The 55038-nt window shown below is 68.4% G+C and carries 58 protein-coding genes and 1 tRNA gene (1 of these 59 cut by a window edge); 33 read left to right on the forward strand and 26 right to left on the reverse strand.

The window, feature by feature from the left end; translation table 11 throughout:
• The 7 genes from HND91_RS15760 to sfsA all read right to left on the reverse strand — a co-directional run.
• Positions 1-285, reverse strand: the 5' portion of a protein-coding gene (locus tag HND91_RS15760) for a proteasome-type protease (protein WP_181707561.1). 456 nt of this gene lie to the left of the window's left edge; 285 of the gene's 741 nt are visible here — the first part of the coding sequence; its start codon is at positions 283-285; its stop codon lies off the left edge, out of view.
• A 209-nt stretch (positions 286-494) separates the two neighbouring features.
• The gene (locus tag HND91_RS15765) at positions 495-1322 is read right to left on the reverse strand and encodes a transglutaminase family protein (protein WP_181707562.1); all 828 of its coding nucleotides are present in this window, start codon (positions 1320-1322) and stop codon (positions 495-497) included.
• Positions 1323-1328: 6 nt separating this feature from the next.
• Positions 1329-2270 (reverse strand): alpha-E domain-containing protein, encoded by a 942-nt coding sequence (locus HND91_RS15770; protein WP_181707563.1) that lies wholly within the window; start codon positions 2268-2270, stop codon positions 1329-1331.
• 51 nt (positions 2271-2321) lie between these two features.
• Complete coding sequence (locus HND91_RS15775) at positions 2322-3803, reverse strand: circularly permuted type 2 ATP-grasp protein (protein ID WP_181707564.1); 1482 nt, start codon at positions 3801-3803, stop codon at positions 2322-2324.
• A gap of 174 nt (positions 3804-3977) precedes the next feature.
• Complete coding sequence (gene radC, locus HND91_RS15780; RefSeq protein ID WP_246329523.1) at positions 3978-4709, reverse strand: RadC family protein; 732 nt, start codon at positions 4707-4709, stop codon at positions 3978-3980.
• 247 nt (positions 4710-4956) lie between these two features.
• Complete coding sequence (gene map, locus HND91_RS15785) at positions 4957-5787, reverse strand: type I methionyl aminopeptidase (protein WP_181707566.1); 831 nt, start codon at positions 5785-5787, stop codon at positions 4957-4959.
• 124 nt (positions 5788-5911) lie between these two features.
• Positions 5912-6616, reverse strand: a complete 705-nt coding sequence (gene sfsA / locus HND91_RS15790) for a DNA/RNA nuclease SfsA (RefSeq protein WP_181707567.1) — start codon at positions 6614-6616, stop codon at positions 5912-5914.
• A 193-nt stretch (positions 6617-6809) separates the two neighbouring features.
• Between sfsA and HND91_RS15795 the strand changes: the two genes are divergently transcribed.
• The 5 genes from HND91_RS15795 to HND91_RS15815 all read left to right on the forward strand — a co-directional run bounded on the left by HND91_RS15795 (position 6810) and on the right by HND91_RS15815 (position 9861).
• Positions 6810-7607: a competence/damage-inducible protein A gene (locus tag HND91_RS15795; protein WP_343057353.1), complete on the forward strand. Its 798-nt coding sequence runs from the start codon at positions 6810-6812 to the stop codon at positions 7605-7607.
• Positions 7608-7696: 89 nt separating this feature from the next.
• Positions 7697-8215, forward strand: coding sequence for a xanthine phosphoribosyltransferase (gene gpt / locus HND91_RS15800; RefSeq protein ID WP_181707568.1), 519 nt, complete (start codon positions 7697-7699; stop codon positions 8213-8215).
• 332 nt (positions 8216-8547) lie between these two features.
• Positions 8548-8937, forward strand: a complete 390-nt coding sequence (locus HND91_RS15805; RefSeq protein WP_181707624.1) for a septal ring lytic transglycosylase RlpA family protein — start codon at positions 8548-8550, stop codon at positions 8935-8937.
• Positions 8938-9050: 113 nt separating this feature from the next.
• Positions 9051-9135 (forward strand) — tRNA-Leu (locus HND91_RS15810).
• Positions 9136-9501: 366 nt separating this feature from the next.
• Positions 9502-9861 carry a hypothetical protein gene (locus HND91_RS15815; RefSeq protein WP_181707569.1) on the forward strand — a complete coding sequence of 120 codons (360 nt, stop codon included), beginning with the start codon at positions 9502-9504 and terminating at the stop codon, positions 9859-9861.
• A 180-nt stretch (positions 9862-10041) separates the two neighbouring features.
• Here the strand turns inward: HND91_RS15815 and HND91_RS15820 are convergent, their stop codons facing one another.
• Entirely contained in the window at positions 10042-10884 is an 843-nt protein-coding gene (locus HND91_RS15820; protein WP_181707570.1) for a quinoprotein dehydrogenase-associated SoxYZ-like carrier, read from the reverse strand.
• 79 nt (positions 10885-10963) lie between these two features.
• The gene (locus HND91_RS15825; RefSeq protein ID WP_425485468.1) at positions 10964-11926 is read right to left on the reverse strand and encodes a quinoprotein relay system zinc metallohydrolase 2; all 963 of its coding nucleotides are present in this window, start codon (positions 11924-11926) and stop codon (positions 10964-10966) included.
• Positions 11927-12368: 442 nt separating this feature from the next.
• Here HND91_RS15825 and xoxF5 point away from each other — a divergent pair, with 442 nt between their 5' ends.
• The 4 genes from xoxF5 to HND91_RS15845 all read left to right on the forward strand — a co-directional run bounded on the left by xoxF5 (position 12369) and on the right by HND91_RS15845 (position 16895).
• A complete protein-coding gene (gene xoxF5 / locus HND91_RS15830; protein ID WP_181707572.1) occupies positions 12369-14177 on the forward strand; it encodes a lanthanide-dependent methanol dehydrogenase XoxF5 in 1809 nt (602 codons plus the stop codon).
• A 156-nt stretch (positions 14178-14333) separates the two neighbouring features.
• The gene (locus tag HND91_RS15835; protein WP_246329510.1) at positions 14334-14840 is read left to right on the forward strand and encodes a c-type cytochrome, methanol metabolism-related; all 507 of its coding nucleotides are present in this window, start codon (positions 14334-14336) and stop codon (positions 14838-14840) included.
• 554 nt (positions 14841-15394) lie between these two features.
• The gene (locus tag HND91_RS15840; protein WP_181707573.1) at positions 15395-16264 is read left to right on the forward strand and encodes a substrate-binding domain-containing protein; all 870 of its coding nucleotides are present in this window, start codon (positions 15395-15397) and stop codon (positions 16262-16264) included.
• Positions 16265-16328: 64 nt separating this feature from the next.
• A complete protein-coding gene (locus tag HND91_RS15845; RefSeq protein ID WP_181707574.1) occupies positions 16329-16895 on the forward strand; it encodes a PQQ-dependent catabolism-associated CXXCW motif protein in 567 nt (188 codons plus the stop codon).
• 23 nt (positions 16896-16918) lie between these two features.
• Here HND91_RS15845 and HND91_RS15850 read toward each other — a convergent pair whose 3' ends face one another.
• Together HND91_RS15850 and HND91_RS15855 are read right to left on the reverse strand one after the other, a co-directional pair.
• Positions 16919-17638 (reverse strand): ATP-binding cassette domain-containing protein, encoded by a 720-nt coding sequence (locus HND91_RS15850; RefSeq protein ID WP_181707575.1) that lies wholly within the window; start codon positions 17636-17638, stop codon positions 16919-16921.
• A complete protein-coding gene (locus tag HND91_RS15855) occupies positions 17622-18383 on the reverse strand; it encodes an ABC transporter permease (RefSeq protein WP_343057354.1) in 762 nt (253 codons plus the stop codon). The genes HND91_RS15850 and HND91_RS15855 overlap by 17 nt, the downstream gene beginning before the upstream one ends.
• A gap of 366 nt (positions 18384-18749) precedes the next feature.
• Between HND91_RS15855 and HND91_RS15860 the strand changes: the two genes are divergently transcribed.
• Positions 18750-19940 (forward strand): AGE family epimerase/isomerase, encoded by a 1191-nt coding sequence (locus HND91_RS15860; RefSeq protein WP_181707576.1) that lies wholly within the window; start codon positions 18750-18752, stop codon positions 19938-19940.
• Between the two features lie 136 nt (positions 19941-20076).
• On the forward strand, positions 20077-21684 hold the full coding sequence (locus HND91_RS15865; protein WP_246329511.1) for an AMP-binding protein: 1608 nt from the start codon (positions 20077-20079) through the stop codon (positions 21682-21684).
• Positions 21685-21830: 146 nt separating this feature from the next.
• Here HND91_RS15865 and HND91_RS15870 read toward each other — a convergent pair whose 3' ends face one another.
• Positions 21831-22643 carry an enoyl-CoA hydratase gene (locus tag HND91_RS15870; protein WP_181707577.1) on the reverse strand — a complete coding sequence of 271 codons (813 nt, stop codon included), beginning with the start codon at positions 22641-22643 and terminating at the stop codon, positions 21831-21833.
• Positions 22644-22842: 199 nt separating this feature from the next.
• Between HND91_RS15870 and cysE the strand changes: the two genes are divergently transcribed.
• Complete coding sequence (gene cysE / locus HND91_RS15875; RefSeq protein WP_181707578.1) at positions 22843-23682, forward strand: serine O-acetyltransferase; 840 nt, start codon at positions 22843-22845, stop codon at positions 23680-23682.
• Positions 23683-23783: 101 nt separating this feature from the next.
• On the forward strand, positions 23784-23999 hold the full coding sequence (locus HND91_RS22830; RefSeq protein WP_181707579.1) for a DUF3126 family protein: 216 nt from the start codon (positions 23784-23786) through the stop codon (positions 23997-23999).
• Positions 24000-24098: 99 nt separating this feature from the next.
• On the opposite strand, the gene HND91_RS15885 is transcribed toward HND91_RS22830, so the two are convergent.
• Positions 24099-24854: a hypothetical protein gene (locus HND91_RS15885; protein ID WP_181707580.1), complete on the reverse strand. Its 756-nt coding sequence runs from the start codon at positions 24852-24854 to the stop codon at positions 24099-24101.
• A 199-nt stretch (positions 24855-25053) separates the two neighbouring features.
• Between HND91_RS15885 and HND91_RS15890 the strand changes: the two genes are divergently transcribed.
• Positions 25054-25383 (forward strand): DUF6949 family protein, encoded by a 330-nt coding sequence (locus HND91_RS15890; RefSeq protein ID WP_181707581.1) that lies wholly within the window; start codon positions 25054-25056, stop codon positions 25381-25383.
• 104 nt (positions 25384-25487) lie between these two features.
• Positions 25488-26018: a gamma carbonic anhydrase family protein gene (locus tag HND91_RS15895; RefSeq protein ID WP_181707582.1), complete on the forward strand. Its 531-nt coding sequence runs from the start codon at positions 25488-25490 to the stop codon at positions 26016-26018.
• A 136-nt stretch (positions 26019-26154) separates the two neighbouring features.
• On the opposite strand, the gene HND91_RS15900 is transcribed toward HND91_RS15895, so the two are convergent.
• The 3 genes from HND91_RS15900 to HND91_RS15910 all read right to left on the reverse strand — a co-directional run bounded on the left by HND91_RS15900 (position 26155) and on the right by HND91_RS15910 (position 28545).
• Complete coding sequence (locus HND91_RS15900; RefSeq protein WP_181707583.1) at positions 26155-26682, reverse strand: transglutaminase-like cysteine peptidase; 528 nt, start codon at positions 26680-26682, stop codon at positions 26155-26157.
• 500 nt (positions 26683-27182) lie between these two features.
• Positions 27183-27794: a PilZ domain-containing protein gene (locus HND91_RS15905; RefSeq protein WP_181707584.1), complete on the reverse strand. Its 612-nt coding sequence runs from the start codon at positions 27792-27794 to the stop codon at positions 27183-27185.
• A 109-nt stretch (positions 27795-27903) separates the two neighbouring features.
• The gene (locus tag HND91_RS15910; protein WP_181707585.1) at positions 27904-28545 is read right to left on the reverse strand and encodes a PAS domain-containing protein; all 642 of its coding nucleotides are present in this window, start codon (positions 28543-28545) and stop codon (positions 27904-27906) included.
• Between the two features lie 521 nt (positions 28546-29066).
• Here HND91_RS15910 and HND91_RS15915 point away from each other — a divergent pair.
• Positions 29067-29855, forward strand: coding sequence for a rhomboid family intramembrane serine protease (locus tag HND91_RS15915; RefSeq protein ID WP_181707586.1), 789 nt, complete (start codon positions 29067-29069; stop codon positions 29853-29855).
• Between the two features lie 192 nt (positions 29856-30047).
• Complete coding sequence (locus tag HND91_RS15920) at positions 30048-30479, forward strand: CBS domain-containing protein (protein WP_181707587.1); 432 nt, start codon at positions 30048-30050, stop codon at positions 30477-30479.
• A gap of 98 nt (positions 30480-30577) precedes the next feature.
• Here the strand turns inward: HND91_RS15920 and HND91_RS15925 are convergent, their stop codons facing one another.
• From HND91_RS15925 to folE, 3 genes are all read right to left on the reverse strand, one after another.
• Complete coding sequence (locus HND91_RS15925) at positions 30578-31591, reverse strand: patatin-like phospholipase family protein (RefSeq protein ID WP_246329512.1); 1014 nt, start codon at positions 31589-31591, stop codon at positions 30578-30580.
• A gap of 122 nt (positions 31592-31713) precedes the next feature.
• Positions 31714-32181: a phosphoribosyl-AMP cyclohydrolase gene (hisI, locus tag HND91_RS15930; protein WP_181707588.1), complete on the reverse strand. Its 468-nt coding sequence runs from the start codon at positions 32179-32181 to the stop codon at positions 31714-31716.
• A gap of 35 nt (positions 32182-32216) precedes the next feature.
• Positions 32217-32852 (reverse strand): GTP cyclohydrolase I FolE, encoded by a 636-nt coding sequence (gene folE / locus HND91_RS15935; protein ID WP_181707589.1) that lies wholly within the window; start codon positions 32850-32852, stop codon positions 32217-32219.
• Between the two features lie 226 nt (positions 32853-33078).
• Between folE and HND91_RS15940 the strand changes: the two genes are divergently transcribed.
• Both HND91_RS15940 and yidD read left to right on the forward strand, forming a co-directional pair.
• Positions 33079-33552 (forward strand): iron-sulfur cluster assembly scaffold protein, encoded by a 474-nt coding sequence (locus tag HND91_RS15940; protein ID WP_181707590.1) that lies wholly within the window; start codon positions 33079-33081, stop codon positions 33550-33552.
• 1 nt (position 33553) lies between these two features.
• Positions 33554-33910, forward strand: coding sequence for a membrane protein insertion efficiency factor YidD (yidD, locus tag HND91_RS15945; RefSeq protein ID WP_181707591.1), 357 nt, complete (start codon positions 33554-33556; stop codon positions 33908-33910).
• A 15-nt stretch (positions 33911-33925) separates the two neighbouring features.
• On the opposite strand, the gene HND91_RS15950 is transcribed toward yidD, so the two are convergent.
• From HND91_RS15950 to HND91_RS15960, 3 genes are all read right to left on the reverse strand, one after another.
• Positions 33926-35353 carry an MFS transporter gene (locus HND91_RS15950; protein WP_181707592.1) on the reverse strand — a complete coding sequence of 476 codons (1428 nt, stop codon included), beginning with the start codon at positions 35351-35353 and terminating at the stop codon, positions 33926-33928.
• Between the two features lie 295 nt (positions 35354-35648).
• Entirely contained in the window at positions 35649-36056 is a 408-nt protein-coding gene (locus HND91_RS15955; protein ID WP_181707593.1) for a hypothetical protein, read from the reverse strand.
• Positions 36053-36517 carry a hypothetical protein gene (locus tag HND91_RS15960; protein WP_181707594.1) on the reverse strand — a complete coding sequence of 155 codons (465 nt, stop codon included), beginning with the start codon at positions 36515-36517 and terminating at the stop codon, positions 36053-36055. Before HND91_RS15960 ends, HND91_RS15955 begins: the two co-directional genes overlap by 4 nt.
• Positions 36518-36724: 207 nt before the next feature.
• Here HND91_RS15960 and thrS point away from each other — a divergent pair, with 207 nt between their 5' ends.
• On the forward strand, positions 36725-38713 hold the full coding sequence (thrS, locus tag HND91_RS15965; RefSeq protein ID WP_181707595.1) for a threonine--tRNA ligase: 1989 nt from the start codon (positions 36725-36727) through the stop codon (positions 38711-38713).
• Positions 38714-38798: 85 nt separating this feature from the next.
• Here the strand turns inward: thrS and ruvX are convergent, their stop codons facing one another.
• Both ruvX and HND91_RS15975 read right to left on the reverse strand, forming a co-directional pair.
• A complete protein-coding gene (gene ruvX / locus HND91_RS15970) occupies positions 38799-39305 on the reverse strand; it encodes a Holliday junction resolvase RuvX (protein WP_181707596.1) in 507 nt (168 codons plus the stop codon).
• 31 nt (positions 39306-39336) lie between these two features.
• Positions 39337-39780 (reverse strand): hypothetical protein, encoded by a 444-nt coding sequence (locus HND91_RS15975; protein ID WP_181707597.1) that lies wholly within the window; start codon positions 39778-39780, stop codon positions 39337-39339.
• A gap of 157 nt (positions 39781-39937) precedes the next feature.
• Here HND91_RS15975 and HND91_RS15980 point away from each other — a divergent pair, with 157 nt between their 5' ends.
• Positions 39938-40639, forward strand: a complete 702-nt coding sequence (locus tag HND91_RS15980; protein ID WP_181707598.1) for a metal-dependent hydrolase — start codon at positions 39938-39940, stop codon at positions 40637-40639.
• A gap of 60 nt (positions 40640-40699) precedes the next feature.
• Here the strand turns inward: HND91_RS15980 and HND91_RS15985 are convergent, their stop codons facing one another.
• Positions 40700-41587, reverse strand: coding sequence for a GGDEF domain-containing response regulator (locus tag HND91_RS15985; protein WP_181707599.1), 888 nt, complete (start codon positions 41585-41587; stop codon positions 40700-40702).
• A 188-nt stretch (positions 41588-41775) separates the two neighbouring features.
• Here HND91_RS15985 and gatC point away from each other — a divergent pair, with 188 nt between their 5' ends.
• The 7 genes from gatC to HND91_RS16015 all read left to right on the forward strand — a co-directional run bounded on the left by gatC (position 41776) and on the right by HND91_RS16015 (position 49653).
• Positions 41776-42063, forward strand: coding sequence for an Asp-tRNA(Asn)/Glu-tRNA(Gln) amidotransferase subunit GatC (gatC, locus tag HND91_RS15990; protein WP_181707600.1), 288 nt, complete (start codon positions 41776-41778; stop codon positions 42061-42063).
• A 59-nt stretch (positions 42064-42122) separates the two neighbouring features.
• The gene (gene gatA / locus HND91_RS15995; protein WP_181707601.1) at positions 42123-43598 is read left to right on the forward strand and encodes an Asp-tRNA(Asn)/Glu-tRNA(Gln) amidotransferase subunit GatA; all 1476 of its coding nucleotides are present in this window, start codon (positions 42123-42125) and stop codon (positions 43596-43598) included.
• Between the two features lie 40 nt (positions 43599-43638).
• On the forward strand, positions 43639-43761 hold the full coding sequence (locus HND91_RS23095) for a hypothetical protein (protein WP_281379119.1): 123 nt from the start codon (positions 43639-43641) through the stop codon (positions 43759-43761).
• Between the two features lie 85 nt (positions 43762-43846).
• On the forward strand, positions 43847-45328 hold the full coding sequence (gene gatB / locus HND91_RS16000; protein WP_181707602.1) for an Asp-tRNA(Asn)/Glu-tRNA(Gln) amidotransferase subunit GatB: 1482 nt from the start codon (positions 43847-43849) through the stop codon (positions 45326-45328).
• Between the two features lie 188 nt (positions 45329-45516).
• Positions 45517-46821 carry an MFS transporter gene (locus tag HND91_RS16005; protein WP_181707603.1) on the forward strand — a complete coding sequence of 435 codons (1305 nt, stop codon included), beginning with the start codon at positions 45517-45519 and terminating at the stop codon, positions 46819-46821.
• Between the two features lie 480 nt (positions 46822-47301).
• Complete coding sequence (locus tag HND91_RS16010; protein WP_181707604.1) at positions 47302-48858, forward strand: glycosyltransferase family 39 protein; 1557 nt, start codon at positions 47302-47304, stop codon at positions 48856-48858.
• A gap of 90 nt (positions 48859-48948) precedes the next feature.
• Positions 48949-49653 (forward strand): glutathione S-transferase family protein, encoded by a 705-nt coding sequence (locus tag HND91_RS16015; RefSeq protein ID WP_181707605.1) that lies wholly within the window; start codon positions 48949-48951, stop codon positions 49651-49653.
• Positions 49654-49713: 60 nt separating this feature from the next.
• On the opposite strand, the gene HND91_RS16020 is transcribed toward HND91_RS16015, so the two are convergent.
• Complete coding sequence (locus tag HND91_RS16020; RefSeq protein WP_210272741.1) at positions 49714-50136, reverse strand: DUF2147 domain-containing protein; 423 nt, start codon at positions 50134-50136, stop codon at positions 49714-49716.
• 488 nt (positions 50137-50624) lie between these two features.
• Between HND91_RS16020 and HND91_RS16025 the strand changes: the two genes are divergently transcribed.
• From HND91_RS16025 to HND91_RS16045, 5 genes are all read left to right on the forward strand, one after another.
• The gene (locus HND91_RS16025; RefSeq protein WP_181707606.1) at positions 50625-50891 is read left to right on the forward strand and encodes an SEL1-like repeat protein; all 267 of its coding nucleotides are present in this window, start codon (positions 50625-50627) and stop codon (positions 50889-50891) included.
• 225 nt (positions 50892-51116) lie between these two features.
• Positions 51117-51806, forward strand: coding sequence for an orotate phosphoribosyltransferase (locus HND91_RS16030; RefSeq protein ID WP_210272742.1), 690 nt, complete (start codon positions 51117-51119; stop codon positions 51804-51806).
• Positions 51807-51917: 111 nt separating this feature from the next.
• Positions 51918-52238, forward strand: coding sequence for a quaternary ammonium compound efflux SMR transporter SugE (sugE, locus tag HND91_RS16035; protein WP_181707608.1), 321 nt, complete (start codon positions 51918-51920; stop codon positions 52236-52238).
• A gap of 355 nt (positions 52239-52593) precedes the next feature.
• A complete protein-coding gene (locus HND91_RS16040; RefSeq protein ID WP_181707609.1) occupies positions 52594-52938 on the forward strand; it encodes a hypothetical protein in 345 nt (114 codons plus the stop codon).
• A 208-nt stretch (positions 52939-53146) separates the two neighbouring features.
• The gene (locus HND91_RS16045; RefSeq protein WP_181707610.1) at positions 53147-55000 is read left to right on the forward strand and encodes a sensor histidine kinase; all 1854 of its coding nucleotides are present in this window, start codon (positions 53147-53149) and stop codon (positions 54998-55000) included.
• The last annotated feature ends 38 nt before the right edge of the window (positions 55001-55038 follow it).

Genomic DNA, 55038 nt, shown 5'->3' on the forward strand with positions numbered 1-55038 from the left:
GATGGCGCGGCCGACGAACTGGGCCGTGCGGAACATGGACGGCTGGGACCAGACGGTCTCGTGCTCGCCGGTTTCCGGATCGCGGATGCCCTCGTTGAGGAGCGAGATCACCGACTGGGTGATGGCGAGATTGCCGGCGGTGGCGATCGACACGATGCGGTCGCCGGGCCGCTCGAACACGTGCAGCTTCCGGTACTGGGCGACGTTGTCGAGGCCAGCGTTGGTGCGCGTGTCCGCGATCATCGTCAGGCCCTCGCCCACGAGAATGCCGACGCAGTAGGTCATGCCCTTAACTCCACCCGTACCGGGTGGTCCGTCCGCGACGGTGCCCCCCACCCGTGGTCAGTCTCATCGTGATCGTCGCGCTCTCGGCCCGGGACCGGGCGCCCCCGGCGCCCGGCGGCTCGCGCCCACCGGTTTCGCCGGGTCTCATACTGGATCGGGACAGCTTCGTCTGTGCGTAATTCAGCCACCGTTTGAAAGCGGGCGCGTCGTCACAGGGACACCTCCGTGACCTGGGCCTTGGAGACCAGGACCTCGGCGCCGAGGCCGTGGTTGGCGCCGCGCAGGAAGGCGATGCCGTGCTGGTCGAGGCCGGAGGCGACGCGGACGTAGATGTCCGTCGGGCAGCGGTCGTGCGCCACGTCGAAGCCGACCCAGCCGAGACCCGCCACCTGGGCCTCCGCCCAGACCCAGGCGGCATCCGTGGGCGTGTCGTCGTCCCGGAAGGCGGCGTAGCCGGACACGAGCCGGGCCGGAATGCCGAGCACGCGGGCGGCGGTGACGAACAGGTGGGCGACGCCGGCCGGCGATCCGGACCCGGCGGCGAGCACGGATGCGGCGGTCTCGTCCGACGCGCAGGTGACGTCGCCGACGGCGAGCGGCCGCAGTTTCACGCGGCCGTGCAGGCTTTTCATCAGCGCGTGGCAGCGGTCGAGCGGGTTCGCGCCGGCGGCGGATCGCATGTCGGACGCGAGATCGCGGATGGCGGCATCGGGCGTGGTCAGGCGCGTCTCCCGCAGGAACAGGCCGACCGGCAGGCGTTCGCCGATCTGCAACACGCCGGCCGTGTCGTCGGTCTCCACCTCGCCGACGGCCGTCAGAACCAGGGAGTCCAGCGGACCGGCGAGGAAGAAGTCGTGGGCGATGTTGCCGTAGCTGTCGAAGGCGCGCGAAAGGCGGCAGTCATGGTCGACGTCGATGCGCCAATCGACCACGTACTGGCCGTCATAGGTGCGCGGCGTCATGCGCAGCGTGCGGATGGCGCTCGCGACCGGTTGGTCGAAGCTGGCGGAGATCTCGTGGCAGATGCGCAGGCGCATGGGCGGCTACTCGAGATACTGTTCGGCGATGGCCGCGCCGAGGCCGGCATTCTCGTTGATGAAGCCGTCCAGATACTCGGGCAGGCCGGCCTTGAACACCTCGTCAAGTTCCGCGCCCTGGAGCCGCCCCAGAGTGGAGCGGGCCTTGCGCTGGGCGAGCCCCTGGCGGCCGTAGTCGCGGGCGAGGCTGTCCAGGTTGCGGGTGATGTTCTGGTAGCAGGCCACCAGCGAGCGGGGCATCTCGTCGCGCAGGATCAGGAGATCGGCGACGAGGTGCGGCTTCAGGTTCTCGCGATAGACCCAGTGGTAGGACGTGAGCGCCGAAACCGAGCGCAGGATCCAGGACCACTGGTAGTAGTCGAAGCCGCCGCCGACCGACGGCCGGTCCGGCGTCAGCACGTCGGCCTTGACGTTGAGGATGCGGGCGGTGAAGTCGGCCCGCTCGATGTAGCTGCCGAGGCAGAGGAAATAGTAGGCGTCGTTGCGCAGCATGGTCCGGTGGGCGGAGCCGTCGAAGCGCAGGGAGGCCTCCTTCACCCAGGCGAGGAAGTCGGAGAGTTCCTGCCGGTTCATGCGCGCGGCGGAGCGCTTGCGCATCTCCAGCCAGCCGGAGTTGATGGTCTCCCACATGTCCATGGTAAGGGCGGTGCGCACCGCGCGCGCGTTGGTGCGGGCGACCTCCATGCAGGAGCGGATCGAAGACGGGTTGAACGTGGAGAAGGCGAGATGCTCCACCACCGTGCGGGCGTTGGCCTCGCCATAGGCTTCCTTGAAGCTGTCGAGGGTGCCGGTGGCGGCGACGGCCATCTCCCACTCGTTGCTGCCCTCTGCGTGGGAGACCGGCATGGCGGAGAGACGGGCGGCCGCCTCCAGCAGGCGGGCGGTGTTTTCGGCGCGCTCCACGTAGCGGGCGAGCCAGAACAGGTTGTCGGCGTGGCGGCTCAGCATGGGCGGATCCAGGCGCGGAGGAACGGGAGGCGGGCGGAGCGCACGGCGGGATCAGGCCTTTCCCTGCGACTGGGACTGCGACTGCGTCTGGGGCGCGAGGTCGTCGTCGTCCGGGTCCTCGATGATCCAGGTATCCTTGGTGCCGCCGCCCTGGCTGGAGTTGACCACGAGCGAGCCCTCCTTGAGGGCGACCCGGGTCAGCCCGCCGGGGACGATGCGGACCTTGTCCGAGCCGGTGAGCACGAACGGCCTCAGGTCCACGTGCCGCGGCGCGACGCCCTCGCCCACGAAGGTGGGGGAGGTGGAGAGAGCCAGGGTCGGCTGGGCGATGAAGTTGTCCGGGTCGTGCTTCAGCTTGGCGGCGAAGGTCTCGATCTGCGCCTTGTCGGCCTTCGGGCCGACCAGCATGCCATAGCCGCCTGAGCCCTGGACCTCCTTCACGACGAGTTCGGGCAGGTGCTCCAGCACGTAGCGAAGGGAGTCCGGCTCGCGGCAGCGCCAGGTCGGCACGTTCTTCAGCACCGGTTCCTCGCCGAGGTAGAAGCGCACGATGTCGGGCATGTAGGTGTACATGGCCTTGTCGTCGGCGACGCCGGTGCCGACCGCGTTGGCGACGTTCACGTTGCCGGCGCGATAGGCCGAGATGAGGCCGGGGACGCCGAGAACGGAGTCGGGCCGGAAGGCGAGGGGATCCAGGAAATCATCGTCGATGCGCCGGTAGAGGACGTCGACGCGCTTCGGCCCCTCCGTCGTGCGCATGTAGACGACGTTGTCGCGCACGAAGAGATCGCGCCCTTCCACGAGATCCACGCCGAGCTTGTCGGCGAGGAAGGAGTGTTCGTAGTAGGCCGAGTTGAGGGGACCGGGCGTCATCAGCGCCACGGTCGGCTCGGACGGCGCGGACGCGGGCGCGAGGCTGCGCAGGGTGGCGAGCAGTTCGTCCGGATAGTTCTCCACCGGTTGGATGCGGGCCTCGGCGAAGAGGTCCGGGAACAGGCGCATCATGACGTCCCGGTTCTCCAGCATGTAGGAGACGCCGGACGGCGTGCGCGCGTTGTCCTCCAGGACGTAGAAGTCCTTGTCGTCGGTGCGGATGATGTCGATCCCGGCGATCTGCACATAGACGTCGGACGGCAGGCGGACGCCGACCATCTCGGGTCGGAAGGACGGATTCTGGTAGACGAGTTCCTGCGGCACCACCCCGGCGCGGATGATCTCGCCCTTGCCGTAGATGTCGGCGAGGAAGCGGTTGAGGGCCGTGACCCGCTGGGTGAGCCCGCGGGAGAGGGTGGCCCATTCGGTGCCGGTGAGGACGCGCGGCACGATGTCGAACGGGATGATCCGCTCCTCCGCCTCCGCGTCGCCGTAGACCGCGAAGGTGATGCCGATCCGGCGAAACAGGAATTCGGCTTCGTCCTGCCGGAGCTTCAGGGTATCGGGCGTCGTCTCCGCCAGCCAGGACTTGATCAGGCTGTAGGCGGGCCGGCAGCCCCGGCCGTCCCCCGTCATCTCGTCGAACGCAACCGGAGCCATCAACCCGTCCTTTGCAGCACCCACGTGATGATTTAAGCGGCAAATCCGGGACCGGGGCAAGGACACGGATTAGGCAATTCAGCCGGCACTTCGTTTATTTTGAAGGCATTTTCCGGCTGGTGGCGAACAGGATTCGAGATGGACGCGGCTTTCCCCGCCTGGAGGCCAGGTCCTTTACATGAGCCTCAGTCCCTTGAGACTCGCGTGGCCGTCCCGGCCGATGATGATGTGATCGTGCACGGCGATGCCGAGCGGCGCCGCCACGTCGACGATCTGCTTGGTCATGGTCACGTCCGCCCGCGACGGGGTCGGGTCGCCGGACGGGTGGTTGTGGACGAGGATGACGGCCGTCGCCGACAGCTCCAGCGCGCGCTTCACCACCTCGCGCGGGTAGACCGGCGTGTGGTCCACCGTGCCGGTCTGCTGCACCTCGTCGGCGATGACGGCGTTCTTCTTGTCCAGGAACAGGATGCGGAACTGCTCCTTCTCCTCGAACGCCATGGCGGCCCGGCAGTAGTCGAGGACGGCGGCCCAGGAGGACAGCACGGGCCGTTTCAACACGGCGCCGCGGGCGATCCGCTGGGCGGCGGCGTGGATGACCTTCAGGCTGAGCGCCGTCTTCGGGCCGATGCCGCTGACCCGCGCGAGCCGCGCCTCCGGGGCGCCGAGCACCTCGGCGAAGGACCCGAACTCGCGGATGAGATCCTTGGCGAGAGGCTTCAGGTCCTTCTGCGGGATGAGCGGAAAGAGGACGAGCTCCAGGAGTTCGTAGTCCGCGATGCCGTCCGGACCGACGGCGCTGAAGCGCGCCTTCAGCCGGTCGCGGTGGCCATGATAGTGGGGCTTGTCGGCCTTTGGGCCGCCCGGATCGGCAGGCGCGCCGCGTGGCGGGGAGGGCTCGGCCAGGGGAGGGCGATCGTCCGCCTCGGCGGGACCCGGGTTCGACGGCTCGTCACCGGCGAGGGCGGGGCGAACCGGCTCCGTGGCGTCGCCGGGGCGTTCGGCGGATGAGCGGCCGCGCCGCGACGAGCCGCGGGCGCCGTCGCGATCGATCACCGGCTTGCCGTCTTCCAGACCGTCCATCCGCAGCCCCGTCGCACGCGACGGCAGATTAGCAGAAGTGGCAGGGGATTCGGCAAGCGTCAGGTCGTCGTCAGGCCACCTGGACCGGCGGCTTGTCCAGCCCCTTCGGGGACAGGGTGAAGATGTCCACCCCGGTCTCGGTGACGCCGACCGCGTGCTCGAACTGCGCCGAAAGGGAGCGGTCGCGGGTCACGGCGGTCCAGCCGTCGGAGAGAACCTTCACGTGCGGCCGGCCGAGGTTCACCATCGGCTCGACGGTGAAGATCATGCCGGGCTTCAGCACGACGCCCTCGCCCCGGCGGCCGTAGTGCAGGATGTTCGGCGCGTCGTGGAACAGGCGACCGACGCCATGGCCGCAGAAGTCGCGCACCACGGAGCAGCGCTCGCCTTCCACATAGCGCTGGATCGCCTCGCCGATGTCGCCGGTGGTGGCTCCCGGCTTGATGGCGGCGATCCCGCGCAGAAGCGATTCGTAAGTGACGTCGATCAGCCGCTCGGCCGCGCGCTTGATCTCGCCGACGCCGTACATGCGGCTGGAGTCGCCGTACCAGCCGTCGAGGATGTAGGTGACGTCGATGTTGAGGATGTCGCCTTCACGCAGCGGCTTGTCGTTGGGAATGCCGTGGCAGACGACGTGGTTGATCGACGTGCACGAGGCCTTGGTGTAGCCGCGATAGTAGAGCGTCGCCGGCAGGGCCTTGTTGTCCATCCCGAACTCGAACACGAAGCGGTCGAGCTCCTCGGTGGTCGCGCCGGGACGCACCCGGTCCACCAGTTCGTCAAGACAACGGGCGGTGAGCTGGCAGGCCCGCCGCATGCCCTCGAAGTCCTCGGCCGAGTAGAGGCGGATATCGCCCGTGTTGCGCAGCGGAGCGAGCCCCGCGTCCACGTAGGTCACCATCAGCAGTCTCAGGTCCGGGCGGCGTCGGTGGGCCGCGATCGATGGGAGGCGCGGATCGGCGCGCCGGTCGGTCCAACATATAAGCACGGCCGCCGCCCGTTGCACCCGGAATGTCCGGCGAGCGTCAGGTGGTGACGATCGGGATGGCGCGCTCGGCCACGATCTCCGTCGGCGTGATCCGGCAGGCGTAGGCGAGCGCCTCCACCCCGCGGGCGCGGGCGAGCGTGAAGGCGGCCGCGTAGGCCGGGTCGATGTCGCCCGCGATGGTGAGGACCGAGCAGTCGGCGCGCTGGACGAGGAAGACCATCACGGCCCGGTGGCCCGCCTCCACCATGTCGCCGAGTTCGACGAGGTGCTTGGCGCCCCTTGCGGTGACGCTGTCGGGAAATTCGGCGACGCCGGGCGCGCGCATGAGGTGGACGTTCTTCACCTCGACATAGGCCGGCGGGCGGTCGTCGTGCTCGAGGAGAAGGTCGATGCGGCTGTTCCTGCCGTACTTCACCTCCCGGCGCAGGCGGCTGTAGCCGGCGAGCTCGGCGAGGACTCCGGCGGTGACCGCCTCCGAGACGAGCGTGTTCGGGTGCGCGGTGTTGATGCCGACGAGGCCGCCGTCCGCCTCCACGATCTCCCAGGAATATCGCAGCTTGCGCTTGGGATCGTCGGACGCCGACAGCCAGACCCGCGAGCCCGGATGGGCGAGGCCGGTCATGGCGCCGGGATTGGCGCAATGGGCGGTGGTCTCGGTGCCGTCGTCGAGGACGACGTCGGCGAGGAAGCGCTTGTAGCGCTTGACCAGACGGGCGGGGAGAAGCGGGACAGGGAACAGCATGGCGACCGGGGCACGCGGGGGAGGAGGACCGCCATCCCGTACCCGACCGCAAGCCGAGGCTCAAGCGTCCGCCCGCCGCGACGCCGCCGCACCGCCCGGCCGACGCCGGCTGGGCGGTGGTTCTGCACTTGAGGCGGCGGCGGGGTTCGTCTAACACCGGAGGCGGTTTTCCCCGAACGTCGGTCGTCCGCCCGTGTCCGAACAGAGCGCGCCATCCCCGATCACCGCCGGCATCGTCGTGATCGGCGACGAAATCCTGTCCGGCCGGACCCGAGACACGAACTCCGGCACGATCGCCGCCTATCTCACCTCCATCGGCGTCGACCTCACCGAGATCCGGGTCGTGCCGGACGACCAGGCGATGATCGTCGAGGCCATCAACACGCTCCGCCAGCGCTACACCTACGTGCTGACGACCGGCGGGATCGGCCCCACCCACGACGACATCACCGCCGACGCGGTGGGCGCCGCCTTCGGGGTTCCGGTCGACCTGGACCCGCGGGCGGTGGAGATCCTGCGCAGCCACTACGCCAGACCCGAGGACCTGACCGACGCGCGCCTGCGCATGGCGCGCATTCCGGCCGGGGCCGACCTGATCCCCAACCCGCTCACCAAGGCGCCCGGCTTCCGGATCGGCAACGTCTTCGTCATGGCGGGCGTGCCGAAGATAATGGAAGTGATGCTGGACTGGGTGGGGTCGCAACTGCGGACCGGGCAGGTGGTGCAGTCCGTGACGATCGACTGCCCGTTCGGCGAGGGCGTGATCGGGACGCCGCTGGCGGTGGTGGCCGCCGCCCATCCGGGCGTGACCATCGGCAGCTATCCGCTGTTCGACGGCCGGCGGTTCGCCACCAAGCTCGTCGTCCGCTCCCGCGATCCGGAGGCGCTGCGGGCCGCCGAAGCCGCCGTGTCGGCCATGCTGGACGAGGTGGCGGCCCTGGAGGTGGAACGCCGGGCGGGGACCGACGCCACATCCTCGGAATCCTATTGAACGACCGCCGGCCGAGCGACCGTCCGGGCTTGCGACCGGATGCGACCCGTCCGCCGACCCGAACCCTGACCGAAGCGAAGACCGATACCATGACCGACGAGCACCAGCCGCTGAACCCGAAAGCCTTTCCCGTCTCCTGGGACCAGTTCCACCGCGACGCCCGGGCGCTGGCCTGGCGGCTCTCCGGCCAAGGCAGCTGGCAGGCCATTGTGTGCATCACCCGCGGCGGCCTGGTGCCGGCGGCGATCGTGGCGCGCGAGCTCGGCATCCGGATCATCGAGACCGTCGGCGTCGCGTCCTACCACGAGTACAAGGACCAGGGTCAGCTGAAGGTGCTGAAGGGCGTGGATCCGGCGCTGATCGAACTCGCCGGCGGCGAGGGGGCGGGCATCCTGATCATCGACGACCTGGTGGACACGGGCAAGACCGCCAAGGTGGTGCGCGAGATGCTGCCAAAGGCCCATTTCGCCACCGTCTACGCCAAGCCGAAGGGCCGGCCGCTGGTCGACACCTTCATCACCGAAGTGAGCCAGGACACCTGGATCTACTTCCCGTGGGACCTCGGCTTCGCCTTCCAGCCGCCGATCAACCGCGAGACCCAGGGCTGACCGCCCGGACCCCGCCACAAAGAATCCGCCGTTTTGGCAAACGTCGGGCGGTGCCCGCGACGAATTTTCGTGAGCCGCCCGATTCGCTGTGGACAACCTGAAAATCTGTTACGAATCAGTTCATCACAGTGTCGTGAGACGGACCCGGCAGGGGAACCGATCCATCGTTTGCAGAAACTGCCTAGAGCCCATGCCTGATTCTTGCCGTTTTTGGCCGGCCTTTGCGTAAGCACGGTCCGGCGTTTCGAGGTCGAGACGCCCCCGTTCGGAGGTCAACGGTCACCGCGCGCGGCAACGCGGTCTGGGTTGGAAAGGCTTCAGGCATGACAACAATGACCGGCGCCGCGGGCGCCATCTTCGCGGCCGTCCTGACGGTCGCGTCCGTCGTCGGTGCGCCGGCGCTCGCGAAGACCCAGTGCGGCAAGGCGTCGTGGTACGCCATGCACAGCCGGACGGCGAGCGGGGAACGCGCCAATCCTGCAGCCATGGTGGCGGCGCACCGGTCGCTGCCCTTCGGCACGTTGGTGAAGGTGGAGAACCTGAACAACGGCAAGTCCGTCGTCGTCCGGATCAACGATCGCGGCCCGTTCATCCGAGGGCGAGTGATCGACCTTTCCAAGGGAGCCGCCCAGAAGCTCGGCTTCGTCAGCCGGGGCGTCGCCTCCGTCCGGGTGAGCGTGATGAACGCGAAGGGAACCACCGCCGCTGCGGTCTGCGGCTGAACCGCGGCGCGCGCCGCCTCCGCCCCGCAGCGTTCGGAAGGCAGGACCGCCGGGGTCTTGACCGGCCCGGCGGTCACCCGTAACCGTTGCGGACCGTGGCTGTGGGGCCGCATGCGGACGTGGCGAAACTGGTAGACGCACGAGACTTAAAATCTTGCGCCGCAAGGCTTACGGGTTCGAGTCCCGTCGTCCGCACCAATCCGAAGTATATGGGATCTGAGCCGGGCCGTTCGGCGGTTCGCGCGACCACCTGCGGCCGTCTCTCGCCCCGGGCCGGCTGCCGGCGCGTCCTCCGCCGGCGCTTCGGTCGATTATCGAAGCCCGAGGAAGGACAGGATGGCAATGACGATGACGATCAGTCCGACGATGTAGATAATGCGGTTCATCGAGGTTCTCCTCTGGTGACCCTCCATGAACGTGGGTTCTCGGAATTCGTTCAGGCAGGCCGACGCGAAGGCCTTGCCTTGTCCGCACGCGAGGCCCCGGCGGGCGATCGGTCGCTTGGACTTGCCGGGCGGGCGGTGTCATCCTAGGTGGACCAAGAACAAGCACCGGGAGGACTCCATGCCCATTCATCGCGTCGCCGCCTCGGCCTTCGTCGCCGGGATCGTGGCGGCTTCCGCCGCAGCGGCCCAGCAGCCCACCGTTTCCAACGACTTCCCCACCGTCGCCCGGGCCGACTACGTCTACGGCTGCATGAAAGCCAACGGCGAGACACAGGAGTCGCTGCAGCGCTGCTCCTGCTCCATCGACGTGATCGCCACCATCATCGACTACCAGCGCTACGAGGCGGCTTCGACCTTCCTGTCGCTCGGCCTCCAGACCGGCGAGAAGGGCGTGCTGTTCCGCACCAGTGCGCAGTCGAAGGACGCGATCGGCGACCTCCGGCGTGCCCAGGCGGAAGCGGAGATGCGCTGCTTCTGAGGAACAATGCGGGCGACGGCCGACCGCGGTTCCGACGGCCTGGTTCGGCCCGCCGCGGTCCGGCCCCCTCACGCCCCGGGAAGAGTTGGCGCCTGACACGAAAAAAGCTCCGGACCAATGGCCCGGAGCTTTTTTCATGCCTCCCGCCGCGTATCGCTGACGGGCGGGACAGCCGACCTGTCAGGTGCCGCCGTTCTCCAGCGGGAAGCTGCCCTGAAACACCTTGCCTTCCGTGTCGACCGCGTGGACCGAGATCGGTCCGGCCCCGGTGGAGACATAGGAGAAGCGGATGTTCGGGTCCTCCGACAGGGAGATGCCGCCGGTCACCTTCATGATCAGCGCGTCGCCTTCCTTGATGGAGAGGTCGCTGATGAACCAGGCCGGGATGTAGTGCCGGGTGACCTGATCCATCTGCAGACCGGAATACTGAGGATGGCGGATCATGACCTGGGCCTCGCGGCGCTCGCTGCCGGCGGTCGCGGTGCCGCCGAACTGCTTCACCTTCATCTGCCCGAGATTGGCGAGCGCCATCTGCGGGTCCTTGCCCGCCGGGGCGGAACAGCCGCCCGACGCCTTGACGAAGGATTCCACCATATAGAGGGCGCCGTCGCTGGCCTCGGCGACCGCGTGGACCTTGGTGTAGCTGTTCACGCGCACCCGGGTCTCGATCGTGTCCACCCGGGCGGTGTCGCCCAGTTCGAACACGGCGGCGACCGGCGCGGGGTTCTGGTCGATCACGAGGGTGATCTTGCGGATGCTGCGGGTGTCGCCCGGGGGGAGGGCGGCCTTCAAGGTCATCGGCACGATGGCGGCGTCCTCGGCCCGGTAGGGCGCCTCGAGGCTCACGATCCCGGTGCCGTCGAGAATGGGCCGGTCGTCGAAGACGTCGGTGACGAGGCCCGCCCAGGTCTCGTCCACGGCAGCCGTCGGCGCCATGGTCTCGGCGAAGGCCGCGCCGCTCGCAAGGCCGATCCCCACCAGGGCGGCGGCGACGGCTGACGTGAAGGTGGACAATTCGATCATTGCATCCTCCCAGGAAGAGCGCCTTGCTGGTCTTTTCGACAACATGGACCTTGTCGCGCGGTTTCGCCAGTGGATCCCGTCATTCCCATTCCAATTCCGCGTAGGCGGCGGTGGCGTTGCGACGGTTGAACTGGTCGAACAGCAGCCAGGCTCCCGCTTCCGACTGGCCGGCCGTGGTGACCGCCCGGCTGATGGGCACGCCGGAGTCGATCGCGGCCTTGAGGTCCTCCGCCAGCACGTCGAAGTAGCGTCGCTGCGGCTCCAGCGCGGCGGGCCAGGGCGCCGACACGGGTCCGTGGCCAGGAACCACCCGGACGGCCGGAATGGCGGCGAGCTCCCGCAGCGCGCGCTGCCATCCGCGCAGCGATCCGTCCAGGGAGGGCAGGTGCTCCAGGAACACGAGGTCGCCGGCGAACAAGGTGCCGCTCGCCGGATCGAACACCGTCAGGTCGTTGTCGGTGTGGGCCACGGGCCAGGCGTTCAGAATCAGCGTGCGGCCGCCGAGGTCGATCTCCATCCGATCCGAGACCGGAACGGTGGGCGGCACGGGCGCGACGCCGTCCAGAAGGGCGCCCATCTCAGCCCGGTTGGCCGTGAGGTAATGGCTGAAACGAGCCTCCATCGCCTCCTTTAGTCGAACATGGCCGACGAACGCGACATTCCGTCTCAGGAATGCTGCATTGCCGAAGAGGTGATCCGGATGGACGTGCGTGTTGATCACGTAACGCACCGGAAGGTCTGTCTTGGCAGCGACCGCCGCCAGAAGAGCTTCGCCCTCGCGCACCGACCCCCCGGTATCGATGACGGCCACCGCCTCGTTTCCGACAACGAATCCGACATTTGCGATCGCGCCGCCATTGCCGGCGGTCATCAACGCCGTCACACCCCGATGGACGAACACGCCCGGCGCCACCTCCTCCACATGCAACGGGTATGTATTCGAGGCTGCACGAGAAGGAGAGAAACTGTTCAACAATATGAAAAATACACAAAGGATCTGCGAAACCGCCCGGAAACGACTGGTAATTCGGAAATTGTGCACTGCAACCCGAGCTGGATTAGAATAATAGGGTGACTCTTTTGTTTCATAGGTTCCGTCTATGGAGAACGCGCGGGCCGGTTCGCGCAAGTACCTGATTATTCGCGCTGTTTGCCTCGTGAGGTTCCATTTCGACATCGGAATTAAATCCATTAAGGTGAGGGACCTGCGGCATCGACGACCGAAGAGCTCGATAGTATCCAACTTGCGGGGGGGCAGAAAGCTGAGTAAGGTCCTCGGAGTCGCCGGTCGAGCAGGTGACGGTGTTGGAGGGAACCCCGTCATCATCGAAGGTCGTCGGATCGGGAGAGGGAACCGGTCCGTCGGGCGTGACACACGGTCGGTGGCTTACCCAAAAGGATTGGCCGAACTTCAGGTCTTGAGGGCCTGCGGTCCGGGCCAACTCATAAGAGCACTCATAAAGTGTGGTCTAGGGAGAACACTAATGAGAAAAGTGCTTTCTACGGCTTGCATGACCGCGGTCGTGGCCCTGTTCGCCGGCAATGCCATGGCGAACGACGAACTGGCCAGCATGATGAAGGACCCGAAGCTGTGGGTCGCTCAGGCCGGTGACTTCGCCAACACCCGTTGGTCGGAACTCAACCAGATCAACAAGGACAACGTGAAGAACCTCCAGGTCGCCTGGACGTTCTCGACCGGCGTTCTGCGCGGCCATGAGGGTGGCCCGCTGATCATCGGCGACGTGATGTACGTTCACACGCCCTTCCCGAACATCGTCTATGCGCTCGACCTGAACGACAACGGCTCCATCATCTGGAAGTACGAGCCGAAGCAGGACCCGAACGTCATTCCGGTGATGTGCTGCGACACGGTGAACCGCGGCGTGGCCTACGGTGACGGCAAGATCATCCTGCATCAGGCCGACACGACCGTCGTGGCGCTCGACGCCAAGACCGGCCAGGTCGCCTGGTCCGTGAAGAACGGTGACCCGTCCATCGGCGAGACCGGCACTGCCGCTCCGCACGTGTTCGGCGACAAGGTCTTCATCGGCATCTCCGGTGGCGAGTTCGGCGTGCGCGGTTCGCTCACGGCCTACAACCTGAAGGACGGCTCGCTCGCCTGGCGCGGCTACTCCATGGGCCCGGACAGCGACACGCTGATGGACCCGGAGCAGACCACCCACCTCGGCAAGCCGGTCGGCAAGGACTCCGGCATCGCCACCTGGGAAGGCGATCAGTGGAAGATCGGCGGCGGCACCACCTGGGGCTGGTTCTCGTACGATCCCGAGCTGAACCTCGTCTATTACGGCACCGGTAACCCGTCGACCTGGAACCCGGCTCAGCGCCCGGGCGACAATCGCTGGTCGATGACCATCTTCGCCCGTGACCTGAACACCGGCATGGCGAAGTGGGTCTACCAGATGACCCCGCACGACGAGTGGGACTTCGACGGCGTGAACGAGATGATCCTCACGGATCAGGAAGTGAACGGCGAGATGCGCAAGCTTCTCACCCACTTCGACCGTAACGGTCTCGCCTACACGATGGACCGCGTCAGCGGCGAACTGCTCGTCGCCGAGAAGTACGACCCGGTCGTGAACTGGACCACCGGCGTCGACATGGACAAGAACAGCCCGACCTACGGTCGCCCGGCTGTGGTTGCCCAGTACTCGACCCACCAGAACGGCGAAGACGTGAACACCACCGGCGTCTGCCCGGCGGCTCTCGGCACCAAGGACCAGCAGCCTGCGGCCTACTCGCCGAAGACCAAGCTGTTCTACGTCCCGACCAACCACGTCTGCATGGACTACGAGCCGTTCCGCGTGTCCTACACCGCGGGCCAGCCCTACGTCGGTGCCACCCTGTCGATGTACCCCGCGCCGAACAGCCATGGCGGCATGGGTAACTTCATCGCCTGGGACGGCGTGAACGGCAAGATCGTCTGGTCGATCCCCGAGCAGTTCTCGGTGTGGTCGGGCGCTCTGGCCACCGCCGGCGACGTCGTGTTCTACGGCACGCTCGAAGGCTTCCTGAAGGCGGTGGACGCCGCTGACGGCAAGGAACTGTACAAGTTCAAGACCCCGTCGGGCATCATCGGCAACGTGACGACCTACGAGCATGGTGGCAAGCAGTACATCGCCATCCTGTCGGGCATCGGTGGCTGGGCCGGCATCGGCCTCGCGGCTGGCCTGACCGACCCGAACGCCGGTCTCGGCGCGGTGGGCGGCTATGCTGCTCTGTCGAAGTACACGGCTCTCGGCGGCCAGCTGACCGTCTTCAGCCTGCCGAACTGAGACTGACTGACTGACAACAGACGGCCCGGACCTCAAGGTTGAACCTTGTCAGGACCGGGCCGTTCTTCTTGATTACGCTCGGCCGTCGTGAAATCCGGGGAACCACGCCGACCAGCGTCTGACGAACCTCTTTGAGGGAGCCTGGAGGAGAGCTAGATGTTTCTGCGCACAATCGCCTTTACCCTGATGATGACTCTGAGCGCGTCGGCTTTCGCCGCCCCGGGAGATCCGGCCGTCGCCTCGGAAGAGAACGGCAAGTTCCTCGACGCTGACGGAAACCCGACCTACAAGGTCTTCGACGACAAGTCGGTCGACTGGTACACCTGGCGCGGCTTCAAGAAGTACAACGCCAACTGCATGCAGTGTCATGGTCCGGACGGCGTGGGGTCGAGCTTCGCTCCCGACCTGACCAACTCGCTGAAGACCATCGACTACTCCAAGTTCATGGAAATCGTCTCGAGCGGTCAGCAGAATGTGTGGCATCCCGTCAACAGCATCATGCCGGCCTGGGGCAGCGACCTCAACGTGATGTGCTTTGCGGACTCGATCTACGCCTATCTGCGCGGCCGGGCGACCGGTGACGTCGGCCGGGGCGAGATCAAGCGCAACGGTCCGGTCAACGAAGCCGCCAAGGCCGAGGAAAACGCCTGCCTCGGCTTCTGATCCGCTGAGGACGACCGCGCGCCGCGGTCCGATGACCGCGGCTGATTGGGGCGGCGCTCCGGAGGGAAGGAGCGCGGCGCCAACCGCTCGGGAAGGCATGCGCCGGAGGGATGGCGCGTCCGTCCGGCAGCGCGGTCCGCGACGGGGCTGAGGGGCAGATGACAAGGGCCGTGCCGATCGTCGGTGCGGCCCTCTTTTTTGGGTCAGGTCGTCGGCGTCCTGGTCCGATGGCGGACGAGCCAGAGCGGTCGGTGTGACAGCGAACCAAAGGCCGGAGCGCGTTCTCGGCCGGATCGGCAGCCGCTGCCGGAGGAGACGGAACACCGCCTCCTGCCACGTCCGCGGCGCCACGGTCGGCGCTCTCGCCGGATGGGACTTTTTCCCGATCGGGGTGGATTAAATTCCCGTAATGCGGCCTCCAGCCATTGAAGCGGCGCGCCGGTGCTGCATTGTTGGACACCGATACAACTGCGGGCGGCTCCGGCCGGAATGCCCCGCGTCCTCTGCGGAACACCAGTTCCGCCGACAAGAACAAGCCCGGAGGGAAAACATCCATGGGAGTTCGTATCGCGGCCACCGCCGCCCTTCTCGGAGCCTTCATGCTCCCCGCCCTTGCGCAGAACCAGCCGCCGCTGCCCCAGGCCGATATGGAAACGTTCAGCGAGGCCGTCGAACTCGTCGATCCGGATACGCTGCGCGTCTGCTCGGATCCGGCCAGCCTGCCGTTCTCCAACGACAAGTTCGAGGGCTTCGAGAACAAGATCGCCGAACTCCTGGCACAGAAGCTCGGCAAGGGCATTTCCTATTCCTGGTTCCCGATGGCGACCGGCTTCGTCCGCAAGACGCTCGGCGAGCATCGCTGCGACGTGATCATCGGCTACGCGCAGGGTGACGAACTCGTCCAGAACACGAACGCCTACTACCGCACGTCCTATGCGCTGGTGGTGAAGCCCGGCACGGGGCTCGACGACCTGGAGACGCTGGCCGACCCGCGCCTCAAGGACAAGCGCATCGGCCTCGTGGCCGGCACGCCGCCGGGCACGAACGTGGCCGCGAACGGCCTGATGGGCCGGGTGAAGCCCTACCCGCTGATGGTGGACACCCGCTACACCCACGTGCCCGACATGATGATGAAGGACCTGCAGACTGGCGTCATCGACGTGGCCATCCTGTGGGGGCCGATCGCCGGCTATTTCGCCAAGCAGCAGGATCCGCCGCTGAAGGTGATCCCGCTCGTGAAGGAGCAGGAAGGCTCGCGCATGGTCTACCGCATCACCATGGGCGTGCGGGCGTCCGACCAGAACTGGAAGCGCGACCTGAACCGGCTGATCCGCGAGAACCAGGGCGAGATCAACAAGATCCTGGCCGACTATGGCGTCCCGCTCCTGAACGAGAAGGACGAGGTCATCACCGTCACCCAGTGACGGAACGCCTTGCCGGCGGGTGCGCCCGCCGGTTCGCCCGCGTGGGGAGGGCGCCTTGCCGCCGATGTCCAGAACCGTCCTCGTCGTGGTCCTCACCGCCGGCCTGTCGTGGGCCGGCGCGTCTCCGGTCGCGGCGGGCGACGTCCCTGAGCCGACCGGCTATCGGCTGAACGACTATCGCGCGCCGGTCCCGGACACGCTGGCCGGCGCGCGGGTGCTCGACACGAAGGCGGTCGAGGCGCTCTGGTCGGCGGGTTCGGCGGTCTTCATCGACGTGTTGCCCAAGCCGCCCCGGCCGAAGCTGCCGCCGGGCACCGTGTTTCGCCTGCCGCCGCGCGAAAGCATCCCGGGCGCGATCTGGCTGCCGGATGTCGGTTATGGGGCGCTTGCCGCGGACATGGCGGCCTACTTCAAGGACAATCTCAACGAGGCGGTCCAGGGTGACGCCAGCCGCACCGTGGTGTTCTTCTGCCTCGCCGACTGCTGGATGAGCTGGAATGCCGCCCGCCGCGCCGTCGAATGGGGCTACCGGGACGTCGTCTGGTACCCGGAAGGGACGGACGGCTGGAGCTTCGAGGGCCTTCCCGTCGCCAAGGTCGAGCCGGTCCCGCGGCCGGGTCTGACGGACTGACGGCGCACGGGGCCTTGGGCCTGTCAGGCCACGAGCCCCGGATAACGGCCGACGAGTTCGGTCCGCTTCGCTTCCACATAGGCTTCGTCGCGCTGGTCGTGCGGGGTGTCGAGCACGATCTCGGCCACCACGCGCGAGGGGCGGGGCGCGAGCAGGATGATGCGCTCGGCAAGCTGGATCGCTTCGCGCACGTTGTGCGTCACCATCAGGGTGGTCGGCCGGTACCGCCGCCAGACCGTCAACACCAGATGCCGCAGGCGCTGGGCGGTGGTCTCGTCCAGGGAGGTGAACGGCTCGTCGAGGAGCAGCACGTCCGGCTCGATGGCGAGCGCGCGGGCGAGCGAGACACGGCGGGCAAGGCCGAGCGACAGCTCGGTCGGGAAGCGGCTGCCCATCTCCTCCAGGCCGAGGTCGGCGAACAGCGTCTTCAGGTCCGGCTGCTTGTCACCCTCGAGCACGAGGCGGACGTTCTGGTCCACTGTCCGCCACGGCAGGAGTCGCGGCTCCTGGAACACGAAGCCGATCCGCGCGCCGGGTGGCAGGCCGATGGTGCCCTCGAAGTCGGTGTCCAGCCGGGCGAGGATCCGCAGGCTGGTGGTCTTGCCGCAGCCGGACGGGCCGATCAGGGCCGTGAGGCTGCCATCCGGCGCAACGATGTCCAGGTCGCGCACGGCCTCCACGGTTCCGCCCTCGGCGCCCTGGTAGATCTTCTTGCGGATGTGCAGTTCAAGTGGTGCGGACACGCCAGCGGTTCGCCCGGGTCTCGAGGGGTTGCAGGACGAGGAGCTCGATCGTCAGCATCACGGCCACGAAGGAGATCGCATAGGCGAAGATGGAGGCGACGTCGAACAGTTGGAAGAAGAGGTTGAGCTGGAAGCCGACGCCGTTGGAGCGGCCGAGCAGCTCCACGACGAGCACGATCTTCCACACGAGCGACAGGCCCGAGCGCGCCGAGGCCGCGATGTAGGGCTGGAGCTGCGGCAGCATGATGTCGAACAGGCGCTTGCGGACCGACAACCGGAAGGCCTTGGCCATCTGGTCGAGGTCGGGATCCATGGCCCGGGCGCCTTCGCGGATGGTGACGATCACGTTCGGCAGCTTGTTCACCGCCACCGCACCGATGGCCGCCACCTCGTTGAGGCCGACCCACACATAGGCGAGAATGATGATGACGAGGGCCGGAAGGTTCAAAAGGACCACGAGCCAGACGTCGAGCAGCCGGTCGACCGATCGGATCCGGCCCATCGCGAGGCCGATCGCCACGCCGAGCGTGAGCGCGATGCTGAAGGCGGCAAGGACGCGCAGAAGCGTCGCCGACAGATGATAGGGCAGGTCGCCGGACGCGATCTCCTCGGCGATGATGGCGGCCACGGCGGACGGGGCCGGAAACACGCGGCTTTCCCCGACCATGGCGGCGACCTGCCAGACCGCCAGGAAGATGAGCACGGACAGCAGCGTGGAGGCCGCATTGCCTCGCGGTCGTTTCACGCTCACCTCCCCGCCGCACGACGGGAAGCCACGGCGCCGCGGGCCGCGGATGCCGACGTCCTCATGGGTGAAATCCTCCCGCCGGCCGGTCACTCCGACCTTGTTCTAGCCCGTCGGTAAACCCGACCTTATTCTAGCCTGTCGGTAAGCCCGACTTTGTCCATGCCTGTCGGTAAGCCCGACTTTGCCCCAGCCTGTCGGTATGCCCGACAAGGAGCCTTGGTGCGGCGGAGTGTGGCAGACGGAGCCGGCCGGTCAATGGTGGCGGCAGGACACCGTGTCGCACCGCGCGGACCGCAGCGCTGGAATTCCGGCCGGCGCGTGGCTAGGGTTCGGGCGACCCCACGCAGAAGGATGACTGACCCCATGATCGCATCGTCGGCCGCCACCCAGTCGGGCATCGAACGGGCGCGAGCCGTCCGGGACCGGCTGCTCGCCTGGACCCTCGGCGAGGCCCTCCCGACCTGGTGCGCCTTCGGCATCGACGAGGCCCGGGGCGGCTTCCACGAGCGGCTCGGCCAGCGGGTGGAGATTCTGCAGGATCGGCGGCGGGTTCGGGTCCAGGCACGGCAGGTGTTCAGCTTCGCGGTGGCCGGCCGGCTCGGCTGGACCGGGCCATGGCGGCGCGCGGTGGACGAGGGCCTCGCCTATGTCCTGGCGCGCTGCGTGCTGCCGGACGGGACCGTCCGCATGACGATCGAGCCGGATGGGCGTCCTTTCGACGACAGCTTCAGCCTCTACGATCAGGCCTTCGCCCTGTTCGCCTTCGCGGCTGCCGCATCGGTGGCGTCCGACCGGTCTGTCGCCGAGACGGCAGCGCTGCGGCTGCGGCAGACGCTGATGACGCGCTACAAGCATCCGGTCGCCGGTTTCGAGGAGGGGGATCCGCGGACGCTGCCGCTGAAGGCCAACCCGCACATGCATCTCTTCGAGGCCTGCCTGGCGTGGGTGGAGGTTGGCGGGGATGAGACCTGGGGCCGTCTTGCCGACGAGATCGCCGAACTCTGCCTCAGATCCTTCCTCAACCCGGAGGCCGGCTGGCTCTACGAGTATTTCGACGGCGACTGGGCGCGCGCGTCCGGCGAGGAGGGCCGGGTGGTGGAGCCGGGGCACCAGTACGAGTGGGCCTGGCTGCTGGTGCGCTGGGGTCTCCTCCGCGGCCGGGCGGACGCGATCGCGGCTGCCGGCACGTTGGCCGACCTTGCCGAAACGCATGGGCTGAACCGCCGAGAGGGCGTCGCCATCAACGTCATGCTCGACGACCTGACGGTGAAGGACGGCGGATCCCGGCTGTGGCCGCAGACCGAGCGGATCAAGGGGCACGTGGCGCTGGCCGGCGTGGCGGGCGACTGGGAGGCGAGGGACCGCCACATGGGCCTCGCCGCCGACGCGGCCGAAGCGCTGGAACGCTATCTGCGGGTGGCGGCTCCGGGCCTCTGGTGGGACAAGATGATGCCGGACGGCCGTTTCGTCGACGAGCCGGCGCCGGCGAGTTCCTTCTATCATGTCGTCTGCGCCGTGGAGGAACTGGACAAGGCCGTGAAGGCGCTCGGCTGATCGCCCGCGTTCCGGCATTTTCGACCGCGACGGAGGCCGCTTCCGTGGCGTCATCGTGCATTCGTGTCTATGTAACAGTGTGACCGCGGCGGGTGCCTGCAACCGCCGGCATTGGACACGACGCCTGGGAGGGTGAATGAGCACGGACATGGCGCGAGTCGCGATCGGGGGAGCCACGAAAGCCGGATCGACCGTCGAGGCGTCCGGGCTCGACCCGTCGTTCTGGCGCCGGTCCCTTTTCGAGGCGCTGGTGGATGCGAGCCGGATCGCGCCGGACGCGCCGGCCGTGGAAGACCAGGACCGCCAGCCGCTCAGCCGCAAGCGCCTGATCCTGGCGGCCGCCGTGCTCGGCCGTCGCCTGTCGCGGATGACGAAGCCGGGCGAACGGGTCGGCGTGCTGCTGCCGAACGTGAACGGCGCGGCGGTGGTGTTCTTCGCGCTCGCCGCCTACGGCCGGGTGCCGGCCATGCTCAACTTCTCCACGGGTCTGAAGAACCTGGAGGCGGCCTGCCTCGCCGCCGACATCCGCACCATCGTGACGTCGGCGAAGTTCGTCCAGGTGCAGAAGCTGGACGACATGGTGGCGGCGCTTGGAAAGCGCGCAACCGTGCTGACCGTGGAGACCATCCGCAAGGAGATCGGGCCGCTGGACAAGACGTTCGGCGCGGCCTACGCGGCGGCGCCCTCCGTAGTCCATCGGCTGTTCCGCCCGAAGCCGGACGACATCGGCGCCGTCCTGTTCACCTCCGGCACGGAGGGCGTTCCGAAGGGCGTGGCGCTCTCCAACGCGAACCTCCTGGCCAACTGCGCGCAGGTGCTTGCCATATACGGGTTCACCCCGCAGGACGTGTTCTTCAACGCGCTGCCGGTGTTCCACTCCTTCGGGCTCACCGCGGGGCTTCTGCTGCCGGTGTTCGGCGGCTTCAAGAGTTTCCTCTACCCGTCGCCGCTCCACTTCAAGCAGATCCCGAAGCTCGTCGGGGAGACCGGCACCACCATCCTCCTCTCGACGGACACGTTCGCGGCGGCCTGGGGCAAGGCGGCCGGGCCGGACGACTTCGCGACGGTGAAGTTCACCATTCTCGGGGCCGAGCGGGTGAAGGAGGCGACGCGGACGCTCTGGCGCGAGAGGTTCAAGGTGGAGCTCAACGAGGGCTATGGGGTGACCGAGGCCTCTCCCGTGCTCGCGGTGAACCGGCCCGGCGCGGACCGGCAGGGGACCGTCGGCAAGCTGCTGCCGGGCATCGAGGCGCGCCTGGAGCCGGTGCCGGGTCTCGACCGGGGCGGGCGTCTGATCGTGCGCGGACCGAACCTGATGACCGGCTACCTGAAGGTGGACCAGCCGGGCGTGCTCCAGAAGGCCGGCGACTGGTACGACACCGGCGACATCGTCGAGATCACCGCGGACGGCTTCGTGATGATCCGCGGGCGGGCCAAGCGCTTCGCCAAGATCGGCGGCGAGATGGTGTCGCTCGCCGCCGTGGAGGCCTATGCGGCCGCCGTCTGGCCGGAGGCGTCCCACGCGGTGGTGGCGGTGCCGGACGACCGGAAGGGCGAGGCGCTGGTGCTCGTCACCGACGCGGAGGGCGCGAACACCGCGCCGCTGCTCGCCTGGGCGCGCGAACACGGCGTCGCCGAGATCCTGGTGCCGAAGACCATCGTGTCGGTGCCGACCCTGCCGGTCCTCGGAACAGGGAAGCTCGACTACCCGGCGATCGAACGGGCGGCCCGTGGCGAGCTGTGAAGCGGGCCGGGCCTGTGCCCTAGCGACGGACCCGAGACCGGAGCGGGCACGTTATTTCAAATCCTTATGACGGGTGGCTCGTCTTTTGAATCAGGATGAGCGGCTTCAGGCTCTTGTCGAGCCGGACCGGCCGTGGCCCCATCCGGTCAGCGGCCGAGGAAGATGGGCTCGCGCTTCTCCCGGAAGGCAGCGCGGCCTTCCGCGTAATCGGCGCTGCGGAAGCAGGCGTCGGCGAGCGCGCGGGCATGATCCCACGCCTCGGCGCCATCGGGCGCGACGGCGGCGTTGATGGCCGCCTTGATGGCCTTCTGGGTGAGCGGGGCGAGGGCGGTCACCCGCGCCACGTAGGCGGTGGCGGCGGCCTCCAGCTCGTCGTCGCGTACCACGTCGTCGACGAGGCCGATGCGCAGCGCCGTCGCGGCGTCGATCCGCTTGGCGGTGAAGAACAGGTCCTTGGTCCGCGACGGCCCGATCAGCGCGACGATGTCGGCCACGGCCTCGGCCGGATAGGCGAGGCCGAGGCGGGCCGCCGGAATGGCGAACACGGCGTCGTCGCTGGCGATGCGCACGTCGCAGGCGGCCGCGAGGCCCACGCCGCCGCCCATGCAGAAGCGGCGGATCACGGCCACGGTCGGCTTGTCGGCCTTGCGCAGCGCGTTGAAGGCGGCGGCGTTGGAGGCCTCGTAGGTGGCCGAGGTGCCAGCGTCGCGGCGGACGACGTCGAATTCGGAAATGTCGGCGCCGGATGCGAAGGCGCCGCCCTCGGACCCGCACACGACGATGACCCGGACGTCGGCGTCCGCCTCCAGCTGGCCCACCGCGTCGGGAATCGCCTCCCACATGGCGAGCGACAAGGCGTTGTGGCGGCCGGGGTTGTCGATCACGATCCGGCCGAGCGTGCCGACCACGTCGACACGGATGCGACCTTCCACCGTTTCCACCGGGCGCAGCTTCCTCATCACGTCCGTCTCCTCGCGCCGCCGTCCCCATCCAAGCCGGCGCGGCTTCCCTCAACTCATGCGGCACCCTATCCTTATTGGGAATTGCCCCGCTTCCCATCCCTTCCTTGGTCGGGGTCGGGAGAAAAGCCGGGAGCCCCCTAGCGCGAACGGCCCGCATGATGGCAAATGGCCGCAGCGTCGAGCAGGAACAACAGTCATGTCGCCACAATTCAAAAGCATCGGCCTGCGCTCGGTCGATACGCTGGACCCCGTCTGGAGCCGCCTGCGGCAGGAGGCGATCGCCGCCGCCGAACGCGAGCCGGCGCTCGCCGGCTTCCTGCACGCCGCCGTCATCGACCAGCCCCGCCTGGAAGATGCCGTCGTGCAGCGGGTGGCGGACAGGCTCGACCACGACGCCCTGTCCGGCACCCTGATCCGCCAGGCCTATTCGGACGCGCTGTCGGCGGACCCGTCGATCGGCGACGCCTTCCGGGTGGACATGGCGGCGGTCGTCGACCGCGATCCCGCCTGCGACCGCTTCCTGGATCCGGTGCTCTTCTTCAAGGGCTTCCACGCCATCCAGACCCACCGCCTTGCCCACTGGCTGTGGACGAACGGGCGGCGGGACTTCGCGCTCTACCTGCAGAGCCGGTCGTCGGAAGTGTTCCAGGTGGACATCAACCCGGCGGCCCGCATCGGCCGGGGCGTCTTCTTCGACCACGCGACCGGCATCGTCATCGGCGAGACCTGCGTGATCGAGGACGACGTCTCCATCCTCCAGGGCGTCACCCTCGGCGGCACCGGCAAGGAGACCGGCGACCGCCACCCGAAGATCCGCCACGGGGTGCTGATCGGCGCCCACGCGTCCATCCTCGGCAACATCGAGGTGGGCGCCAACTCGCGCGTTGCGGCCGGTTCGGTGGTGCTGAAGCCGGTGCCTCGCTGCACCACGGTGGCCGGCGTGCCGGCGCGCGTGATCGGCGAGGCAGGGTGCGCGGAGCCGGCGCGCTCCATGGAGCATCGTCTGCTCGATACCGGGTCGGACTACGACATCTGACGGCGATTGCCCGTCCACGAGAAATCCGGCACGGCCGGGTTTCCTCGGCGCGCCGTCCGTGCCAGAACGACGCCCCGGATTTCAGCAACGGAGAGCGGCCCGTGAACAAGGACGAACTGAAGAAGATCGAGATCTACCTGAAGCGGGTGCTGCAGTCGCCGAACATCAGCGTGCGCGCCCGTCCGCGGAAGACCGATTCGGCCGAGGTCTATGTGGGCGAGGAGTTCGTGGGCGTCCTGTTCAAGGACGACGAGGACGCGGACGACCTTTCCTACAACTTCCAGATGGCCATCCTGGCCATGGACCTGGAAGGCTGACGGTCGCCATCGACGCCATGGCCGGCGCGGATGGGCGCGCCGGATCCGCTCGAGCGGGCAGGGCGGCGGGCCGGCCCATCGCGTCGGGCGAGGAGCCCGTCAGGCGAACAGGCCGAAGGTCAGCAGCAGGGCCCTGGTGGCGCGCTTGATGCCGGCCCATTCGGACAGCAGACCCTTGCGGAACCGGATCTGCACCGACAGCGACTCGCCCGCGTGGATCTCGGTCAGGCACGGCGCCGGATAGCCGCTGTCGTCGGCGGCGAGGCAGTGGACCGTGAACGGGCTGGTGGAGCCGGCCTCGAAATAGACCTCCTCGCCAGCGAGCCCGGAATCCTCCGACAGTCGCCGGCCGAGCAGGCCCTTCGGCGCGGGCAGCGCCTCACCCTCGAAGAAGTGCTGGTAGACGCTGGCGAGCCGCCCGGCGCTGTCCGTGGCGGTCTCGCGCGGCCGGATCGTCATGAAGAGCAGAGGCGCGTCGGCGCCGTCGTCCAGGAAGGCGGACCGGAGCTCGGGAGAATAGCCCGTGAGCGACGGCCAGTGGATGGCGAGGTCCATCCGCTCCTGCGGCCCGACCACGCGCTGGTTCTCGAACCGGATCATGTTGGCCGGGATCGTCAGCCGCTGATCGCCGAGGAAGACGGCGACCGGCGTCGGGTCGCTCGTCCGTCCGCTCGTGTCGGTGAGGGCCTTGGACCAGGTCAGCCCGAGGTCGATGAGGACAATGATCCCCGCCACCGCCAGGCAGGACGTGATGAGCTTGAGGACCCAGGTCCTCGCGCCGGCCCGGACCCGGGCGCGAGCCTTGACGCTGTAGAGCGACGGGTCGTCCTGCGGATGGCTGGCGTAGGTCGGCACCGTTCTCTCCCAAATCGAGACGTCCGCGTCCGGTCGAGCGACCGGGCGTCCCGAACCGGGACCGGACTGGTGAACGGACTTCCCCGTTTTCCGCCGGCCGACCGGTCGACCCGCCCCCGGCCCAAACCTTGCGAGACCGTTGACGAGAGGGACACCCCCGTTTCATTTCGGGTTTTGGGTTAAGGGGACGTTAAAGCCGATGACTGCGGAACTGATGATCATGGCGTTTGCCGTCGCCACCGGCTTCGTGAGCGCCGGCGTGCTGTCGTCCTTCTACCAGCTGGTGACGGCGGAGCCGGCCCGCTTCGACCTGGACGGAGCGTCCATCTGGTCCAGCCTCGCGGCCGTGATCATGCTGATGTTCGCCGGTCCGGCGATCCTGATGCGCAACGCGGTCCGGGCGCGCCTGATCGAGCGCCGGCCCGTGGGCTGGCTCGCCGCCTCCACGGCGGTCGCCGGCGCCTGGAGCCTCTGCTCCGGCGTTGTGGTGCTGGAGTTCGCCCTGGCGCTCCGGGACAGCATGTTCTGAGACAGCATGGTCCGAGCCGGCGGGCCGAACCCGTTGGTCGCATGGAGGGACGGGCTTCCGGGCGCTAAGGTCTTCCGCATCATGATGGATACGGGAGACCGCCGATGCCCCTCTATGCGCTGGAAGGACTAGCCCCCGAGGTTCCCGAGGAGGGAACCTACTGGGTGGCGCCCGACGCCACCGTCGTCGGCAAGGTGACCCTTGAAGAGGGAGTCGGCCTCTGGTTCGGGGCCGTGCTTCGCGGTGACAACGAACGGATCACCGTCGGCCGGGACACCAACATCCAGGAGCACTGCATGCTCCACACCGACCCGGGCTTCCCGCTGACCATCGGCGAGGGCTGCACCATCGGCCACCGGGCGATCCTCCACGGCTGCACGATCGGGTCGAACACGCTGATCGGCATGGGCGCGACCATCCTGAACGGCGCGCGCATCGGGAACAACTGCCTCGTCGGCGCGGGCGCGCTGGTGACCGAGGGCAAGGAGATCCCGGACGGCTCGCTGGTGGTCGGCTCGCCCGCCCGGGTGATCCGGACCCTCGACGAGAGCGCGGCCGACAAGCTGCGCCAATCCGCCATCCGCTACGTGGCGAACTGGAAGCGGTTCCGGGCGCACATGACGCCTATCTCCTGACCATCAAAAAAAAGGCCGGCCTCCTTGCGGGGAGGCCGGCCATCGGGAACGGGACGGTCCGGTGGGACAGGGACAGGTCGAAGGGGGACCGCCCGCGTTCACGTCTCTTCCGCCCGCCGGAGCGGGCAGGATGGCTTCAAGGAAGCATCGGCCTGACGCTTCCGACCGCCGTCGCGCGGCTGTCCTCGATCTGGTCCCAGGACATGGGATTGCGGCTCGATTGCCGCTTCACGAACCGGTAGGGCGTCTCGATCCAGGCGACGATCCGGTCGATCTTGTTGTCGAGGATGAGATCGCCGACGTCGGTGCGGACGGTCAGCACCGCGTGACCGGCGCCCTCCTCGTCCTTGACCACCGTGATCAGCAGCGCGCTCGCCGGCCAGCCGGTCCGGATCAGCTCGCTGCGCTTCTGGATCACGTAGTCCTCGCAGTCGCCCTGCAGGCCCGGATAGGTCCAGTGCTCGAGCGTGCCGAACACCTCCATGTCGGTCGCCGGCAGCACCGCCGCGTTGACGGCCTTGTTCACGTCTTTCAGCCGCTCCAGGGCGCTCTTGGACAGGCGCACCACCTGGTTGGGCCGGCCCTCCAGGGTGCAATCCTCAGGGAATTCGTCGCAGAACCGCACATGGCCGACCGGCGGCGTCGCCGGACCGTTCAACGGCATCTTCAGCGGGATCGCGCCAGCACCGGAAATCGGCAGAACGCCAATCGCCATGTAAAGGAATAGGAAAGATTTGCGAAACCAGCCCATCCGTCACGCGTCCTCAAAGTCGATGAAGACACACTGACAGATGCGATTTGAATTGGAGTGTAGAGACTGGTGGAAATTGCGCGCCGTGTTTTCATAGGTCCTTAAGGCGCAAAGTCAGGTTGCCGGATATTCAGCGAAGATCGCCCGTCATTCACCCTTCAGTAGCCAAACTGGATGAACGGGGCGGGTTCGGTCGATGTCGCAGCGGAGCCGTGCGCAACCGGTGCGGCGATCTTGGCGGCGATGCGGCGTGTTCTCGCGCGATCTTTATGTCCGGCCCACCAAGCGGCAGAGCCGGGAGTCGAGGGTTCATGACGATTGAAGGGTCGGAGAAGTGCCGGTCCGAGGACGGGCGGTCGCGGCAAGCCGACGACGCCAAGCGCGCAGGGCTCGCGGTCCTTCGTCTCGGTCCGTTAGAGATTGTTCGCGACCACGTCGGCGTTCTGCTGGGCGGTGGCGAACTCGAGTGCGATGCCGTCGTCGAAGTGGCGGACGACCCGGGCGCGCATGCGGCCGAGGGTGACCGGCTCGCCGAGCGGCGGCCGGAACTCCAGGGCGACGGCCGCGCCGGACAGGGAGACGTCGATGATGCGGCAGCGGAGCTCGCGCCCGTCGGCCAGGATCACATGGCTGAACGGATTGCGCGGCACGATGCGCTCGTGGCGCCGGTCCTCGGGCAAGTTGAGCACGTGACGGTTCGCCAGCCAGGTGAGCTGGGAGGCGAGCTTGTCGCGCTTGCGCGGGCTGGCGTTGACCGTCATCGCGAACCCGCCCTCGAACAGGCGGGTGATTTCGCCTTCGATGCGGCCGATGTGGTCCAGGTAGGCCACCACGCGCTCGCCAACGACGCCCGACACCGGCGTCATCAGGGCGGCGCCGCCGGGCGACATGTCGACGACCTGGCAGGGGTATTCGGTCCGGTTCGACAGCATGAAGCGGCCGAGGACGTTGATCTTCACGCGCTGGAACCGGCGCCGGTCCATCTTGGGGAGCGGGCGCCGACCCTCCTGTATGGGGCGTGACATCGTCATTCCGGAACCGTCGAAAGCATGAGCCGGAAGGCCTTCCGGCCTACGGAATCCGACACTAGGCCTTTGTTACTTAACGGCTAGTATATGTAGTGCAGATTGAGGGTTACTTCCGCCCGCCCTCGATGATCGTGAGGTGCGCGACCTTTCGACCCGAGGCCGGAGCCGCGGCGCGCTGGTTGCGGCGGACGGCGTTCGGCACGGCCACGGGCTCCTCTTCGGCGGCGAGGCCGGTGCGCAGGAAGGCGGGCCGCTCGTCGGGCCAGATCAGCCTGAGGCTCAGGATGGACTGGCGCACCACCGGGTGAAGGCCGATCCAGTATGGCTGGTCGAGCGGGGCGAAGCAGCCGAGGATGCGGGTGTGGCGCGGGCCGTCGTGGCGGAGCGGCAGGAGCATCACCTCGACCGGCATCTTCTGGCCGCGCTCGTTCTGCGCCTCGATGCCGATGACGGCGGCGGCCCCGTCCTCCACGATGGCGGCGAGCATGCAGGCGATGGCCTCGCGGTCCTTCCCGGCCCACATGTCGAGAAGGTTTCGGCCCTTCAGTTCACGGCAGTAGGCGGCGCACAGGCGGGTGCCGGCGAGGCGGAACGTGTAGGCGCTGCGGTCGTGGGCCTCCAGGATGAAAGTGTCGCCGAGGATATGGCGGATGTCGCCCGGCTCGATCTCGTGACGGGCGGGCGCCGTGCGACGACCGCGCAGGCGGCTCCAGTAATCGTACAGCGTGCGGGTCGCAGCGTGCTTCATCCTCGCCCTACTCTCCAGGCCGGTATCGTGACCGTTCGTTCGGGGCCGACGCCCCCGGACCGCGAAATCCGGTGACGGGCGGCGGACCCGGAGGGCTTCCGCCGGCCGAACCGTTTCGGCACAGGCGGATCCCTCTTAGACCAAACCTGGTCCCGCTGAGCAGGAGGCATGCCAGCGGGGGTGAGTCATCCACATGGTTTTAAGAAATGGCGGGCTTTTCGGGGGGCGGGCGTTAACGGTCCGGACCGGCGAGCGGCGCGACGGGCCGCGGAATCCCGCTTTGGGCGGGCGCTGTTCCGCCCTGGCACAGGTGAGGATCGTTAACGACCGGCAGGGGTGCCGTTAACCCATCCTGGCGTTGAAACCGTCCCGCTCCGACCCATCCGAATCCCGTGCGGCCCCGCGCGAGTCGCCCGGCGCGGCGGTTGCCGACCGGCCGGGGAGGGGCTATCTCCCAAGACACCCACTGCGCTACGGTCCCGCCGCGGCGTCGCTTCCGCTCCGTCGCTCCGGCGAGGTCCATGTCCGAACCCATCCTCGTCCCGCGTCGCGAACCGGTCCTCAACCTGCCGCGGGTGATCACCGCGTTGCTGATCGTCCTGGCGATCATCCACCTGGTGCGGACCTACGTGCTCTGGCCGCGCCAGGACCAGCTGCTGCTGCTCGTGTTCAGCTTCATACCGGCGCGCTACGAGGCCGCCGGCCTCGGCGTCGACTTTCCGGGCGGCGCGCTGGCGGACCTCTGGACACCGCTCACCTACGGGCTCCTCCACGGCGACTTCGTCCACCTGGCGGTCAACGGGGTCTGGCTCGCGGCCTTCGGCAGCGCTCTGGCGTGGCGGTTCGGCGCGTGGCGGTTCCTGCTCTTCTCCGCGCTCGCCACCATGGGCGGGGCCGCGGCGCATTACTTCGCCCACAGCCAGGACTTCGTCCCCATGGTCGGCGCGTCCGGCGCCATCTCGGGCCACATGGCGGCCGTGTCGCGGTTCATGTTCCAGACTGGCGGGCCGCTCGGCCGGTACGGCCGGGATCCGCAGGCGCGCTTCCAGGTGCCGGCGGTGCCGCTGTCCGGCGTGATCGCCGACAGGCGCGTGCTCGGCTTCCTGGCGATCTGGTTCGCCATCAACCTCCTCGCGGGCTTCGGCACGCTCGCGGTGCCGGGCGAGGAGGCTGTCGTCGCCTGGGAGGCGCACGTGGGCGGCTTCCTGACCGGGCTGCTCCTGTTCGACCTGTTCGATCCGGTCCGCCGCGCCCCGGTGGAGGTCGACCCCTACGACCGGTTCGACGGCCCCGACCGACCGGCCGGCTGAGCGCCGTCCCATCATCCTTTGGACTCGGTTCGGGCCCCGGAGCGCCGACCGCGACGTTTCGCCGTCGCCGGCTTCTTGCTCCTCAATCGATTTAGACTCATCTTCAAAGGACGTCCGGCCGATGCCGGCGGGGAGGCGCCGCGGTCCTCAAGAACGGCGGCGTCCAGGGGGGCGATCCAGAGGAGACAACGAATGACGGTGCAGTCGATACTCGCCACGAAGGGTAAGGACGTCACCACGGGTGACCCGTCGATGACCATCGCGCAGGTCTGCGCACGGCTTGCGGAGCATCGGATCGGCGCGCTCGTGATGACCGACGAGTCCCGCTCCGTGGTCGGCATCATTTCCGAGCGCGACGTGGTGCGCGTGATGGCCAACGGCGGCGCCGACGCGCTGCAGGACACGGCGAGCCGGCACATGACCCGGACCGTCATCACCTGCGGCAAGCGCGACAGCGTGGACGACGTGATGGAGAAGATGACCCGTGGCCGGTTCCGCCACGTGCCGGTGTGCGACAACGGCGAGCTCGTCGGGATCATTTCGATCGGCGACGTGGTGAAGTACCGGATGGCCGAGATCGAGCGCGAAGCGCAGGACATGCGCAGCTACATCGCCACGGCCTGAACTCGGACAGCGCCGCCGCCCTGAAGGCGGCGGTGCGGCTGCCGCGGCTGCCCGCTCCCATTGGGGAGGCGGGCGAGGAGGGAGCCTGCGGCGCTCCTTCAGGCCAGCGCGTGCACGAGGTCGCGGATCTCGGCGACCTTGTGGACCGTGGCCTCGTAGCCGGCGTCGATCGCCTCGGCGGCCCGGTGGAACTCGAACAGACCGATCCGACCGAGCTTCGGCCCGATGGTCACGTCGGGCGGATCGCCGGCGAGGCGCGCCCGGGTGATCCGGTCCTGGATGATGTTGAAAGCTTCCATCATCACGCCCGGGATGCCCGGCAGGCCGTCCACGTCGCCGCCGACCAGCGTGCGCAGGAAGGACGTGCGGGCGCGCGCCTGGGGCTCCGCCATGTCCGGGAGGTGATCGATCGGACCCGGCGGCAGGTGGTGGTGGATGACCGCGCCCTTGCCGAACGTGTCGGCGCCAAGATTGACGGCGATCACCAGCCGGGCGCCCTGGGCGCGGCTGACCGACACCGGCACCGGATTGACCAGCGCCCCGTCCACCAGCCAGCGGCCGCCCACGCGCACCGGCGTGAACAGGCCGGGGAGGGCGTAGGACGCCCGGATCGCGTCCACGAGCGGGCCGGACGACAGCCAGATCTCGTGCCCGGTGCCGAGTTCGGTGGCGACCGCCGTGAAGTCCTTGGTCAGGTCCTCGGCGCGGATCGGCCCCAGGTGTTGCGTCAGCAGCGTGCCGAGCCGACGCCCGCCGATCAGCCCGTGGCCGGAGAGCGACACGTCCATCAGCGACAGCATGCGCCGCTTGGTGATCTGCCGGGCGAAGACCTCCAGGTCGGCAAGATGGCCGGACAGCCAGCAGCCGCCCACCACCGCGCCGATCGAGGTGCCGGCCACGGCGTCGACCTCGATGCCGGCCTCGGCCAGCGCGTGGAGGACGCCGATATGGGCCCAGCCGCGGGCGGAGCCGCCGCCGAGGGCGAGCCCGACGCGCGGGCGAAAGGGGGCGGGATCGTCGATGGCGGGTTCGTCAGGCGTCAGGACGGTCGCGGCCGCGCCGGCGAGGCGGGGAGTCCTGATCCAGAAGCGGGACACGGCGTCGAACATCATCGCCACCCTCTCTCATGCTTCAGCTTAGATCAGGAAGTACGAAGAAACCATCAAACCCAAGGATGACGCTCCGTTGCGCGCGGAGCGGGAACTTTTCCGAGGCCGAGGATGCGCCGGCTCGATCAGGGCTTGCCGTAGACCGTCGCCGGGTCGAAGCGCCGCTCGCCGCCGGCCGCCTCGAGCGCGACGGGGCCGTCCGCCGCCTTCTGGCCGAGCGGGATGCGCCGATAGAAGCACGAGACCTGGCCGGTGTGGCAGGTGGCGCCGTGGCCTTCCACCCGCACCCGCATGACGACCGCGTCCTGGTCGCAGTCGACCAGCAAGTCCACCACCTTCTGGACGTTGCCGCTGGTGGCGCCCTTGTGCCAGAGCTCCGACCGGGAGCGGCTCCAGTACCAGCCCTCGCCGGTCTCGATGGTGAGGGCGAGGCTTTCCGCGTTCATGTGGCCGACCATCAGCACGGCGCCGGTGTCCGCGTCCACGGTCACGCACGTGATGGTGCCGTCGGCGCCGAAGCGCGGGGCCAGAACGAGACCGCCCTCGCTCTCCGACTTGGAGGCGAGGGCGGGAAACAGCGGGGAAGCGGCCATCGGGAGGTCTCTCGCGGATGATCCGCGACGAGGCGTCAGCGTCCGGCGCGGAGAAGCGTCATGAAGCGGACCTGTTCCGCCGGATCGTCGCGGAACACGCCTGTGAACTGGGTCGTGATGGTCGACGAGCCGGACTTCTGGACGCCGCGCATCGACATGCACATGTGCTCGGCCTCGATCATCACGGCGATGCCGCGGGGCTTGAGCCCCTCGTCAATGGACGACACGACCTCGGCGGTCAAGGTCTCCTGGGTCTGCAGCCGGCGGGCGAACACGTCGACCAGACGGGCGAGCTTGGAAAGGCCCACCACGCCTTCCGACGGGTAGTAGGCGATGTGCGCCTTGCCGACGAAGGGCACCATGTGGTGCTCGCAGTGGGAGAAGAACGGGATGTCGCGGACGAGCACCATGTCGTCGTAGCCGGCGACGTCCTGGAACACCCGCTCCATCATGGCGGCCGGGTTTTCGCTGTAGCCCTTGAACAGCTCGCCGTAGGCCTTGACGACGCGCTTGGGCGTGTCGATCAGGCCCTCGCGGGTCGGGTCGTCGCCGGCCCAGGCGATGAGGGTGCGCACGGCGGCCTCGGCTTCCTCGCGGGTCGGGCGCACCAGCGGCTTCGTCGCTGTCTGGGTGCGCTCGACCAAGCCGGCGGGTGTCAGAATGGCGTCCATGTTCGGGCCTCGTCCGGTACGTTCTTCCACCCTGATACGCCTCGCGCCTGTGATCGGACCATCGGAAAACGGCCGGACCTCGATCGGCCATGCCGAACATCGCTGCCCAAGCGACGGTGGTTGTCGCCTGTCCTCGTGCCTATATACTCAGCCGAGACGTCCTGTGAAAGACTGCCCGGTTTCTCCTGGACCTCAAAGAAACATTCAGCGCCTGCGGTTTTCGGTGATGATTGACGACATCTACAATGCGAAGATTCTGGACTTCGCGGGCAACATTCCGCGTCTGGGCCGGCTCCAGGAGCCGGACGCGACCGCCAAGGCGCACTCCAAGCTGTGCGGCTCCACGGTGGTGGTCGACCTGAAGACGGATGGCGGCCGGGTCACGGATTTCGCCCACGACGTCAAGGCTTGCGCGCTCGGGCAGGCATCCTCGTCCATCATGGCGCGCACTGTGGTGGGGGCGACTGCCGCCGAGTTGCGCGACCTGCGCGACACCATGCGCCGCATGCTGAAGGAGAACGGTCCGCCGCCGTCCGGCCGCTTCGAGGACTTCCGCTTCCTGGAGCCGGTCCGCGACTACAAGGCGCGGCACGCCTCCACGCTTCTCACGTTCGACGCGGTGGTGGACTGCCTCGACCAGATCGACGCCAGGGCCGGGGGCGTTCCCGACGCGAAAGCCTCCGCCGGGGCGAGCGCCTGACATGCCGGCGGACCGGGCCGACGTCGCGCCGCCGCCGGAGCCGACCATCGGCCGGCCGGTGCGTTTCGCCGCCCACCTGCTGATCCGCTTCTACCAGCTGACCTTGTCCGGCCTCTCCGGACGCCAGTGCCGCCACGGCCCCACCTGCTCGGCCTATACGGACGAGGCGATCCAGCGGCACGGCCTGTGGGCCGGCGGCTGGATGGGGCTCGCCCGCATCCTGCGGTGCCACCCGTGGGGCTCGTCCGGCTTCGACCCTGTCCCGTCCGCCGTCGACCCGGCCTGGCGCTGGTGGGCGCCCTGGCGGGGCGCGCGCTGGACCGGCCGGCACATCGACCCGGCCACCCGGCTCGACTGATCCGTTCCCGACCGGTCAGTCCACCGCCCGCGCCGCGGGTTCCGGCGTCGCTTCGGCCGCCGCCGCCGCTTGCGCGCCCCGGCCGGACACGGAGTGCCCGGCGTCGGGCGCGAGGCGCAGGAAGACCAGCGGCGCGATCAGGCTGATGGCCGACACGGCGAGGAAAGCCGGCACGAAGTCGGCCGCCACCAGCACCGTGTCGCCGCGGGCCGAGCGGGTGAACTCCAGCACCGCCGCCGCCACCGCGACGCCGAGCGCGATGGAAAGCTGCTGAGTGACGCTGGAGAGGCTCGTCGCCTGGCTCATCGCCTTGCCCTCCAGGTCCGCATAGGCGAGGGCGTTGAGGGCCGTGAACTGCAAAGACCGGAAGAAGCCGCCGACGAGGAGCACGGTGAAGATCACCGCTCCCGGAGTCGCCTCCGTGAAAAGCGCCGTCACGGCCAGGAAACCCGTGGAGATGAAGCCGTTCGCGACCAGCACCGTCCGGAAGCCGAAGCGGCGCAGGATGGGCGGCGCGGTGAACTTCATCAGCATGGCGCCCGCCGCCGCCGCAAAGGTGAGCGAGCCGGACGCGAAGGCCGTCATGCCGAAGCCGATCTGCAACATGAGCGGCAAGAGGAACGGGATGGCGCCGATGCCGACGCGGAAGAACAGGCCGCCGATCACCGACGCCCGATACGTGGGCACCAGGAGGAGGCGCAGATCGATCAGCGGGTGCTCGGCCCGCCGGGCGTGGACCACATAGGCGACGAGGAAGGCGAGCCCGAGGCCGATCATGGTGCCCACCACCTCGTGCGGCAGGATTCCGATGCCGCTCGCCGCCACGCCGAACACGAAGCCCGCGAGTCCGAACCCGGACAGGAGGAACCCGAAGGTGTCGAGCTTCGGCACGTCCGTGTCGCGCACGTTGGCGATGTAGATGGAGACGAGCGCGAAGCCGAGCACGCCGATCGGCACGTTGATCCAGAAGATCCATCGCCAGTCGAACCATGTGGTGATGAAGCCGCCGACGGGTGGCCCGAGCATGGGCCCGATCAACCCCGGGACAGTGAGCCAGGAGAGGGCGCGCAGATAGTCCTTCTTCTCCACCGAGCGCAGCAGTACCAGCCGGCCGACCGGCACCATCATGGCCCCGCCCATGCCTTGCACCACCCGCGCCGCCACGAACCCCTCCAGCGACGACGACAGGCCGCAGAGCACCGACCCCGCCACGAACACCACGATCGCCAGCCGGAACACCGTGCGCGCACCGAACCGGTCCGCCATCCAGCCGGAGACGGGCGTGAAGATCGCGATGGAGAGGAGATAGCTCGTGAAGGCGAGCTTGAGGGCGATGGGATCCACCCCGAGATCCACCGCGATCGCCGGCAGCGACGTCGCCACCACGGAGGAATCGAGGTTCTCCATGAAAAGCGCGCAGGCGACGATGAGAGGGATCAACATGGGGACGGCGCCGGACGAAAATCGTACGGTAGCCTTATGGATCGGATCGGCTCCGCCGTCGAGAGCTATTGCACGACGGCCTCGGAAGCGGCCGAAAGGCGGCGTTGCCCCGCAGCGCGTCGGCTGGAATGGCCGGCCGCGCGAGGCTGAGCACGTCGCGCAGCAGGTTGGTGGGTGGCCCGTTGTGGCCGCATCCGTTCCGGTCAGATCGCAGTTGCGCGCCGGGGCCGCGTGGTCCACAACCAAGGGTGGACGGTTCGCCCCAGGTCCCGGGTCGGTCCTGAACCGCGGGCATCTACCGCCCCAGCAATTCCTCCGGCACTGGACCCCAGCCGACATAGTGTCTGATGCCGCTGTCTCCAAAAACAACGAGTGGCTTTGCGAGGCGATACAAGTCCGTTCTTTCCAGCAGATATCGAATGACAGGGTCGTTGGGTCGTGCTGAGTAGACGTCCAAGATAACCGTTTCCTCGGGGTAGTCCTTGTAAATCGGCTCCTCGTCCTCTTCGTAGAAGTTCGAATGTGTATGTATGTGCATGGCTTGCCCATCGCTGTAGCTTTCGTAACCACCCACATGAATATTCTCGTGAAGCGTTCTCGCCAGCCTGAAGCGATCGACAAAGACGCGACCAACCTCCTCGAAGGTTTCCGGATTCAGATTTCCGATATAGGCGAAGTAAGCCTGAATACATAATCTTGTCACGGCAGTATCCTGTATTCTCCACGTTTGGTGACAGATCCCCAATCCTTGAAGATCATGAAAGTTATTTTGGGTCGGCCTATCGCTGCTTGGATCCGCACGAGCGCCGGCTCCAGTCCCAGAGGCCGAAGCTGATTCGAGCGGATTGGCGCCGTCCTGCCCCCGCCGCGGATCTCCACACCCAACCTCCGCGCCTGCTCGAAGAGCTGCGCGTCCACGATGGCGAGGTCGACGTCGCTTTTTTCGCCGGTGTCGAAGAGGAGCCGCCTTGTGAAGCGGAAGCCGGTGTTCAGGCTGCCACGCATGACGAGCCAGGCGTTCGGGTGGCCGGCGGTTTCCAGATCACGATAGGCATTATTCACAACTGAAAAATACGTCCGGTCATCCGAAAAGCCAAGAGGCCTCAGTGGAGAGTTGGTCCTCAGAATGTCCGGCGGGATGGCGGGACGCGTGAGGCTCAGCACGTCCCGCAACAGATCGGCCGGCGGCTGGTAGTGCCCCGCACCTGTTCCCGTCAATGCGCGATGACGGGCAAGGGCGGCTTGTTCGACGGCGCGCAGATGCGCGACGGATTGGACAGGGCCCCGCCCGCGCGGCTATACCGCTCCCGTCCGAACACCCTGTTGCCGCTTACCCGCGCTCGTCAGCGGGAGTGAGCGAGGAGAGACCCGATGACCGTTCACATCACCTTCCCCGACGGCTCCGTGCGCGACTTCGAGCCGGGCACCACCGGCCTCGCCATCGCCGAGGGCATTTCCAAGTCGCTCGCCAAGAAGGCGGTGGCGATGGCGCTCGACGGGGTGCTGACCGACCTTTCCGACCCCATCACCCGCGACGCCCGGCTGGAGATCGTGACGCGCGACGACCCGCGCGCGCTGGAGCTCATCCGCCACGATGCGGCGCACGTGATGGCCGAGGCGGTGCAGGAGCTCTTCCCCGGCACCCAGGTGACCATCGGCCCGGTGATCGAGAACGGCTTCTACTACGACTTCTTCCGTCCCGAAGGCCCGTTCACCCCGGACGACCTGCCGGTGATCGAGGCGAAAATGCGCGAGATCATCGCCCGCGACGCCCGCTTCACCAAGGAGGAGTGGACCCGCGACCAGGCGAAGGACTGGTTCGCCACCAAGGGCGAGGCGTTCAAGATCGAGCTGGTCGACGCCATTCCCGAAGACCAGACCTTGAAGATCTACCGCCAGGGCCAGTGGCTCGACCTCTGCCGCGGCCCGCACATGACCTCCACGGGCAAGATCGGCAACGCCTTCAAGCTGATGAAGGTGGCCGGCGCCTATTGGCGCGGCGACAGCAACCGCGAGATGCTGACCCGCATCTATGCGACCGCTTGGCACACCGAGGATGAGCTGAAGGCCTATCTCCACATGCTGGAGGAAGCCGAGAAGCGCGACCACCGGCGGCTCGGCCGGGAGATGGACCTGTTCCACTTCCAGGAGGAGGGGCCCGGCGTCGTGTTCTGGCACGGCAAGGGCTGGACCATGTTCCAGGAGCTGGTGGCCTACATGCGCCGGCGCCTGCGCGGCGACTACCAGGAGGTGAACGCGCCGCAGGTGCTCGACAAGAGCCTGTGGGAGACCTCCGGCCACTGGGGCTGGTACAAGGAGAACATGTTCGGCGTGCAGTCCGCCGGCGACGACGCCGAGGACAAGCGCCTGTTCGCCCTGAAGCCGATGAACTGCCCCGGTCACGTGCAGATCTTCAAGCACGGCCTGAGGTCCTACCGCGAACTGCCGCTCCGCATGGCGGAGTTCGGCGTGGTGCATCGCTACGAGCCGTCGGGCGCCATGCACGGCCTGATGCGCGTGCGCGGCTTCACCCAGGACGACGCGCACATCTTCTGCACCGAGGAGCAGATGGCGGCCGAGTGCCACAAGATCAACGACCTGATCCTGTCGGTCTACCGCGATTTCGGCTTCGAAGAGGTGGTGGTGAAGCTCTCCACCCGGCCGGAGAAGCGCGTCGGCTCTGACGCGCTCTGGGACCACGCCGAGGAGGTCATGACCAAGGTGCTGGAGGAGATCGCCGCCCAGTCCGGCGGGCGCATCAAGACCGGCATCAACCCGGGCGAGGGCGCCTTCTACGGCCCGAAGTTCGAGTACACCCTGCGCGACGCCATCGGCCGCGAATGGCAGTGCGGCACCACCCAGGTGGACTTCAATCTGCCGGAACGGTTCGGCGCGTTCTACGTGGACAAGGACGGCGAGAAGAAGACCCCGGTGATGATCCACCGGGCCATCTGCGGCTCCATGGAGCGCTTCCTCGGCATCCTGATCGAGAACTTCGCCGGCCACTTCCCGCTGTGGCTCGCCCCGACCCAGGTGGTGGTGACCACCATCACCTCCGACGCCGACGCCTATGCGGCCGAAGTGCACCAGAAGCTGCTGCGCGCGGGCGTCCGGGCCGAGGTGGATCTTCGCAACGAGAAGATCAACTACAAGGTCCGCGAGCACAGCCACGCCAAGGTGCCGCTCATCTTCGTGTGCGGGAAGCGTGAGGCGGAGGAGGGCACCGTCAACGTGCGCCGCCTTGGCAGCCAACACCCGACCGGCATGTCGCTCGCCGACGCGCTCGCCCTGGTGGCCGACGAGACCGTGCCGCCGGACGTGAAGCGGGCGAAGGTCGGACTGGCCGAGGCCGCCGAGTGACGATCGAGAGGGGCTCCCACCGGGAGCCCCTTTCTTCGTCCGGGCACGGCGCGCGTGGTCGCGCCGGACGGTCGCTCGCCGGGCCTCAGTAGAGCCGGCTGCGAGGGTCGTCGCTGCGCTCGGCCACGTGCAGGCGGTCGAGGAAGCCCTGCAGGATGAAGCTCGCCGCCATCTTGTCCACCACCTCGCCGCGCCGCTTGCGCGAGGCATCCGCCTCCAGGAGCGTGCGGGTCACGGCGGCGGTCGACAGGCGCTCGTCCCAGAACACCATCGGCAGGTCGGTCAGCGGCCGGAGCAGGCGCACGAAGGCGCGGGTGGACTGTGCGCGCGGACCCTCGCTGCCGTCCATGTTGACCGGCAGGCCGACGACGAGGCCGCCGACGCCCTGCCGGGCCGCGAGGGCGAGAAGCTTCTCGACGTCCTTGGTGAACTTCACCCGCGGGATGGTCTCCAGCGGCGAGGCGATCCGGAAGCCGGCGTCGGACACCGCGATGCCGATGGTCTTGGTGCCGAGGTCGAGCCCGAACAGGCGCGCCCCGGCCGGCAGGGCCGCCCTGAAGGCGAAGGGATCGTCGTGGAGCTCGGCTGTCATGGCGCCGGGATAGCACGGCGCGGGCGGAGGGTCACGCCTCCTCGGGCGTCCCGTCCGGGTCCGCGTCCACGCCGGCGCCGGCGTCGTCCACCCGCTGCTCCAGGGCGGCGACCAGACGCTCGGCGGCGGCCGGGTCGGCCCGCAGCAGCGCCATGAAGGCCTCCTCGGCCTTGTCCTCGAGCGCGCGATGGTAGCGCGCCTTCACCGTCTCCACCCTGTTCGCCACCTGCCGCAGCCGCTCCAGGCCGGCGCCGGGCCGGTCGTCGGCGAGTTCCAGGAGCGCTTCGGTCAGGATGCCGAGCTGCTTGCCGAAGCTCGCCACCTCCGAGACGATCCGCTCCTCGATCTCCCGGTCGCCCGCATAGGTGACGACGGTCGGCGACAGCCAATTGGTAACCGGGGCGATCACCTGTTGGTTGGAGTCCGCGCCGGGGAACTTGATTTCCGTCGGCCAGGGAAATGGGAACGTCAGCATGGCAGCCCCGGTCTCTTCGCGCTGCAGCATGCTAGCACGGCAAAACACCGGTGGCGATGCGCGGGACCTTGGCACAATGGCTTGGTCTGGCTTTTCAGGCGGTCCGGACTACCTTGTCGGCTGTCCCCCACGTCCCTCCCGAGGAGGAGCTTCGCCCATGAAGATCACCTGGTACGGCCATTCCGCTTTCCGCGTCGACTACGCGGGCGCGACCATCCTGTTCGATCCGTTCCTGTCCCAGAATCCCAGCTTCAAGGGCGAGATCGCCACGGTTCAGGAGGGCGTGACGCATATCGTCCTCACCCACGGCCACGGCGACCACCTGGGCGACACCATTCCGATCGCCAAGGCGACCGGCGCGAAGGTGATCACCAACGCGGATCTCTGCGGCTTCCTCGGCGCGCGCGGGCTCACCAACCTGGATCCAGGCAACACGGGCGGCACCATTGACCAGGGCGGCTTCTCGGTCAGCTTCGTCAACGCGCTCCACTCGTCGGCGACCCAGACCGAGGACGGCGTCTCGCACGCGCTCGGCAACCCGAACGGCATCATCCTGAAGGCGCCCGGCGAGAAGACGCTCTACCACATGGGCGACACCGACATCTTCGGCGACATGGCGCTGATCGACGAAATCCACCGGCCCGCGGTCGGCCTGGTGCCGATCGGCGACCGCTTCACCATGGGCGGCAAGGTGGCCGCAATGGCCTGCCGGCGCTTCTTCTCGTTCGAGACGGTGATCCCGTGCCACTACGGCACCTTCCCGCTGATCGACGCCACGGCGGACGTGTTCGTGGAGGCCATGGGCGATCGCGCCGGCACCGTGAAGGTGCTCGGCCTCGGCGACAGCATAACGCTCTGAGGGGCGCGACGAGCCGGGCGCGGGGCGGCTGGACGCCGGCGGGGAGACGCCCCGCCGGGATCACGACACCGGCGTCGGGGTGAAGCTCGAGACCCGGTTCCGGCCGCTGTTCTTGGCGTGGTAGAGCGCCGCGTCCGCACGGCGCTGGGTGTCCGCGATGGTCTCGCCGCTGTTCAGGACCGCGACGCCGAAGCTGGCCGTCACCGTGAAGGTCTCGCCGCCGGCTTCGATCGTCACCGCGGCGATCTGGTCGCGCAGGTATTCGGCCACCGAAACCGCGCCTTCCAGCGGCACGTCCGGCAGCACCACCGCGAACTCCTCGCCGTTGATGCGGCCGAACAGGGCGTCCGGCGGCATGCGCGACTGACCGATGCTGCGGATCACCTCGTCGCCGGCGTTGTGGCCGTAGACGTCGTTGATCCGCTTGAAGTGATCCACATCGAACAGGATCATGGACAGCACGCCGTCCGGCGGCAGGCTCGCGCTCGCCTCCTCGGCGCGCTCGAAGAAGGCGCGGCGGTTGAGGATGTCGCAGAGCGGATCCATCGTCGCGAGGGCGATCAGCCGCCGCTGCATCACCAGGGTGCGTTCGGCGACGCGCAGGCGCGCGTTCAGCTCGTCGGGACGGGGCGGCTTCGGCATGAAGTCATCGGCGCCGGCGTCGAGTATTCCGATGACGTGCTCCGAATCGGTGTTGGCCGACATGCCGATCACGTAGAGGGGGCGGCCCTTGTCGGCGAGCACCCGCACCTCCCAGCAGAGTTCGGTGCCCGACAAGGTGGCGACCTCGAAGGAGGTGATGACGACCTCCACGTCCGTGTTCTCGCGAACGAAATCGAGCGCTTCCTGGCCGTCCGTGAAGAGGCTGATCTGGTCGCCGCGGTTCTCGATCATTCTGTAGAGGATCATCAGCCCGGTCCGGCTGCCGTCCACGATCACGATATGCATCGGCCTTGGTTCTTCTTCCTTGCCTGCCCAGGCATTCCGACCCTCAACACCTATCATGACGCGCCCGCCCTGGCGACCTAGGGCCCGCCCGCACTTCCATGATGGTGACTGGGCGGTTGGCGGACTGCGCGACCCTCTGCTATGAGGGCGCACGATCAGACACCTCCTTTCTCGAGGAACCGCCTCCCATGTCCGTCGACACGGCCACCGTCACGCGCGTCGCGCGGCTCGCCCGCATCAAGGTGACCGCCGAGGAAGCCGAGCGCATGACCCACGAGCTGAACTCCATCCTGGGCTTCGTGGAACAGCTCGACGAGGTGGACGTCACGGGCGTGGAGCCGATGACGTCGGTGGTGAACAGCGTGATGCGCCGCCGGGCCGACGAGGTGACGGACGGCGGCGACGCCGCCCGGGTCACCGCCAATGCGCCCATGAGCGACGACAACTTCTTCCTGGTGCCGAAGGTGGTCGAATAGGGCGCCGTCCGTCCTTGTCCATCGTTGCCGTCCCGTTCCTTTCTGCCGGATGTCCGCCCGTGACCGACCTGACCGACCTGACGCTCGCCGAAGCCCGCGACGGCCTCAAGGCCCGCGACTTCACCGCCGTGGACCTGACCAAGGCCTATGTGGCCGCCGTGGAAGCTGCGCGCGACCTTAACGCCTATATCGTGGAGACTCCCGAGAAGGCGCTGGCGATGGCGGCGGCCTCGGACGAGCGGATCGCCAGGGGCGAGGCGCGGCCGCTGGAGGGAATCCCGCTCGGAATCAAGGACCTGTTCGCCACGGAAGGCGTCCATACCCAGGCCTGCAGCCATGTGCTCGACCGGTTCCTGCCGCCCTACGAATCCACCGTCACAGCCAATCTCTGGGCGGACGGGGCGGTGATGCTCGGCAAGCTCAACATGGACGAGTTCGCCATGGGGTCTTCCAATGAGACGTCCTACTACGGGCCGGTCACCAACCCCTGGCGCAAGCGCGGCTCCAACGCGCGCCTCGTGCCGGGCGGCTCCTCGGGTGGGTCGGCGGCGGCGGTGGCGGCGCGGATCTGCCTCGGCGCCACGGCGACCGACACCGGCGGCTCGATCCGCCAGCCGGCCGCCTTCACCGGCACGGTCGGCATCAAGCCGACCTACGGGCGCTGCTCGCGCTGGGGAATCGTCGCGTTCGCGTCCTCGCTCGACCAGGCCGGCCCGATCGCCCGGGACGTGCGCGACACCGCCATCCTGTTGAAATCCATGGCGTCCGTCGATCCGAAGGACACCACGTCGGTGGATCTGCCGGTGCCGGACTACGAGGCGGCGGTCGGACGCTCGGTGAAGGGGCTGAAGATCGGCATTCCGCGCGAATACCGGCTGGACGGCATGCCGGCGGAGATCGACGCGCTCTGGCAGAAGGGCATCGACATCCTGAGGGATGCCGGGGCGGAGATCGTCGAGATCTCGCTGCCGCACACCAAGTACGCGCTGCCGGCCTACTATATCGTGGCGCCGGCGGAGGCGTCGTCCAACCTCGCTCGCTATGACGGCGTCCGTTACGGGCTTCGGGAGAAGGGCGAGGACATCGTCGACCTCTACGAGACGACCCGCGCGGCCGGCTTCGGCGCCGAGGTGAAGCGGCGCATCCTGATCGGCACCTACGTGCTTTCGGCGGGCTACTACGACGCCTACTACCTGCGCGCCCAGAAGGTCAGGACCCTGATCAAGAAGGACTTCGAGACCGTCTACGCCGACGGCGTCGACGCCATCCTGACCCCTGCGACCCCGTCGTCGGCGTTCGGGATCGGCGAGAAGGCGGGCGCGGATCCGGTGGAGATGTACCTCAACGACGTGTTCACCGTGACGGTGAACATGGCTGGCCTGCCGGGTATCGCGGTGCCCGCCGGGCTGTCGGCGGACGGTCTGCCGCTCGGCCTGCAGCTCATCGGCCGGCCCTTCGACGAGGAGACGCTGTTCACGCTGGGCGCGGCCATCGAGCAGGCCGCCGGCACGGTCTCGGCCGAGCGTTGGTGGTGACGGTTCGACAGGTCGGCGGGTTGATTGCGGTGTCGACCGGATGGCCGAGGAGACCGTGGACGACTGCGCGCGCATCCTCGGCGCCTGCGACTTCGACGTCGGCGTCGCCCGGCGGACCCGCACGATGGTGATCGGCCCGAGGCGGCGACGGTCTGGCCCTTGACCTTCCGGCCCCGCCGTCCAATAGGAGGGGGACTATCCCGCTCCGATCGGGCGACTTGCCGATCCCAGAGACACGAGCCCTCGCCATGACCATCGCGCCGCGCATTCCCGACCCGAAGAAGCTCATCAAGGGCGCCACCGGCGACTGGGAGGTGGTGATCGGCATGGAGGTGCATGCGCAGGTCACCTCCAGGTCCAAGCTGTTCTCGGGCGCCTCGGCCGCCTATGGCGGCGCGCCGAACAGCCATGTGTCGCTGGTGGATGCGGCCATGCCGGGCATGCTGCCGGTGATCAACGAGGAGTGCATCGCCCAGGCGGTGCGCACCGGCCTCGGCCTGAAGGCGGCGATCAACGAGGTTAGCGTCTTCGACCGGAAGAACTATTTCTACCCGGACCTGCCGCAGGGCTACCAGATCAGCCAGTACAAGCAGCCGATCGTCGGCGAGGGCGTGGTCACGGTGGACCTACCGGACGGGATCTCGATCGAGGTCGGGATCGAGCGCCTGCACCTGGAGCAGGACGCCGGCAAGTCGATCCACGACCAGCACCCGACCATGTCGTTCGTGGACCTGAACCGTTCGGGCGTCGCCCTGATGGAGATCGTCTCCAAGCCGGACCTGCGCTCGTCGGAGGAGGCCAAGGCCTATCTCTCCAAGCTCCGGACGATCCTGCGCTACCTCGGCACCTGCGACGGCAACATGGAGGAGGGCTCGCTGCGGGCCGACATCAACGTGTCGGTGCGCCGTCCGGGCGAGCCGCTGGGCACCCGCTGCGAGATCAAGAACGTCAACTCCATCCGCTTCGCCGGTCAGGCGATCGAATACGAGGCGCGCCGGCAGATCGGCATCCTGGAGGACGGCGGTGTCATCGACCAGGAGACTCGCCTTTACGATCCCGGCAAGGGCGAGACCCGGTCGATGCGGTCCAAGGAGGAGGCGCACGACTACCGCTACTTTCCGGATCCGGACCTCCTGCCGCTGGTGCTGGACCCGGCCTGGATCGAGGGCCTGAAGGCGCACCTGCCGGAACTGCCCGACGAGAAGAAGGCGCGCTTCATCGCCGACTACGGGGTGACACCCTACGACGCCATGGTGCTGACCCTGGAGCGCGCCTCGGCAGACTATTTCGAGCAGGTCGCGAAGGGTCGGGACGGCAAGGCCGCCGCCAACTTCATGATCAACGAGCTGTTCGGCCGACTGAACAAGGACGGCCGGTCGATCGAGGACAGCCCGGTGTCGGCCGACCAGCTGGGCGCCATCGTGGACCTCATCCGCGACGGCACCATCTCGGGCAAGATCGCCAAGGACCTGTTCGAGATCGTCTACACAGAGGGCGGCGACCCGCGCGACCTGGTGGAGAGCCGCGGCCTCAAGCAGGTCACCGACACGGGCGCGATCGAGAAGGCGGTGGACGACGTGATCGCCGCCAACCCGGACAAGGTCGCCCAGGCGAAGGCCAAGCCGACGCTCGCCGGCTGGTTCGTCGGCCAGGTGATGAAGGCGACCGGCGGCAAGGCCAATCCGCAGGCGGTGAACGACATCGTCAAGGCGAAGCTCGGCATTGAGTGAGGCTCGGCCGGGTTTGCGTGCGCCGTCGCGGATCCTGCGCGGCGACAGGGGTTATGAGGCGGCGCGCCGGCGAGGTCGGCGCCCGCGACACGGGACCGCCTCGTGCCGCCGCGGGAACCACGCCATCCTGCCGCGGGCGGGCCGACCCGGCGCCCGACGCGCGTTCTCCAGGGACCAGGGCCCACTTCATGACAGATCCCGAACCGGAGGGCGGACATCGGCCGCTCGCCGCCGAGTCCATTCCGGCGGACGACGCCAGCCGCCCGGCGGCCGTCGCCGGGGGCGACAGGATTCGGGCCGGCACGCCGGCCTTTCGGCGCGCCTCGTGGGGCCTGTTCTCGGCGGGCTTTGCGACCTTCGCACTTCTCTACAGCGTGCAGCCGCTGCTGCCGCAGTTCTCGCTCACGTTCGGCGTCTCGCCGGCGGAGAGCAGCCTCGCCCTGTCGCTGACCACGGGCGTGCTGGCGGTCGCCATGCTGGTGGCGAGCACGGTGTCGGAGGTGGTGGGGCGCAAGCGGGTGATGCTGACGGCGCTGACCCTTTCGGCGCTGGCCACCCTGGCGGTCGCGGTGGCGCCGGCCTGGTCGCAGATCCTCGGCCTGCGGGCGCTGACGGGCCTGGCGCTCAGCGGGCTGCCGGCCGTCGCCATGGCCTATCTAGTGGACGAGATGGAGAAGGACGCGGTCGGCCGGGCCATGGGGCTCTACATCGGCGGATCGGCCTTCGGCGGCATGAGCGGACGGCTGATCGTCGGCGTCCTGGGAGAGGCCTTCGGCTGGCGGCCGGCGCTCGGCTTGATGGGGGCGATCGGTCTCGCCGCCGCGCTCGTGTTCTGGCTGAGCCTGCCGGCGGCGCGGAACTTCAAGCCGGCGCGGCCGGACCTCGGCGCACTGACGCGGTCGCTGTTCCGTCACTTGAAGGATCCGGGCCTGTGCCTTCTGTTCCTTCAGGGTTTTCTGCTGATGGGCGGCTTCGTCGCCCTCTACAACTATCTCGGCTACCACCTGCTGGAGCCGCCCTACGGCCTCAATCAGGCGGAGATCAGCCTCATTTTCCTCTGCTACCTGCTCGGCACCGCGGCGTCGGCCTGGATGGGCTCGCTGTCCGACCGGCTCGGGCGCCGGCGCGTGCTGTGGGCGGCGATCCTGGTGATGCTGGCGGGCGTGCTGACGACCCTCGCCGAGCCGCTGGCGATCGTGGTGGCCGGCATCGCCATCGCGACCTTCGGCTTCTTCGGCGCCCATTCGGTGGTGAGCGCCTGGGTGGGGCTGCGGGCGGAGACGGCGAAGGCCCAAGCCTCGTCGCTCTACCTGCTGGCCTATTATCTCGGGTCCAGCGTCGCCGGGACGCTCGGCGGCGTGGCATGGGCCTGGGGCGGGTGGTCGGCAGTGGTAGGCGGCGTGGCGGGGCTGACGGTGGCGGGACTGGTGGTCGCGCTCGTGCTCTCGCGCATGCCGCCGCCGAAGTGGATGCGGGTGAAGGGTCGGGCATGATTCCTCCCCTCAGAAGTGGGGCCGGCGAAGCCTGGGGAGGGGTCGTGTTTGCGGGGCGGATAGGGCGCGTTTTTCGTCCGGATGAGGCGACTTCGGGAGCGGAAGACGACCCCTTCCGGCCCTTCGGGCCACCTTCCCCTGAGGGGAAGGATGAGTGGCCAGGGCGCATGATCCCTCCCCTCAGGGGAGGGTCCGGCGAAGCCGGGGGAGGGGTCGTGTTTGCGGGGTGGGGAGGGCGCGTAATTCGTCCGGATGAGGCGGGTTTCGGGAGCGGAAGACGACTCCGTCCGGCCGTTCTCGCCAACGCCGGACTCGGAGAATGGGTCTCCTCGGCCTAAGCTTCGCCATTTCCCCACAAGGGCCAAAAAACGCGTTCCAACCAGCGACCGGCTCGACTATGACGCCGGGTGGACCACTCGTGGGAGATCGCCGGAGATGGACGCACGCATCGCAGACGCTTCCGGGGTGAGGGGCACCCCCATGGGCCGCAGGACGGCCTGGCTGTCGGCGCCGGGCACGGTGGCGGGCTTCTGGCTGATCTACGGGCTCGTCCACACGCTGGCGCTGGGTCTCCTCTATCCGTCGGTCGCCCATGTGGACGCGAATTCGGTCGACACCATGCAGGGCGTGCTGGCGGCCGCCTATCAGGTGAACAATCCGCCGTCCTACGAGTGGATGCTCTACGCGGTGCAGCAGGTGGCGGGCGAAGGGCCGATGTCGCACCTCATCCTGCGCTACATGTTGATGGGGCTTCTGGGCGTCATCGTCTACGCCATGGTGCGGGCCTATTCGGGCAGCGCCGCGCAGGGCGCGGCGGCGTCCTACGGGCTCCTCGGGTTCTTCTGGTTCGCCTGGTACATGCACGAGGGCATGACGCACACCATCACGCTGGTGGTGCTGTGCTTCCCGTTCCTGGCCGCCACGGTCCGCCATCTGGAGCGGCCGACGGTGGCGTCGGCGGTGCTCCTCGGCCTGGCGGCGGGGGTGGGGCTCATCGCCAAGTTCAACTTCGCCATCCTGATCGGCGCGGTGGCGCTGACGGCGGCGAGCGACCGGACGATGCGGGGGCGTCTCCTCGACGGGCGGCTGCTGCTCACGGTCGCGGTGGCCGCGATGATCGCGACGCCGGTGATCCTGGCGGTGAGGGACCTCGGCGGCGACATCGCGGCCATGTCGGCGCAGCAGCTGACGGAGAACCGGGAGGGCCATCTGGCGCGATCGCTGGTCGGCGCCGGGCGATACGTCGGGGCGCTGGTGCTGTTCTTCCTGCCGTGGGGGCTGATCGCGGCGTGGCTTCTGGTCCGGAGTCGGCAGGAGGGAGCGGCGGAGCGTCCGGCGGTGCGGCCGGTTGCGGAGCGGCTGTTCGGGCGGTTCAACAGGGTGGCGATTCCGGCCGGGTTCGTGGCGGTGATCCTGTTCGGCGTGGTGAGCGCGTCGGAGCGATATCTGTTTCCGGTGGCGCTCTGCGTCGTGCTCGCCTTTCACGTCACGCTGGCGCGGCGGATCGACGAGCGGCGGCAGGTGGCGGTGTTCGCGGGCGTCGGGGCGGTGGTGTTCGCGGTGACGCTCGGCGTGCGGGTCGCGATGGCGCTGACGGGTTCGGTGCCCGAGGACCGGGAGAACAAGCGGCTCGATCCCTACGACCGGCTGGCGGTGGAGTTGGACCGGCGCGGGCTGGGCGAGGCCTTCTTCATCGCCAACGACCGATACGAAGCCGGAAACCTCGCGACCTTCCTGCCGACGGCCCATGCGGCGGGGCTGTTGAGCCAGCGGCTGCGCCAGCCGATGACCTATGCGCCGAACGGGCGGTGCGTGCTCTTCTACAAGGGGCGGTTCGAGACCGACGGGCCGCGGCCGCAGCCGGCCGCGCCGCCGAAGCGGATCGCGGCGCTGATGCCGGCGGGGGCGGCGGTGGAGACGGTTCGGGTGCCGTGGCAGGCGTCCGTGGTCGGCCCGCCGCGGACGGGGGTGTTCCACCTCGTCGACCTCGGCACGGGGGCGCAGGCGTGCCAGGACGTGTTCGGGGCGGCGGAGTGACGTTCACCGATTGGTGACGCCGACCCCCTTTCGCACATGCGGCAAGGGGGGCTACACCTTCCAGCCTCGGATCCGTTCCCGGAGACTGCCATGACCGTGTCGCAGACCGCTCCCATCGACGTCTATTACTGGCCGACCCCCAACGGCTGGAAGATCACCGTCCTCCTCGAGGAGCTCGGTGTCCCGTACACCGTCCACTTCGTGAACATCGGCAAGGGCGATCAGTTCAAGCCCGAGTTCCTGGCGATTTCGCCGAACAACAAGATGCCCGCCATCGTGGACCCGGAAGGGCCGGACGGTCAGCCGATCGCGGTGTTCGAGTCGGGCGCGATCCTGCAGTATCTCGGCCGCAAGTTCAGCCGGTTCTACCCCTCCGACGAGCGCAAGCGGGTGGAGGTGGACCAGTGGCTGATGTGGCAGATGGGCGGCTTCGGCCCGATGCTCGGCCAGAATCACCACTTCTCCATCTACGCGCCGGAGAAGATCCCCTACGCCATCAAGCGCTACCAGGACGAGACGCACCGCCTGTACGGCGTGCTCGACAAGCAGCTGAGGGGCCGCGAGTACGTGGCCGGCGACTATTCGATCGCCGACATGGCGATCGTGGGCTGGGCCAAGATGCACGAGCGCCAGGGCATCGACGCGGCCGAATTCCCGGACTTCAAGGCCTGGCTCGGCCGGGTGCTCGCCCGTCCGGCGGTGCAGAAGGGCATGGACATCAAGGCGCCGGAGCAGACGAACCTGGCCGACGACAAGGAAGCCCAGAAGGTCCTGTTCAACCAGCGCGCCCGCTGAGACGACCGGACAGGCGGCGCGCCGGCCGGGTGGCCGGCGCGTCCGTCCGGCGCGGTCGCGCTACTTGGCGCGGGTCCAGGTCTCGCCCTTGCAGATGAGACCGCCGAGCACGCAGCCTTCCAGCTTGAGGCTGTCCGGGCCGACGAGGGTGGCGTAGCCGGTGTAGGTGCGGCCGTCCTCGGCGTTGTAGATCTCGCCCTTCCATTCGGCCGGCTTCTTGGTGGGCTTCAGGCCGCTCATGATGCGGCGGCCGACGAGTGGCTCCGACCGGCGCGCCGGGTCCGGGTTCCTGGTGTCCGGCTGGGGCGAGCGCATCCAGACGATCCGGCCGCAGAGCGCCCCGCCGCAGGGGCTGATCTCGATGCGCGAGGCCCCGTTCGGGCGCGCCCAGACGCCCGTGGCGTCCGCCGCCGCCGAGGGCGCGACGCCGGACACCAGAATGGCCGCCACCACGAGGGCGCGCGCCAGCATGCGTTCGATCACGACAAATCCTCCCTGAAATCCGCCGTCGCGGCGGAGCGCCCCCGCGGTCTTCCGGCGCTGGGGGCGACGCGCCGCAGCTTACGTAAACGTCAGTTCATTGCAAGCGGGATTGCCGGCGGGCTGGTCTCTCCGGGAGGGCCGATCCGGGCGTACGCGAGCGTCACGGCGGCAGCCGCCGGTCGCGGCGGGGCTTGGAGCCATGGGCGCCGGACCGCGTGCGAAGCGCTGAAAAACGATCGGTCATGGTGAAGCGATCGTTTCTCCGTAACCGGCAAATCTCTGACTATTCGAGCGCTGTTTCCCCGGATTTCCGCTGAATTCAGCGTTAGCGGATCGTGAAGGTAATCTGTCGTTATGAGTTTTTTCTCCGATCGTTAAGCGTTCCATTTAACATGGCTTTTAATCGAGTTCGTCAGCATTGGATTGTCTTCGGAAAATGATGCTGAAGACTTGATGTTCAAGAACGAGAACAGATCAGAGGGCTCAGAATGGCTCGTTTAGACATGGCTCCGGCCGAGATGATGGCCGAAGGACAGGCGGCCACCGGCGACATCCTGTTCCAGCTCGGCGTGATGTACGCGACCGGCCGCACGGTGCCGACCGATCTCGTCGCCGCCCACAAGTGGTTCAACCTCGCCGCCCAGCGCGGCAACACGGACGCCGCCCGCTACCGGCGCGAAGTGGCCGCGGAGATGACCGCCGCCGAAGTCGCCGCCGCCCAGCGGGAGGCGCGGGAATGGATGTCGCGCGTCTGATCCGCCCGACGCGCGTCCGCCTTCCGATGGTCCAGGCTCGCTGAACGGCGGCCGCCTTCCGGTCCGCCGTTCCGCACCCGTCCCCCGGGCCGGTCTTCCGCCTTCCCGACGCTCGCGCCCCATCATCGCTTGGCAGCCGCCGGAGCGGATGATAATGGGCCGTTCGGCAGTGACGCGCCCCCTCGTGCGGCGCGCTCCGAACTCGTCTGGCGAAAGGTGTCCGGGATGGACAAGGCATTCATGGCGGCGCAAACCGCGCGGATGATGCTGGAGGTCAAGGCCATCCAGTTCAACGCGGAAAAGCCCTACATCTTCACGTCCGGCTGGGCGAGCCCGGTCTACGTGGACTGCCGCAAGCTCATCTCCTTCCCGCGCCTGCGCAAGCGCCTGATGGAGTTCGGCACCGAGATGATCCTGTCGGAGATCGGCGCCGAGTCGCTCGACGCGATCGCGGGCGGCGAGACCGCCGGCATTCCCTTCGCGGCCTGGCTGTCGGACCGCCTCGAACTCCCCATGCTCTACGTGCGCAAGAAGCCCAAGGGCTTCGGCCGCAACGCCCAGATCGAGGGCGACGTGCGGGAAGGCTCGCGCGTGCTTCTCGTCGAGGACCTCGCCACCGACGGCGCGTCCAAGCTGACCTTCGCGGAGGCGCTGCGCGCCGCCGGGTGCCAGGTTTCGGACACCTTCGTGATCTTCCACTACGGGATCTTCAAGGAGAGCGCGTCCGTGCTCGCCGACGCCGGCGTTCGCCTGCACGCGCTGGCGACCTGGTGGGACATCCTGGCGGAGGCCAAGCGCTCCGGCGCCTTCCCGACCGCCACCCTCGACGCGGTGGAGGCCTTCCTGAACGCGCCCGCCGCGTGGTCCGCCGCCCACGGCGGCCGCTCCGAGATGGCGGCGCCGTCGGGAAGCTGAAGCGGGGCTTGACCAGGCGGGCCGAAGACCCAAGTGAGTGGGGGCGGGGACGACCCCGCCCCGTCGATGTTCTCGGAAGGGACGACCCTTCATGTCATGAGGGTTCGTCCCATGTCGTGGTTCATTCTCCTCGTCGCCGGCCTTTTCGAAATCGGCTGGGCGGTGGGTCTCAAGTATACGGACGGCTTCACGCGCCCGGTGCCGGTCGTGCTCACGATCGGCGCCATGCTGGCGAGCGTGGTGCTGCTCGGGGTGGCGCTCCGGGATCTGCCGCTCGGCACCGCCTACGCGGTCTGGACCGGGATCGGCACGGTCGGCACGGCCGTGTTCGGCATGCTGATCCTCGGCGAGCCGGCCGACGCCCTGAGGGCCATGTGCATCGCCTTGATCGTGGCCGGAATCGCCGGGCTGAAGCTCCTGTCGCCGCACTGACGCCGCGGCCTATCGCCGGGCAGGGGCGCCCCGGGCGCGACCTCCGATCCCGCCGTTAGCGGCAGGGGAGATCGCGGCGCAGCAAGCCAATAGAGTCATCCGACCAAAAAAGCGGTCGTCCGAGTGAACGATCGGCGCGGTCGCACGTTCCTCCTCCGTCTCGGACTTCGCAGGGCTGCCTTGCGGCCCACGCGGGACCGAACATGACGCGGTGGTATGACTTGGCCTCGGCGCTTGGCGCCGAGGCTCTTTCCGACCGCCGCGTTCGATCCCGGCGAGCCGGTCATCCCGTCCGGCGCCGCGCGGTGCGGGCCGCAAGAGCCCGCGCGCCTGAGCTCAATCGGAGGAGATTCCCATGACGATGGACACCGGACCGAGAGATCCCCGTTCACGGTCCCGCAACACGACGGTCATTGTCGTCCTCGTGATCGCGGTGATCCTGGCGATCATCTTCATCTTCGGGTTCGGCGGCTCCGATACCGAGACGACTCCGACGACCGGGACCGACACGACCGAGCCGGTGACGCCGGATACGGCCACGCCTCCGGCCACCACCACGCCGGACACGGCCACGCCTGACACGACGATACCTCCGGCGACGACCACCCCGGACCCGGCGACGCCTCCGGCGACGACCACCCCGGACCCGACGACGCCTCCGGCCACCACCACGCCGCCGGCGACGCCGCCCGCCCAGTAAGACACCAACGTCCGCGCAGCATGTGGCCACCGTCCTTTTCGGGCGGTGGCCTTTTCGTGCTTGGCGTCCGGCCGGACACCCCGGAACCGTAGGGTGGGGCGGCGTGGCGCGGCAGTTGGCGAGCCCGTTTGATTGTTGCATATGTAAGACCATTCGCGGCGCGACCGATGGCGGAGCGGTGCGATCAGACAGGGGTTGCGACTTGCACTTGCCGATCGATCGACGCGCGGCGGACGGCGAGGGGGCGGTCCGCGTGGCGGATCTGCTGGACACCACCGATTGGGCGGCGACGAGCCTCGGCCCCCGGGACGCCTGGCCGGCGGCGCTCAGCCTCGCCATCGCGCTGATGATGCAGTCCGGCTTCCCGATGTCGGTGCGCTGGGGCCGCAACTTCGTCTTCTTCTACAATGAAGCCTATGCGCCGATCCTCGGCGACAAGCATCCGGCCGCCTTCGGCCGGCCGATGGCCGAGGTGTGGAGCGAGCTCTGGTCGCAGGTGGGCCCGATGCACGAGGACCTCCTCGCCGGCCGCCAGTCGTCCATCTACCTGGAGGATCAGAAGTTCACCGTCGCGCGGAGCGACGGCGGGCCGGACACCGCCTACTTCACCTTCTGCTACAGCCGGATCCCCGACCCGACGGCGCCCGGCGGCACCGGCGGGGTGTTCTGCGCGGCTGTGGAGAACACGCGCCGGATCCGCGCCGAGGCGGCGCGGAAGTCGAGCGAGGAGCGGCTGCAACTGGCGCTGGAGGCCTCCGGGGCGATCGGCGTGTGGGATTGGGACGTGACCGCGGACGAGGTGGTGGCGGACGCCCGGTTCGCCACCCTGTTCAACGTGGGCGCGGACGACGCCCGGGCCGGGACGCCCATCGACGTCTACGTCTCCGCCATCCACCCGGACGATCGGGACCGGGTGGCGATTGAAATCAGCCGGGTGGTGCAGACGGGCGGCGAGTACAACGCCGAATACCGGGTGGTGTCGGCGAACGGGACCATCCGCTGGGTGCTGGCGCGCGGCCGCTGCACGCCGCCGCGCCCCGGCGAGCGGCAGCGCTTCCCCGGCGTGGTGGTGGACATTACCGAGCGGCAGCGGGCGGCGGACGCCCTGCGCGAAACCGAGGCGCGGTTCCGCGCGGTGGCCGACAGCGTGCCGGCGCTGATGTGGATGAGCGACGCGGCCGGGCAGGTGGTGTTCGCCAATCGCTGGTACGAGACGTTCGGCCTGAGCCCGGAGGAGGTGCTGGGCGTCGGCTGGCGTCGCATCCTGGTGCCGGAGGATCTGCCGGGCTTCGACGAGGCGTTCCGCGCCGCCTTCGAGGCGCGCGCGCCCTTCCGCAGCGACGTGCGCGTGCGCAACGCCGCCGGCCAGGTGAGGTGGCTCCACTGCGAGGGAATCGCCCGGTTCGACGGGGCAGGGCGGTTCCTCGGCTACACCGGCTGCAACGTGGACGTGACCGAATCGAAAGCCGCCGCCGAGCACCTGCACCTGTTGGTGGGCGAGCTGAACCACCGGGTGAAGAACAGCCTGGCGACGGTGCAGTCGATCGCGCTGCAGACCCTGCGCGACGTGCAGGAGCCCGGCGAGGTGCGCGAACGCTTCCTGTCGCGCCTGCACGCCCTGGGGCGCGCCCACGACGTGATCACCGCCGAACGGTGGGACGGCGCCTGGCTCGCCCGAGTGGTGGAGCGGGCGATCGAGCCCTTCCAGGGCGACGGTCGCCGGTTCGACGCGAGCGGCGCGCCGGTGCGGCTGCAGCCGCCGGTGGCGCTGTCCTTCTCGCTGGCCCTGCAGGAACTCTGCACCAACGCGGCGAAATACGGGGCGCTGAGCCGGCCCGACGGGGTGGTGCGGATCCGCTGGTGGCTGGACCGCACGCCGACGGGGCGGCTGCTGCGCTTCAGCTGGGCCGAAGAGGGCGGCCCGCCCGTGTCGCCGCCGACCCGCAGGGGCTTCGGCACCCGCCTGATCGAGAAGGGCCTCGCCTTCGAGCTGGACGCTACCGTGATCCTTGACTTCCCGCCTTCCGGCGTGCGCTGCACGATCGAGGCGCCCATCGGGTGAGGGACGGGCGGCGGTCGCCGTCCACCGGGTCCGTCGCC

The organism is Chthonobacter rhizosphaerae (assembly GCF_013839525.1).
GTDB lineage: Bacteria > Pseudomonadota > Alphaproteobacteria > Rhizobiales > Pleomorphomonadaceae > Chthonobacter > Chthonobacter rhizosphaerae.

Excerpts from the sequence above, each read along its gene's own strand:
- HND91_RS15765 (WP_181707562.1), bottom strand. The coding sequence starts at position 1,322 with ATGCGCCTGCGCATCTGCCACGAGATCTCCGCCAGCTTCGACCAACCG.
- HND91_RS15770 (WP_181707563.1), bottom strand. The coding sequence starts at position 2,270 with ATGCTGAGCCGCCACGCCGACAACCTGTTCTGGCTCGCCCGCTACGTG.
- HND91_RS15775 (WP_181707564.1), bottom strand. The coding sequence starts at position 3,803 with ATGGCTCCGGTTGCGTTCGACGAGATGACGGGGGACGGCCGGGGCTGC.
- map (WP_181707566.1), bottom strand. The coding sequence starts at position 5,787 with ATGGTGACCTACGTGGACGCGGGGCTCGCTCCGCTGCGCAACACGGGC.
- sfsA (WP_181707567.1), bottom strand. The coding sequence starts at position 6,616 with ATGCTGTTCCCTGTCCCGCTTCTCCCCGCCCGTCTGGTCAAGCGCTAC.
- gpt (WP_181707568.1), top strand. The coding sequence starts at position 7,697 with ATGACCGACGAGCACCAGCCGCTGAACCCGAAAGCCTTTCCCGTCTCC.
- HND91_RS15805 (WP_181707624.1), top strand. The coding sequence starts at position 8,548 with ATGACCGGCGCCGCGGGCGCCATCTTCGCGGCCGTCCTGACGGTCGCG.
- HND91_RS15815 (WP_181707569.1), top strand. The coding sequence starts at position 9,502 with ATGCCCATTCATCGCGTCGCCGCCTCGGCCTTCGTCGCCGGGATCGTG.
- HND91_RS15820 (WP_181707570.1), bottom strand. The coding sequence starts at position 10,884 with ATGATCGAATTGTCCACCTTCACGTCAGCCGTCGCCGCCGCCCTGGTG.
- xoxF5 (WP_181707572.1), top strand. The coding sequence starts at position 12,369 with ATGAGAAAAGTGCTTTCTACGGCTTGCATGACCGCGGTCGTGGCCCTG.
- HND91_RS15835 (WP_246329510.1), top strand. The coding sequence starts at position 14,334 with ATGTTTCTGCGCACAATCGCCTTTACCCTGATGATGACTCTGAGCGCG.
- HND91_RS15840 (WP_181707573.1), top strand. The coding sequence starts at position 15,395 with ATGGGAGTTCGTATCGCGGCCACCGCCGCCCTTCTCGGAGCCTTCATG.
- HND91_RS15845 (WP_181707574.1), top strand. The coding sequence starts at position 16,329 with ATGTCCAGAACCGTCCTCGTCGTGGTCCTCACCGCCGGCCTGTCGTGG.
- HND91_RS15860 (WP_181707576.1), top strand. The coding sequence starts at position 18,750 with ATGATCGCATCGTCGGCCGCCACCCAGTCGGGCATCGAACGGGCGCGA.
- HND91_RS15865 (WP_246329511.1), top strand. The coding sequence starts at position 20,077 with ATGAGCACGGACATGGCGCGAGTCGCGATCGGGGGAGCCACGAAAGCC.
- HND91_RS15870 (WP_181707577.1), bottom strand. The coding sequence starts at position 22,643 with ATGAGGAAGCTGCGCCCGGTGGAAACGGTGGAAGGTCGCATCCGTGTC.
- cysE (WP_181707578.1), top strand. The coding sequence starts at position 22,843 with ATGTCGCCACAATTCAAAAGCATCGGCCTGCGCTCGGTCGATACGCTG.
- HND91_RS15890 (WP_181707581.1), top strand. The coding sequence starts at position 25,054 with ATGACTGCGGAACTGATGATCATGGCGTTTGCCGTCGCCACCGGCTTC.
- HND91_RS15895 (WP_181707582.1), top strand. The coding sequence starts at position 25,488 with ATGCCCCTCTATGCGCTGGAAGGACTAGCCCCCGAGGTTCCCGAGGAG.
- HND91_RS15900 (WP_181707583.1), bottom strand. The coding sequence starts at position 26,682 with ATGCCGTTGAACGGTCCGGCGACGCCGCCGGTCGGCCATGTGCGGTTC.
- HND91_RS15905 (WP_181707584.1), bottom strand. The coding sequence starts at position 27,794 with ATGTCACGCCCCATACAGGAGGGTCGGCGCCCGCTCCCCAAGATGGAC.
- HND91_RS15910 (WP_181707585.1), bottom strand. The coding sequence starts at position 28,545 with ATGAAGCACGCTGCGACCCGCACGCTGTACGATTACTGGAGCCGCCTG.
- HND91_RS15915 (WP_181707586.1), top strand. The coding sequence starts at position 29,067 with ATGTCCGAACCCATCCTCGTCCCGCGTCGCGAACCGGTCCTCAACCTG.
- HND91_RS15920 (WP_181707587.1), top strand. The coding sequence starts at position 30,048 with ATGACGGTGCAGTCGATACTCGCCACGAAGGGTAAGGACGTCACCACG.
- HND91_RS15925 (WP_246329512.1), bottom strand. The coding sequence starts at position 31,591 with ATGATGTTCGACGCCGTGTCCCGCTTCTGGATCAGGACTCCCCGCCTC.
- hisI (WP_181707588.1), bottom strand. The coding sequence starts at position 32,181 with ATGGCCGCTTCCCCGCTGTTTCCCGCCCTCGCCTCCAAGTCGGAGAGC.
- folE (WP_181707589.1), bottom strand. The coding sequence starts at position 32,852 with ATGGACGCCATTCTGACACCCGCCGGCTTGGTCGAGCGCACCCAGACA.
- HND91_RS15940 (WP_181707590.1), top strand. The coding sequence starts at position 33,079 with ATGATTGACGACATCTACAATGCGAAGATTCTGGACTTCGCGGGCAAC.
- yidD (WP_181707591.1), top strand. The coding sequence starts at position 33,554 with ATGCCGGCGGACCGGGCCGACGTCGCGCCGCCGCCGGAGCCGACCATC.
- HND91_RS15950 (WP_181707592.1), bottom strand. The coding sequence starts at position 35,353 with ATGTTGATCCCTCTCATCGTCGCCTGCGCGCTTTTCATGGAGAACCTC.
- thrS (WP_181707595.1), top strand. The coding sequence starts at position 36,725 with ATGACCGTTCACATCACCTTCCCCGACGGCTCCGTGCGCGACTTCGAG.
- ruvX (WP_181707596.1), bottom strand. The coding sequence starts at position 39,305 with ATGACAGCCGAGCTCCACGACGATCCCTTCGCCTTCAGGGCGGCCCTG.
- HND91_RS15975 (WP_181707597.1), bottom strand. The coding sequence starts at position 39,780 with ATGCTGACGTTCCCATTTCCCTGGCCGACGGAAATCAAGTTCCCCGGC.
- HND91_RS15980 (WP_181707598.1), top strand. The coding sequence starts at position 39,938 with ATGAAGATCACCTGGTACGGCCATTCCGCTTTCCGCGTCGACTACGCG.
- HND91_RS15985 (WP_181707599.1), bottom strand. The coding sequence starts at position 41,587 with ATGCATATCGTGATCGTGGACGGCAGCCGGACCGGGCTGATGATCCTC.
- gatC (WP_181707600.1), top strand. The coding sequence starts at position 41,776 with ATGTCCGTCGACACGGCCACCGTCACGCGCGTCGCGCGGCTCGCCCGC.
- HND91_RS23095 (WP_281379119.1), top strand. The coding sequence starts at position 43,639 with ATGGCCGAGGAGACCGTGGACGACTGCGCGCGCATCCTCGGCGCCTGC.
- gatB (WP_181707602.1), top strand. The coding sequence starts at position 43,847 with ATGACCATCGCGCCGCGCATTCCCGACCCGAAGAAGCTCATCAAGGGC.
- HND91_RS16005 (WP_181707603.1), top strand. The coding sequence starts at position 45,517 with ATGACAGATCCCGAACCGGAGGGCGGACATCGGCCGCTCGCCGCCGAG.
- HND91_RS16010 (WP_181707604.1), top strand. The coding sequence starts at position 47,302 with ATGGGCCGCAGGACGGCCTGGCTGTCGGCGCCGGGCACGGTGGCGGGC.
- HND91_RS16015 (WP_181707605.1), top strand. The coding sequence starts at position 48,949 with ATGACCGTGTCGCAGACCGCTCCCATCGACGTCTATTACTGGCCGACC.
- HND91_RS16025 (WP_181707606.1), top strand. The coding sequence starts at position 50,625 with ATGGCTCGTTTAGACATGGCTCCGGCCGAGATGATGGCCGAAGGACAG.
- HND91_RS16030 (WP_210272742.1), top strand. The coding sequence starts at position 51,117 with ATGGACAAGGCATTCATGGCGGCGCAAACCGCGCGGATGATGCTGGAG.
- sugE (WP_181707608.1), top strand. The coding sequence starts at position 51,918 with ATGTCGTGGTTCATTCTCCTCGTCGCCGGCCTTTTCGAAATCGGCTGG.
- HND91_RS16040 (WP_181707609.1), top strand. The coding sequence starts at position 52,594 with ATGACGATGGACACCGGACCGAGAGATCCCCGTTCACGGTCCCGCAAC.